The organism is Parabacteroides faecis, assembly GCF_014647375.1.
Taxonomy (GTDB): Bacteria; Bacteroidota; Bacteroidia; order Bacteroidales; family Tannerellaceae; genus Parabacteroides; species Parabacteroides faecis.
Window position 1 is genome coordinate 1 of record NZ_BMPB01000005.1, and the last position, 57,671, is coordinate 57,671.

Sequence of the window (57,671 nt, forward strand, 5' to 3'; positions counted from 1 at the left end):
CATATGTTTCAATAAATATAACCAACGTTCAAAATCTGTTTCACAATCATCAGCTTCTTTCGTGAACCAAGGCAACTCCAGATATACCTGCCGAATCTTGTCGCTAAACATCCGTCCGGTATCACGGTCTGCCAATATAACATCTGTCCGGAATTTGGAGTTCATTCCCATCTTATAGTTTAACAGGAAGATACCGTATACCGGGCACAGGTTAAACTTCCAGTCTTTACCCTTCTCCCCTTGATTACTGATAGCCCGCGATAAGTAATAAATACCCCGGTCGTAAAAGTAGGGTTGGGCTCCGTTCTGCATTTCCACCACAAACCAACCGCCATTGTCATCCTTACAGTGAATATCGAATATCACTCCCCGATCTTCAATCGTTTCCGGTTGGAGTATCGGATTTTGAAAGGTGATATCGCTGATATGGCGTTCGCCTTCCAGCAGCTGATTTAAGAAATCAATTAATAACTCTTTGTGTACCTCCTGACCGAAAATCCGGTGAAAACCGAAATCGGTGAAGGGATTGATAAACTTTCCCATAACTAAAGTATTTTGGTTGCCGCTCAATAACAAGCGGTGTGACAAAGATATAGAATATTTCCTTCGGGTAAAAAAGAAAGAAGACTATTTGTTTCAAACATGATAATAATTGAATCTTTTATAAAGCAAAGCTTACAATACAATACAATGCTTTGTTTTGTTTATAGATATAGGATATACTGATACAATAAAAGTTTTCATAAATAATTCCTTCATTTATTCATTCACTGCATTATATAACTGATTCTCTCGTGTTTATATATGAATGAAAGTAATTGACATGAAGGAAAGTTCTTTGTTTTTTATTCATCTGTATGATCCTATACTATAAAAAGAGGAAATATCCATTGAGAAATTATCTGTTAGTTAATCTTGTTCTAACATGCGACCTATGACTATTTAATTCAGTAGTCCTGTCTTCTTTTCTGTTTTCCAGTTGTCGCACGCTTATTTGACAACTGGAAAACGCTTGTAGCACATCTGTCGAACAAGCATTCGACAGATGACAAACAATAATAATGTTATAACTTTCGGGATTATAGATAATTAGTTCATCTCTTACAGGCTTACTATTTGAGCTTTCCTTTGTTCTGGAAAGAGTAAGTCTGAACTCCTGTCTGTTTTAAAAAAGAAGATGAAGGAATTTTTCGAGAATAAGACTGTTTTCTTCATCCTATAAATAACCTTCATCTATATATTGCATTTAATCAGAGAATTATATTGAATATGAAGGAATGAATGAATTATTTATGAAAACTTTTGTGAGAAGAATACAATGTCCAATAGGTAATAATCTGCCAATGTACCTATTAAGAAAGATTTGAGCTTATTCGAGCATAAGCCATTAGTCATAAACAAGGTATGCTTAGTCACAGGTTTATTTGCCGTCTGCTTCAGCTGACGGATTAGTAATAGTTTATTTATTAGAACTTTAGTTTCCATTTTAACAGTCTCTATCTGTTAAGAGAAATGTGGCTAAAGCCAAAAAAGAGAAACTACTTTTAATCCGTCAGCTGAAGCAGACGGCAAATGAACCTGCAATGGCTAAGTCACCTTGAAGCCTTGATGAATATAGGCTTTGGATAACTTTTTCTTTAGCAAATTTCTTCATGGATAAGAATAATTAGTTAGAAATAAACCGTTTCGTTGCTTGTGCCGCCATCCTGCCAGGGGTTGATACTGCCTGATATCGTGATATCCTGAGCTTGTATAGTGAATGAGTAGGTTTGTTTTTTCCCTCCTTCAAATGCCTTGGTCGATTCGATACGATAATTCTTACCACTCATTTGAACAATGAAAACAGGCTTCTCTATTGGGTAAAGAAGATAGTTTGTCACGATTGTTTCTTCGTTCTGTGTTATTTCTTTACTGATGTTGTCGATCAGTGTATAAGGCGTTGCTGAAGCGGTAGCGTTTAACTTGCCGGTTTGCACATTTAATTGTATGGTTGATGGGTAGTTCTCCATCGAAATACTCTGTATGATCATATCTTCTTTGATATCATCCGCTTTCTTGAATTTGAGCGTGATGGCGGAAAGAATATGGTTGAAAGATAGATTGACGGGGTTGTTTCCTGTTGTTTTGTCTTTGTTTAGTGCGGGGGTCGCCCACATGATGTCATTTTGCTTCGTTAGGTCAAAGGGTATACTTAACGGGGTGGCAGTAGCTGCTTCGGTGTAAGGGTAGTAAGCGTAAAAGTTTAGTAAAGTGTCAGGGTTGATGGGATAGTGGGCATGGGCATCGCAGGTAAATTCATTACTACCAGCAACTTTCGTGTAAAGGGAGTTGTTGAGGTCCTTGCGGAGAGTCATATTTCCTTCCGAATTGTTTTTATTATGTCCCCAACCCCATATACCGACCTGGGCATTATCGGGAAAAGCTGTATTGTCGATGATTGCTTTCGTTATAATGATATTACCTCCAAAGCGTATGATACTCCCTTCGTCATTGGTGGATTTTATAACATCGCCATCATTGTTACAACTGAAAGTCGCTATGAAAAGAGCAGAGAGTAATAGCTTTATATTCTTCATATTGTTATTTTTTTGTTTGTGTGAAATTACCTTGAATAAAAGAACCGGATAACGATTCGGCTTTGTCGTCGGATTTAGTGAATGATTTTAAAGTGTTTAATTTCTTGATCGTGATTGTCAACAAATAGGAAATACCTTCTTTCCATGCAGGTTGGTTAGTTGTATCTATTTGTATGTTGTAAGATTGATCACCGATCCTTAGTTTGAAAGTATAAGCTAGTTCGGGGAATAGAAGTAAATTCTCATTTACGGATATTGTATCCTTGCTAGCCAGTGTGTTTGCATTGATATTAGTTGATAATGCGAATGTTGTTATGGAAGTTTTATCGATTGTTATTGTACCATTAGACAAGTCCAGACTTCCGCTATTGGGTGTATCGGTTGTAATGGATATATATCCGTCAGGCAGAATATTATCTGTCCCGTTTACCAGATTGAATTTTACATTGGTTAGTTTATGCGTAAAATTCAGATTGACAGCTTCCGGTGCTTTTTTATTTCCGGCATTGATTGAAGCTGCGTACATCAAATCTTCTTCGCCGGTCAGTGTGAATTGTAATGAGTTATTATTGATTGTATAGGCTGTACCTTTTGACTGGCGGGGGTAATATCCTGCTAATGTAATTGAATTTCCATCTGCCGGATAAACTAATGATGTATTTGTAAAGATTAGTTCCTGATTGTTTCCTATTTGGCTGGGAGAAATCCCGTTGTAGATAACCTTTGTATTACTTGTTCCGTAAATACCTATTTCATTGATATTCTCCTTTGTAAACTCATCTACTAATGCCTTAGTTGTAGCATCAATCCCTTTTGGCATAATCAGAATAGGAACAGGAACTTCGTTTATTGGATGAGGTTCCTCTTCTATCCCGATTTCATTGCTGCATCCGGTGAGGATGAGAATGAAAGCCAAAAGGTATGAAGTATTAATATTCATATATTTATTTGTAGAATATGATCACCTATCTTTAGTTGGTGATAGGTGATCTTAAACTGTTTTATAAATACGGATTATTGAACGTCGCCAGATCCAGTTCCTGTTAGCCATTCACCGATCGTAGCAGTTGCACCAATTTCGGTTGCTTTAAAAGTTAATGTAACAATATATGATGTACTTACTACAGAAGCAACTGTTAGTGGCACTTCAATGCCTTCTGGGTTCTTTTCTGTAGTAACCTTTACTTTCATATCTGTTTGATTGGGTTGTACCATAATTGGTGAACCGAATGCGATGGGATTATTTACAGGATCTGTAGTATCAAAACCCGTTTTATCTGTTCCTACGGTTATTTCTCCATTACTATCTCCGGTAAATGCTAATGCTTTTGTATTTAAAGTGAGTGTTGCTGCTGTTTGTTGTCCGATGAGTTTAATGCTTGTAATTTTACCCCATGTTGTTACGGCTTGTTGATCTGCAGCCTGAATCTTAAAAGTGTATTGTGCCAGTTGGTGATCAAAAGTGAAATCTAGTTTTTTGGTTATGTTATCCTTCTTATTTCCACTTTTTATATCTGTACACATTATATCTTCTTGTCCTGTAATAGTGTAAGTTACAACATTATTGTTTCTTGTTCCACCACCTTCTGTTTTAGGGTGATATCCAATCAAATGACTTTGTATAGTGGCAATTGGATTATAGTATTGAGGGGCTGAGAATTTAAGACCATCTGCACTAGTTATAGTTGCATCTATTGGTGTTAATGTCTCTGTGCTCCAATCAGTAGGGAGAGTTTCCTTTTCTGTTTTTATGAACTCAATGTTCTCGATATTTGTACCCTCGGTGATTACTCCTGCTGTTTTCGTAATAATTTCTCCAATACCTGCCGATGCTTTTATCTCCACCGGTTGTCCATTATCAATATTATCTATTGGGTCACCTTCGCTTGTACAAGCGGTCATTGCTGCAACTGTTGCAGCAATTGAAATCATACTTAATACTAATGTTTTCATAATTATAAAATTAAATTGTTTGAACTCTTTTGATTGTTTATTATTTGGATTATTCAATGACCATGTCGTCACCGGCAGAAACTTCCCAGTTGTTGATCTTTACAGTGAAGGAAGCATCTTTTTCTACCGTTACGGATACATTTACATTGATATTATTTCCTTCCGTATTGCCTATCGATTCTCCTAAATCGAGCGTTGCGGAAGAGGTACTGCCGTCATTGAGGGTGAAATCCAGCTTTACCTCGTTTGTGGGGGTAGGGGGAGGGGTTTCTCCATGTTTGGGGGCGGTTCCTAATATCATAATGTTTGCTTTAACTCCTTCCTTTGAAGGAGCGGTTTCAAAGTTTACTTTTGTTGTTTTTTCCGGTACGATCTCTTGTTTACTCAGGTTGAAAGCGGCAGGTACTCCTGCTAATTCACCCTTACATTCTTTTATGTACTCCATACCGTCGACTTTTATGTCGATCGTTACTTCGCGGATCAATGAAGCCATGCTGAACTCACGTGTGTTGCTGATCCCTTCGTTAGCTTCCACCTCCAATTCGTCAATAGCTATTCCATATAAAGGAATACGTCCTGATGTCGTATATCCGGTTGCTTTCGTTGCCGGAATGTATGCTTCTGCCGTTTCGAATGTATTCATATTGCGGAATGCGATATTGTCGGCATCACAATTGAAAACCAGTAAGCGGTATTTATCCGGTGGTAAGGTGAATTTCAGTCCGTCGGCATCGCCTTCGATCTGTGTCATCGCACCCTGTTCCAGGGGATAGAAGCAATAACGTACTTTCTTTGGACTCTCGTGGCCGCTCAAGGCCTGTTCCCATTTCAGCGAATATGAGATAAAACCGTAGGAGGACTGTTCCGGCTCTTCCTTTGTACTGCATTTAATGAAACATGTAATGATCATTAATATGCAAGCGGCAATTCCGCATGAGCAACCTATCTCTCCTTTTATCATCACCGAATATTCTTTGAAATTCAATTCCTTTTGTTTCTGTCGCAAATATATCGGGAAAAAACATGCAGAAAATTGCTTTTTCTATCCAATAAGTTGTAAAAAGTGCGAAAGCTGTTGATTTTTGCTGCTTATTCTTCTTTATTCGTCCGTAAGGCACGGGGAGACATGCCGAAATTGGCACGGCAGAAATGGGAAAAGTTGGAAAGTGATTCGAAACCATACTTATAGCTGATTTCGGAGATCGACATATCGGTAGTGGTAAGATCGTTCTGGATATCTTCACATTTCTTTTTCAGCATCCATTGGTAAGCGGGTTCGCCGAATGTCTCTTTGAATAGACGGCGGAAAGTCGGCGTGCTGTAGCCACCCATCTGTGCGAAGGTTTCCACATCTTTTGCCTTCATATAATTCTGCATAATGAAATAACGGAAGCTCTTGCTGTACCGGTAAATCGGAGAGTAGAAAGCAGAGAGTTCTTTTAATGTATAGTAGCAGTTGAGCAGGTACACCAGTTCTGTCCGTTTGGCATTCAGGAAACCGGAGCACAGCAGGTCGTCGTTCAGATACATTCTGATCCCTTCCACGAAATATTGCAAAGGCGGACACATATTCATCACGACCGGTTCGATGCGTGAAGTCTCTGCGATGCTTGCTCCTTTATTAAAACGTTCGTTGCAGACATTCATCGGTCGCTCGAACAGATACAAGATACATTCGGCGGCTTCAAGTATTTTAAATTCGACCTTTGAACCGATCGGTTGCAGGATAAACTGTCCTTCATGGAAGACTGTGTCGGGATGTTCTTCACTGTTGACCTGTACACTCCCTTTCAGCAGAAAATAGAGTGTATTCTGCAGGCAACGTTCCCGGGGAATGATGATTCCCTTGGGATAAGAACGATATTTAAAGATGTGTTTCCTGTATTCAGGACAGGAGCCACAATCCGTGAACTTGCTATATCTCAGGTCGGAAGAGAACATAGACAATCATTATAATTTTACCTTGATACTTTTACCTTCGCTTTCGTTATGGAAACGATCGACAGCGGTCACAATATAGCGATATTTTTTCTTTCCGTTATTATAAGGCATTAAAAATCTTGTGTCTCGGGTGATTTTTGCTATTTTGGCCGGGTTGCTGAGATCGACCGGTTCTTTATCTTCGAAACAGTAAACGACAAAGTAGGAGGCAAGCTCCGGATTTGTAGGACTTTGCTCTGCCTGCCAGTGCAGCATGTAGCCATCCTGGGTCCATTCTTTTTTCAATTTCTTCACCTCCTGCGGAGCCCGGTTGTGCATGTGGGTATAGGCCGGGATCAATGCCGGATAGCGGTGGTAGTTCCTTTTCAGGCTGTCCGCCACGCCTTTGTTATTCCATAACAGTTCATTGGCCGGCCAGAAGCAGTTACCTTTTACTTTCGACAGCGAACGTTCGTAGAGCATTTTACGTGTCAGCTGGTCGGCTTTCATCGTGCGTGCCACGTCCTGACCGATATAAAGGTGAGGACCTGCCGGGGTTGCGTTCTTGTTCCACCATTGGATCAGGGTGATATAGTCGGCTGCCGAATGGCCTATCTCCCAGTATATCTGTGGCATGTTATAGTCGATCCAGCCTTCTTTTACCCAATGCAGGATATCTGCATAAAGGTCGTCGTAGTTCTGCAAGCCGTTGGTGTTGCTGCCGGAATTGTCGGGTGTGCTTTTCTTGTTCCGGTAGATGCCGAACGGGCTGATGCCGAAACGTACCCAGGGTTTGGTCAGGAGTATCGTCCGTTTCAGTTCGCTGATCAGGGTGTTCACGTTCTCCCGGCGCCAGTCGCCGCGCTGTGCTTCCGTATATCCTTTATTCAGACCGTATTTGCGGAAACTGTTATCATCGGGGAAAGGCATTCCGGGGGCGGGATAGGGATAGAAATAGTCGTCCATGTGGATGGCATCCACGTCGTAACGGCTGACGATATCGCGTACCACCTTGCAGATGAACTCACGGTTCTGGGGGAGTCCCGGGTCGAACAGGATCTGTTTATTATAGGTAACGAACCATTCCGGATGCTGATTGTAAATATGAGAGTCGGCAAACCGGGTGTTACCTGCCGTGCTGGCACGGTAAGGGTTCAGCCAGGCATGGAACTCCATGTTCCGTTTGTGGCATTCTTTGATCAGGAATTCCATTACGTCGAAATCACCTGCCGGGGCGACGCCTTGCTGGCCGGTATAAAAGCGGCTCCAGGGTTCGATGTCCGATTTATAGAAAGCATCCGCTTCGGGACGGACCTGGAAGATGATGGCATTGATACCGCAGGATTGCAGGTAATTCAACTTGCGCACAAAATCTTTCCGCATCTGCGCCGGGGTCATGTCTTTATATTCTCCCTGAAAGGCTGTCTGTATCCAGGCTCCCCTGAATTCCCGTTTGTCTTTTCCTTCTGTTTGACGAACAGGCAATTGGCGTGTAGTCGAACAGGAGGTAACTACACAAAGGAACACTGCCAGAAGCAGGCGGATATACTGATTGTTCATGAATCTTGTCTGGTTTGAGATTATTGTAACACTTTCTTCATTTTGGGGCAAAGATAATAAATAATAACAAACCCGAATACCTTGATACTAAGAATCGGGTTCTCGTTTCTTTTTGCTATTTTTGTATCCTTATTAGGAAAAGATTTATGTCTGAAAATAATTCTATATTTATCAAAGGGGCTCGTGTCAATAATCTGAAGGACATTGATGTAGAGATCCCACGCGACAAGCTGGTCGTCATAACCGGATTATCCGGCAGCGGGAAATCATCACTTGCTTTCGATACGTTATATGCCGAGGGGCAACGCCGCTATGTGGAAAGCCTTTCTTCTTATGCCCGCCAGTTCCTGGGGCGTATGAGCAAGCCGGAGTGTGATTATATCAAAGGCATTCCGCCGGCCATCGCTATCGAACAGAAAGTGAATACCCGTAACCCGCGTTCAACAGTGGGGACATCTACGGAAATTTATGAATACCTGCGGTTGCTTTATGCCCGGATCGGCAAGACGATCTCGCCCGTGTCGGGTATGGAGGTGAAGAAGCACCAGGTGAAAGATATCATTACCGAGGTCCTGTCGTATCCGGCGGGAACCCGTTTTGCCGTGTTCGCCCCGGTTGTTTTGCCGGAAGGCCGGAGTATGAAGGAACAGTTGGAGATCCTGCAGAAAGAGGGATATACCCGTTTGTCGATCGACGATACGGCTTACCGTATTCAGGAAGTAATGGCAGACGAGGCCTTACTCGCTTCCCAAAATATCGAACTGCTGATCGACCGTCTGGCTGTTTCGGACGACAAGACCTTGAAGAGCCGCCTTGCCGACTCGGCGGAAACGGCATTCTTCGAAGGGCATGATACCTGCATTATCCGTATTTATGCTACCGAGGGAACGGTGGTGAAAGAATATTCAAAGAAGTTCGAGGCGGATGGTATTACGTTCATCGAACCGACCGATATGATGTTCAGCTTCAACAACCCGTTGGGTGCCTGTCCGGTATGCGAAGGATTCGGTAAGGTGCTGGGTATCGACGAGAATCTGGTTGTGCCGGATAAGAGCTTGTCGGTTTTCCAGGGGGCGGTAGTCTGCTGGAAAGGCGAAGTGATGGGAGAGTGGCTGAAAGAGTTCATTGCCAAGAGTGAGAAATACAACTTCCCGATTCATCGCCCTTATTACGACCTGACGCAGAAGGAAAAAGATCTGCTGTGGCATGGGGCCCGGGGACTGCATGGGATCGATGACTTCTTCAAATTCGTGGAAGAGAATCTGTATAAAATACAATACCGTGTGATGCAGGCACGTTACCGTGGAAAGACGACCTGTCCTTCCTGTAAAGGTGCACGTCTGAAGCCGGAAGCGCTTTACGTGAAAGTCGGGGGAAAGAATATCTCCGAACTGGTATCGCTGCCTATCACGGAAGCAAAAGCCTTTTTCGATAATCTGGTACTGGACGAAACGGATGCGGCTGTGGCCAAACGTCTGTTGACGGAGATCATGAACCGCCTGCAGTTCCTGCTGGATGTAGGATTGGGATATCTGACGCTCGACCGCCTTTCGGCCTCTTTGTCGGGTGGTGAGAGCCAGCGTATCAACCTGGCAACCTCGTTGGGAAGTAGTCTGGTCGGTTCCTTATATATATTGGATGAGCCGAGTATCGGACTGCATTCGAGGGATACTGATTTGCTTATAAAAGTGTTGCGTCAGTTGCAGGCGCTGGGTAATACCGTTGTCGTGGTGGAACATGACGAAGATATCATCCGTTCTGCCGATTATATTATCGATATAGGTCCGAAGGCGGGACGTCTGGGTGGCGAAGTGGTTTATCAGGGGGATGTCAACAACCTGCAGACCAGTAGTAACAGCCATACGGTACGTTATCTGACGGGTGAAGATAAGATAGAAGTTCCTACTTTCCGTCGTTTGTGGAATAATTATATAGAAGTAAAAGGGGCACGCAAAAATAACCTGAAAGGGATCGATGTGAAGTTTCCGCTGAATGTGATGACGGTGGTTACCGGTGTCAGCGGTTCGGGAAAGAGTTCATTGGTACGTGACATCTTCTATGAAGGAGTAAAGCATTATCTGGATGAGGCCGCCCGTCTGATGGTGGACTGTTCGGGTCTGGAAGGTGATATGAAGATGATCGAGGGAATCGAGTTTGTCGATCAGAACTCGATCGGTAAGAGTTCGCGTTCCAATCCGGTGACTTATATCGGTGCTTACGACGAGATCCGTAAGTTATTCGGCGAACAACCGTTGGCGAAACAATTAGGATATACGGCAGCCTATTTCTCTTTTAATAAGGAAGGCGGCCGTTGCGAAGAGTGTAAAGGCGACGGGCGTATTACGGTAGAGATGCAGTTTATGGCAGATATTACATTGGTTTGTGAAAGTTGTCATGGAAAGCGTTTTAAACAGGATGTGCTGGATGTGGAATATTTCGGTGTGAATATTTATGACATGCTGGAAATGACAGTCAATCAGGCTATTGAATTTTTTGAACAACATACCGGGTCGCAGGAAAAGAAGATCATCAAGAAGCTGAAGCCGTTGCAGGATGTCGGTTTGGGTTATATCAAGCTGGGACAGACTTCTTCAACCTTGTCCGGTGGTGAGAACCAGCGTGTGAAGCTGGCCTATTATCTGGGACAGGAAAAGCAGCAGCCGACCTTGTTCGTGTTTGACGAACCGACTACCGGTCTGCATTTTCATGATATAAAGACCTTGTTAAAGGCATTTAACGCGCTGATCGACAAAGGTCATACGGTCGTGATCATCGAACATAATATGGATGTGATCAAATGTGCCGATTATCTGGTCGATCTGGGTCCGGAAGGCGGTAACGCAGGTGGTTATCTGGTTTGTGCCGGAACACCGGAAGAGGTGGCTATGTGTCCGGAATCGTATACAGGTAAATATTTAAAAGAAAAATTATAGAGAAGCAATCCGACAGAGATTATTCCATATAAGAATCCCTTTCCGGTTTAATGTTAATTTACATTACGGGAAGGGCTTTTTTATGTTTGCATATCTGAGATATTTTAAAGAGCTATCAACCGCTACAGCCAGCCGCGATTTAAAAGAGGCGGTTGAAAGTAATCTGTTGCGGAAGGAAGGTGAGAAAAGTTTAACGCGCTATAAATATATAATGTAGAATCTGTCGTCATACTATAAAAAAACGGAGAATGCTTTCAATGAAACATTCTCCGTTTATATTGGATAGAGTTAGTCTTATTTTTTCTTCATATCAAATGATAAGTCCATCGGAGTGAAAGGGAAATCGGCTCCGCCGACTTTTACGCTGGCTGCTTTCAAAGCGAACTTCAAGTTCTTGTCGCTTACTGCATAGGAAGCTGTCTTTTCTGTTTTGATAGTAACTTCAACACCAGCCACATCGATTTTTAATGGTTCCGGTTTTAAAGTCATTACAACTGAATCTTTTGCAGCATTCATTGTTGCTGTATAGTTTATTTTGTAATTCAGTGAATCGCCAATCGCTTCGATGATGGGCTTTGATGCTTCTTCACCCAGAAGTTCTACTACTAATGCTTGATAAGGGAATTTTTCAAACTGAATTGAGTCATTTGCAACTTTAAGTTCCAATTCTGTTGCTGTAGGATCTGCTTCTGTTGCTTTAGCTTCTTTTGTATAAGTCATCTTTCCTGTAAATTCGCCATTAACATCTTCTACAGTTCCTACTGTCGGAGTGTTATCGTCATCATCACTACAAGAAGCAAAAGTTAAACCAACTACTGCTAACATCATCACAAGCGACCATTTCAACGTCTTTTTCATTTTTCTTTTATTTTAGTGTTAATAAATTATGTACGACTAATAAGATGATAGAAGTTGCAAAAAGGCTGCATCTCTATTGAATAATAAATGAGAAAAATAATATATTTAAATGTAAGACATTGATATGTAGCTGCTTTTAAAATGTTTTTATTTGAATTGTTTCAGAACTTTTAGGTTGAAGACCCATTCCGGGGTATAGACTTTTCCATCATTTAGTTTTAATCGCTTTTTACAACATCTGCCGGATTTCCATTTGCGGCCCGAACCACTTGTCCTAAAACTGTCAGTATGACTAACAGGATAGTAACCAGCAGGATACTTATAAACATCCAGAGTTGGATATGAACGCTCTGCGGATATTGATCCAGCCATTTTTTGGCGAACAGATAGCCGACAGGTAAGGCGATGGCATTGGCTGTCAAAGTGATGATTGTGTATTCTTTCAAGAACATATCAATGATCTCACGAGACGTGGCTCCCATCACTTTGCGGATGGCTATTTCCTTCTTTCGCTGCTGCATATTGGACGAAGAAATAGAATAAATACCAAAGATGGAAATTAATGCGCATAAAACGGCCAGTAAGGTGAATAACCGGAGACTGGCGTTTTCGGTGCGGGTCAGTATTTCCAACTGATCGTTGACTGTCATTGTCTCGCTCAACGGAAATCCTTCAGGGGTTATACGACTGATCAATTCCTTTACGGCTTTTAAAGCATCTTTTTCCTTTCCGGGTAAAGTCCGTAAATATAAATAGTAATCATAGAAATTATAATATTCAATGATTGTGGGAGGTATTGGATTTCGAAGGCTTAGGCCGTGGAAATCTTTTACGACTCCTACTATCTCAAAATAAAGCGGAGGTGTATCGTCCGTCCCTCTTAGGATATAGTCTTTTCTGCTAATCATTTTTCCGATCGGATCGGTGGTGCCAAGCAGATGGGCCATTTGTTCGTTGATAAGTATTTTATGGCATCCGATACCGGACGGATCATCCGATTGCATGTCTGTATCTTCCAGATAACGTCCTTTCTGTAATGTTATTTTCATCTTTTGTGCGAAGTCTATGCCTGCCTGGATCATCTGGATCTCATAAGAAGTATTGGCCGGTTTGTTTTCCCATCCTATTTCTTTTTCGGTGTGCCAGTTATCATGACTTAGCCGGAAATTTCCTCCGCGTATGCAATCGGTAATACTTGGTATTTGTTTTATCTCATCAATGAATTGTGAGTAGATTTGTGAGGATATATTAACCTGTATAAGGTTGTCGGTATCAAATCCCATCGCTGTATTTTTCATCCGGTTGATTTGCAGGAATAATATTTGTGCGGTAAACATGAAGCCGACACAAATACCTAACTGTAGTCCGATACTGGTTTTACGGATCCATTCATTGTTGGCCGTATGGAATAATTGGGGACCTGCTTTGAAATCGTTTGATTGCTTATGGATAAAGCGACTGATGATAAGCAGGACGATTGATGACAGAAGAGTCCAGCCGAATATTCCCGTTTGTAATAAGTCTATGAATAATTCCTGTTTTTGAATAGACGTATCCAATAGTTGTTCGATATAAGGAGTTGTCAGCTCTATCAGGGAGACCCCGACTAACAAGGCTAACAGCACCTGGATAGAAATTTCAATGATGATCTGGCAGAACAAATTCTTTTTTACTGCTCCCAGAGAGGTTCGTAGCTTAAATTCGCGGGAACGTTCAAAGATGCGGTTGACCTGTAAGTTGATAAAATTGAACAGGGAACAGAATAGCAATAATAATCCGGAAATAACAAAGGTCCGGATATAGTTTAGATTGAAGGACATCTCCGCCCCCAATTGGTATCTTGTTTTTGTGATAGGGGTTATTTCGATATATAAATTGGGGTTTAACTGATTTTTTATCGAATAGGTGCGTAGCTTCCGACTGAATGCTTTTACATCTGTATTTTCATGGAGGCATACATACATTTCATTAGGTGGATAATTCCAGTAATATTCCGGCGAACGGCTGGTATAATGGCTTTTATCGACTTGGATACTATAGTATCCATCTGCCTGAAAGATGCTGTTTGAGGGAGGATTTTCAATAACGGCTGTTATTGTCTGTGTAAATTTATTCTGGTCGGTGAGTGTTTTACCAATTGCCTCTTCCGGGGTTTTCCAGTATTTCAAGGCAAATCTGCGGGTTACCATCAGATTCGTTTTTGTTCCATCTTCGGTTGTCGGGATGGGATCTGTTATGTTTCCGGCTATAACTTTGGGAGGAAAAAGCCGGGTATAGCTCTGATTCACCCATTTAAATAAGGGAGTACCGATTGTTTTATTATCGGAAGTGTATATGCCCCCGGCATTAGATAAAGTAGCGGCATATTTGACTTCGGGGAAGTTTTCATTTAATTCAGCGCATAAAATGACTGGGGCACCCGGCAGCATTTTTCCTGTTTGTTTGTCGATCGTATATATATTATAGATATGTTCCGATTCCGGGTAAAAGCTGTCGTAAGATGTTTCATATCTATACCAATAGTATCCAACGGTGAAAAAGGTCAATCCGATTGCTAATCCTAATATGCTGATGCAGGATTGCGTTTTGTATTTTAGTAGGTTTCTGAAACCTATTTTGAAGTAGTGTTTGATCATGATGATAATATATTAAATGATAATAACCAAAAAGTGTGCCATGTGTTAATTGTGTGTAGTATAGTGGTTTATCTTAGATGCGTATCTCTCTTGTAAGTGCTTTATCGCACGTTTTACGTTCAAAAACGCACGATTCTGTCTTTTTGTTTTACAGATTGCTACCCGACATAACGAAAATATGCCTACTTTTATCTGTTCAAAAAAATCTGACGAAATGAATTCTACCAACCATGCTGTTTATCCGAAAGAGCGCATACGTTTCGCCGTTCTTTCTTTTTTTCTGGCCCAGGGACTTTGTTTTTCGAGCTGGGCGAGTCGTATTCCTGATATCAAGGAGATCTTTACTGTAAATGATGCCTTATACTGGGGGATTGTATTATTTATGATCCCGGTAGGGAAATTTGTTGCGATTCCGCTGGCGGGTTATCTGGTGTCGAAACTGGGGAGCCGAATCATGGTGCAGATCAGTATTATGGGGTACGCTTTGTCATTGTTTGCGATAGGGACGGCTTTGAATATTTATATGCTTGGTGTGTTCCTGTTCTGTTTCGGGGTGTTCTGGAACTTATGCGATATATCATTGAATACGCAGGGAATAGGTATCGAGCGGCTTTACGGGCGGACAATCATGGCTTCTTTTCACGGAGGATGGAGTCTGGCTGCCTGTATGGGGGCTTTGATCGGTTTTATTATGATCGTTTCAGATGTCACTCCGTTCTGGCATTTTACGTTGATTGCTGTATTGATCCTGTTGCTGACCATGGTAAGCCGTAAATATTTGCAGGAAGATGTTGCCTCTGCGGAGGTGCAGGAAGAGCCGGTTGCCGACAAGTCGGAGAAATGGCAATATATCAGGAAGCCGGAGATGCTGCTGATCAAATTAGGACTCGTCGGCTTGTTTGCATTGGTGGTGGAGAGTGCGATGTTCGACTGGAGCGGCGTTTATTTTGAATCGGTATTGCAGGTACCTAAGTCTTTACAGATCGGGTTCCTGGTGTTTATGGTGATGATGACTGTAGGGCGTTTTCTGGCTAATTATGCATACCGGATATACGGAAAGCAACGGGTGTTGCAATTGTCGGGAGCTTTTATTTTTATAGGTTTCTTTATTTCGGCATTATTGGGTAGTACGTTTGATTCTATGGCAATGAAAGTAATCGTGAACTCTTTCGGATTTATGTTGGTCGGACTGGGAATATCCAGCATGGTTCCTACTATTTATAGTTTGGTCGGTGCCAAGTCGAAAACACCTGTGGGAATAGCTCTTACTATTCTTTCCAGTATCAGTTTTATCGGTTCGCTCATTGCGCCGTTGCTGATCGGAGCTATTTCACAGGCATTCAATATGGAATATGCTTATATGGTTGTCGGCCTGCTGGGGCTTTGCATTCTGTTGATGACGACATTCAGCAAGGCGTTTAAATGATCCGGAGATTTAAATCTCCGGAAATCGTTGTTCTGCCGTTTCCATACAATGGATTACTGCCTCTTTTGTGCCACTGAAAGGGCCGGAAGCCTCTATCTTGAGGGTCGACATTGCAGCAGCAAAACGACCGGCCTCTTCTATGGATGCTCCTTTGGCGCGCTGATACAGGTAACCGGTCATATAGGTATCGCCGCAGCCGGTAGCATCTACTACTTCCCTGGGTTTGTAAGCCGGTATCTTATGGAACGTTTTCCCGTCATATATAACGGAGCCGAGACTCCCCAATGTGATCAATACCTCTTTCACTCCCCAGTCGTACATTATCCGGGCGGCACCTGCCACATCATCATGCCCTGTCAGAACCTCCATCTCATGCTCGTTCGCTTTCAGGAAATGGATATATTTTAAAGCCTCTTCTTTTTCAGTCCAGTCGACGGCATATACTTTCTTATCACGGACTTCGCGCAGATATCCTTGTGAGTCGGCGGACACAAGTCCTTTTTCAGCCATGAATCTTACAACATCTAAAGAGAAGTCGTCAGCCAGCAGACTCCCCAGGTGAATGATCCGTGCCTGTATATCTTTCAGATAATCGACCGTGAACGGATCCGCTTTTGCCAGAACCCGTTGCGTACGGTTATCCTGATTCTCGCCGTAGATATTTTCGAAATAGACAGAATGCTTACTGGGCATAACAGAAACGTCGATCCCCTCGGACCTTAATCTGTCTACTTCTTTCATTTCTGTTTCAGCCAAAGCTGTGACCAACGAATAATCGATATCGTTGAAATGTTTGATTGCATGCGAGAAGTAAAATGCGGTTCCTCCCGCCATGTGTACTGTGTTTTTAGGGGTCACTATTTTATCTAGTGTGATGTGACCTATACAACAAAGATCGTGCATATTATAATATTGTTGATAACTGTACAAAAGTAGTCAAAAATGAGCATAGGTAGGAAAGCTTCTTTATTTTTATTATTTTTGTCTACTGCAATTCTTAAAATTGATGTTATGAGTAAAGACCTGATTTACGAAACGTTAATCAGCGCGATCAGAGAGAAGATACCCCACAAAGCGACCTTAACCAATGCACTTGTTGAATTACTGTGCATAGAACGAGAAGCCGTATATCGCCGTATGAGGGGCGATGTCGCTTTTTCTTTTACGGAGATAGCAGCCATCTCCAATAAGTTCGGGATCTCGTTGGATAGTCTGGTCGGAGGATGGGCGACAAAGAGCCGTCCTTATCAGCTGAGCCTGGTGGAGTACGTAGATCCTATAGAGGATGATTTTAAAATGTGGGGAATGTATAATGAACGTTTGTGGGGTGCACGCAACGATCCATCTTCAAACAGTGTGGAGTGTATGAATGTACTTCCTGCTACCTTTTTGTTGGATTATGAATATATAATCCGTTTCTATTTGTGTAAATGGTATAATCAATATGGACATTCGGATAAGGCAGTTCATTTCAGAGAGATAGAACCTTCGGAGAAATTATTGAAAGTGCAGCGGGAGACTGCCACTGCAGCGAAATATCTCAGGAAAACATCTTACGTAATGGATCCTTTAATTTTCCAGTATATTGTGAATGATATTCTTTATTGCCGCAGCATCCATCTGATAGATGAAGAAAGTGTCCGTCTTTTAAAGCAGGATTTGCTTTGTTTTCTGGATAATATGGAAGTTCTGGCTGCCCGTGGCATGTATCGTGAAACGGGTAATCCGGTACTGTTTTATATTTCAAATATCAATTTTGATGCCAGTTACAGTTATCTGGAGGCGCAAAACTACCGGCTCAGTATTATTCGTGCGTTTATATTGAATACGGTTGTATCATTGGATCTGAAAGCCTACGAAATTGTCCGTCATTGGTTGCAATCTTTGCTGAAATCATCTACTATGATATCTGTCAGCGGAGAGCAACAGCGTATTTTGTTCTTTGAGAAGCAAAGGAAGATCATAGATAGCCTGTAATCATAAATAAATCTGTATATTAGTAGCGTCCTTTAAATGTAAGCCCATGGAAATTCTACTCATTATACTGATCGTGGTTGTGTGGATCAGCCTCTATTCTCATATAAGTAAGATGAATACTCATACGGATTCCTTACGGAAAGATCTGTATAGTTTGCGGAAGCATATCGAAGCTCAGTTGGATGAACTCCGGAAGCAGCAGGCGGTGTCTCTGGCCGGAGAAAGGTCTGTAGAGGATATTCCTAAAGAAAAAATTCAAGAAACTATTGAAAAAACGGTAGAGATATCTGTCGGAAAAGCAAAGGAAGTGATCGTTCAGGAACCTTTGGTCGAAAAGATCATTCCTCCTGTTATGCAGAAGGTAGAGAAGCCTGTTGAAAGTCGGCCGGAAGAACCGGGTTCTTCTGTGAATGTTAAAGAGAAAAAGGTAGTACCTGAGCCTGTTATCAAGCCTTTTGGAATTGTCAAAGAGAAGAAGAAGGTCGATTATGAAAAGTATATCGGAGAGAATCTGTTCGGAAAGATCGGCATTCTGGTGCTGGTTGTCGGCATGGGATTGTTTGTCAAATATGCGATCGACAAGAACTGGATCAACGAGGTGTTCCGTACGGTACTCGGATTTGCAGTCGGCGGTGGATTACTGCTTTTATCCCAGAAGCTTAAAAAGACGTATCGAACGTTCAGTTCCCTCCTGGCAGGAGGTGCCTTTGCGATTTTCTATGTGACGGTAGGAATGGCTTATCATTATTATGGCTTGTTCAGTCAGACGGCAGCTTTTATCATACTGGTGGCATTGACGGCTTTCATGTCGCTTCTCTCTGTTTTGTACGACCGGCGTGAGTTGGCAGTTATTGCATTGGCAGGAGGTTTTATAGCTCCATTCCTGGTCAGTAACGGGATGGGTAATTATCTGGTGCTGTTCACTTATATGACGATATTGAATATGGGGATGTTCGGCTTGGCATTGTATAAGAAATGGGGAGAATTGCCACTTATCTGTTTTGTCGCTACCTATGTGATCATGCTCGGATATTCGCTGGTGGCGGATCTGGATATTGCCCGGAGCGCACAACTGTTTCACCTGTTGCTTTTCTCAACGTTGTACTACCTGATATTCCTGTTGCCTGTCGTATCGGTGCTGCGTACGGATAATAAGAAGGTAAATCAATTACTGGTAATGACGGTCGTGTTGAATAACTTCCTGTATCTCTTTTTTACTCTATGGTTTTTGCATGAATTGCAGTTACCTTATAATATCAAAGGAGCGTTCACTATATTTATAGCGTTTGTCAATGGCGGTATCGCTTTTGCCGTGCGTAAACGGGCGGCAGACAAAGGATTGTTACTTGCTCTTCTGACCGGAATGTTTTTTACTTTTATCTCGATCAGCATTCCGATTCAGCTGGAAGGTACTTTTATAACCTTGCTGTGGGCAACGGAAATGGTGGTGATCCTTTGGCTTTTCAGTCGGTTCCGGCAACCGGTATATGCTTGTTTTACATATATATTGTTCTGTCTGACAATCATCTCGTATCTGATGGATCTGGAGAATGCGTTATCTGATGGTCTCGTTTCTTCGTTGTTCCTGAATGGAACGTTTGCTACCGGGATTTTTACCGGTCTGGCGTTCGGTGTTTTTGCCTGGTTAATGGAACGGAAGAAAGCCTTATTCACGGACTTATCGAAGATACCATATACTCCGTTTAGTGCGATTGCCTGGTTGGTAGGATGCGGTATTATCTATCTTTCGTTTATTGTAGACTTTTATTTGCATATTACATATGCACCTTTAGCCGAGTGTGCTTGCCTGGCATTTACTTGTCTGGCATTGTTGTTGCTGCTGGCTGGATTGAGATTGCGTTTTGCGATCGGTTATTATACGATTGTTTATGCGATAGCAGCCGGACTTTCCGTCTGTTTATTCGTGCTATTGTCGTCGATTGTCAATGAGTATAGCAATACTTTGTTGTTTATATTGCAGTGGGGGGCATTGGTGGTTGTGATTGTACATCTGTTTTTGCTGGCCGGGTATTATTATCGTTTATATAATTTCCGGCAAAAAAGTGCGGATTGGATGACCTCGTTCATTGCGATCGCTTCTACTGTCCTGTTTACTGTTGCCGTTAATAATATGTTGCGTCTGACCGGTTGGGAGGAAGAAGCGAGTGCGGCTTTATCCATTTCCCTGAGTATTGCCGGATTTATCCAGATGTCATTAGGCATGCGTTTGCATCTGCGGATACTGCGTATGATAAGCCTGGCTGTTTTCGGAATAGTTCTGTTGAAGCTGGTCATTGTCGACCTTTGGCTGTTGCCGACGGTAGGGAAGATTATTGTCTTTATTATGTTAGGAGTTATCTTGCTTGTCTTGTCTTTCCTCTATCAGAAGCTAAAGAAGGCATTGTTTATTGATAACGAATAGGAACTGTTTGCTTGCCGATAATTATGGTAAGACCTGGCGATAATTGTCGACAAGTTTACTCACAATTATCGACAAGCTTGTTGACAATTGTCGGCAAGCAGATAGAATGGTTACGATCAAGTTGAAAAAACTGGTTTATAAAAATTCAATAGTTTTTTCCAGTGCCATTCCATGAGAACCTTTGATCAGGATATGATATCCTTTCAACGGGCCTGCTTTTAATGCTTCGATTAATTCTTCTGTTGTCGAGTAAGTGGCAAATTCTTTTCCGGCTTTTACGAAATGTTCTCCGCAGAGAAAAACTTTGTCGAATTTACCGGCTTTGATCTCTGCTACAGCTTCGGCATGCAGTTCGTCACTGGAAGGGCCCAGTTCACGCATATCTCCCAGGATCACGGCTTTGGGTGATACCGGCATGGCGGCGAAGTTCTCCAGTGCAACTTTCATGCTGCTGGGGTTTGCATTGTAAGCATCGATAAGTAACGTGTTATTAGCCGTCTCTTTTAGTTGTGAGCGGTTGTTTGTCGGTTCGTATGCGGCAATGGCGCGACTGATTCGTTCTGCCGGGATCTTAAAATAGCGGCCTACGGCAACAGTTACCAGCACATTGTCCAAATTATATGCACCTATCAGGTGCGTATCTACTGTATGGATTTTGCCTTGTTGTTTCCAGTCGAAAGTAAGGTACGGGTTACAACTGATCACGTGACCCGAAGCAAATGAAGTATCGTCAGCCCCGTAGGTGATCTGTTCGATCCCTTTGGCTATTCCCTGCAGATCTTTATTCTCTTTTTTGATGAATATCTTCCCTTTTGTACGGCGGATATAATCATAAAGCTCTCCTTTTGTTTTTACCACTCCTTCAAAAGATCCGAAACCTTCCAGGTGTGCACGGCCGACATTTGTGATGATACCGTAGTTGGGGAGGGCTATTTCTACCAGTTCCTTGATATCTCCCGGATGGCTTGCACCCATTTCGATGACGGCCATTTCATGATCGTGCGTTAACCGGAGCAAAGTAAGAGGAACTCCGATATGATTGTTCAGGTTCCCTTCCGTATAGAGTAGGTTGAATTTGGTGGACAGGACGGCTGCCAGCAATTCTTTGGTAGTAGTTTTTCCGTTGGTTCCGGTAATCCCGATAATGGGAATGCCCAATATCTTACGATGGCGGTGAGCTAATTGCTGTAAGGCCTTTAATACATCGTCTACCAGGATGGTGCGTTCTCCTGTGACATAATCCGGATTATCGATGACAGCATAAGCGCAACCCGTATCGAGTGCTTTTGCTGCATATTGGTTGCCGTCGAATCTTTCTCCTTTCAAGGCAAAGAAGATCGAACCACGCGGACAATTACGGCTGTCTGTCGTTATTTGCGGATGGTGTATAAATAATTCGTACAGTTCTGAAATACCCATAGCTTTTTTTCGTTTGGTGATTATTTGGTGAGCAAAAGTAGTAATTAAATGAAGAATGAGGAATGAAGAATGAAGATTTAAGTGATAATCGTGTATCTTTGCTGGAAATATAAGTTGGAATGTTAGATAAAACGCTCAATATGAAGGGAACACTGGTGTCTCTGTCCACACCGGTGGTGATGGGAATTTTAAATGTTACCCCAGATTCTTTTTATGCCGATAGCCGGAAACAGACGGAGGCTGCTATTGAAGAACGGATACGGACCATTTTATCGGAAGGGGCACAGATCATCGATATAGGCGGCTATTCATCTCGCCCGGATGCGGCTGAAGTCTCACTGGAAGAGGAGATGGAGCGACTGGCTTTCGCATTGGATATATTGAATGCACATTATCCGGAAGCAATCGTTTCCGTAGATACTTTCCGTGCCGGTGTTGCCCGGGAATGCGTGGAGGAGTACGGGGTGGCTATGATCAACGATATATCCGGCGGTGAATTGGATGCCGGAATGTTTGCTACGGTAGCAAATCTGAAAGTTCCTTATATTATGATGCATATGCGTGGAACTCCCCAAACGATGCAGCAGTATACCGGTTATACGGATATGATGGAAGAGATCATGCTCTATTTTGCCTCGAAAGTCCGTGAACTTCGTTTGTTGGGAGTCAATGATATTATTCTTGATCCCGGTTTCGGATTTAGTAAAAACGTCGATCAGAATTATCAGCTGATGAATCATCTGCAGGAATTCGGTGTATTCGGTCTGCCATTGCTCGTCGGTATATCCCGTAAAAGCATGATATATAAATATCTGGGAGGTTCTCCGGCAGAAAGTCTGAATGGTACGACGGTCCTGAATACGATCGCTTTGATGAACGGGGCGGATATCCTCCGTGTTCATGATGTAAAAGCGGCTGTCGAGGCTGTAAAGCTGGTTACTAAAACTGTCAATTGTCAATTGTCAACTATCAACTCATAATATTATGTGGATGCATTTCGGAGTAAAAGACCTGATCGATGTATTGCTGGTAGCCTTTTTCCTGTATCAGACTTACAAACTGATGAAGAGTTCGGGTACATTGGCTATCTTTAGCGGGGTCGTTTCATTTATTATTGTGTGGATCCTGGTTTCCCAGGTATTGGAAATGCGTTTGATGGGCGCCATACTGGATAAGTTTATCAGTGTCGGTTTTGTCGTGCTGGTGATCCTGTTTCAGGATGAGATCCGGCGTTTCCTGATGGCGTTGGGGTCTCATCGGGGATGGAAATTTCTGGGGAAACTTTTCTCCAAACGTAATGTGAATAACGAGCAGGAAGGAAAATATGTCGCTCCGGTAGTTTTGGCTTGTATGAATATGGCCCGTAAAAAAACCGGTGCCCTGATCGTGATCCAGCAGGAAGTCAACCTGTCGGTGTATGAACATACCGGTGAGATGTTCAATGCAGATGTGAATGCCCGTCTGATAGAAAATATCTTCTTTAAAAATAGTCCTTTGCATGATGGTGCCATGATCATTGCCGACGGACGTATCAAGGCTGCCGGTTGTATTTTACCGGTTGCACAGAATGCCAGTTTGCCGAAAGACCTGGGATTACGTCACCGTTCCGCATTGGGGATGTCTCTTGAGACCGATGCGTTGATTATTATAGTTTCGGAAGAGCGGGGTAAAATATCTGTGGCCCACAATGGCAAACTGGAGATTAATATTTCAGCCGAAGACCTGCAACAAATCTTGTCCGGTGAGCGTGAAGTCGTGAATTACTGTTAAATCTTCTGAAAGTGGCAGCTCCGGTTGCAAATCTTTTGTGCTTTTTGCAAACTCTATGTTGCATTTTGCCTACTTTTGTACCCGCAAACAGTAGCAATTACTAAATTCTATAAAAAATATCTTCCGCTATGGACTTAATGCAAGAGATTATTGCACGCGCTAAAGCTGACAAGCAGCGCATCGTTCTTCCTGAAGGAACAGAAGAAAGAACACTGAAAGCCGCCGACCGTTTATTGGCCGATGGAGTTGCTGACATTATTCTGATCGGAAATCCGGCTGAGATTTCTTCCCTGGCAGCAAACTACGGTCTGAACCACATCGGACAGGCTACTATTGTTGACCCTAAAAATCATGAAAAGAAAGTTGCTTATGCTGACCTGCTTTTCCAGCTGCGTCAGAAAAAAGGTATGACTCCTGAAAAGGCTGCCGTTCTGGTAGAAGATCCTTTATTCCTTGCTTGCCTGATGATCAAGGCAGGTGATGCTGACGGTGAAATTGCCGGAGCCCAGAATACAACAGGTAATGTGCTTCGTCCTGCCTTGCAGATCGTTAAGACTGCTCCGGGCATGAGTTGCGTATCCGGTGCTTTCCTTATGTTCACAAAGAAACCGGAATATGGCAAAGAGGGTTTGCTCGTATTTGCCGACTGCGCTGTGATGCCGAATCCTACAGCTTCGGAATTGGCTAGCATTGCTATTGCTACAGCCGCTACGGCTCGTGATATCGTTGGTGTGGAACCACGTGTTGCTATGTTGAGCTTTTCAACAAAAGGGAGTGCATCTCATGAAATGGTAGACAAAGTCGTTGAGGCTACACGTCTGGCAAAAGAAATGGCACCTGAACTGAAGATCGACGGCGAATTGCAGTCTGATGCCGCTTTGGTAGAATCGGTTGCTTCATTGAAAGCTCCGGGTAGCGAAGTGGCCGGTAAGGCTAACGTATTGGTATTCCCGACACTGGAAGTTGGTAATATCGCTTATAAACTGGTTCAACGTCTGGGTGACGCAGAAGCAGTAGGTCCGATCCTTCAGGGTATGGCTGCTCCTGTCAACGACCTGTCACGCGGTTGTTCAGTAGATGATATCTATAAGATGGTTGCTATCGCCAGCAATCAGTCTATCGGCTTAAAGGCTGCTAAAAAGTAAAAAAAGACACAACAAGAAAGATATGAAGATATTAGTATTAAATTGCGGAAGTTCGTCTGTTAAGTACAAGTTGTTCAATATGGACACACATGAGGTACTGGCACAGGGCGGCGTAGAGAAACTGGGTTTGCCGGGTTCTTTCCTGAAATTCACTCAGCCGGATGGCACAAAAGTGATTCTGGAGAAAGAATTGCCTGAGCATAATGCAGCTATCGAGTTTATCCTGAGCGTACTGACTGACGATCAATACGGCTGTATCAAGTCGTTTAACGAAATTGATGCTGTAGGTCATCGTGTGGTACACGGTGGTGAAGCATTCAGCAGTAGTGTGGAGATTACTTCGGAAGTGATCGGTAAAATGGTTGAGTGTATCGACCTGGCACCGCTTCACAACCCACCAAACCTGAAAGGTATCCGTGCCATGAGCGCATTGATCCCGGGAATCCGCCAGGTGGGTGTATTCGATACTGCTTTCCACCAGACAATGCCTGATTATGCTTATATGTACGGTCTGCCTTATTCTCTGTATAAGAAATACGGTATCCGTCGTTATGGCTTCCACGGAACCAGTCACCGTTACGTTTCAAAACGTGCTTGTGAAATCCTGGGTGTTCCTTATGAAGAACAGAAGATCATCACGGCTCACGTTGGCAACGGCGGTTCAATCGCTGCTGTAAAGAACGGTAAGAGTGTCGATACTTCTATGGGGCTGACTCCGGTAGAAGGTCTGTTGATGGGAACACGTTGCGGTGATGTGGATGCGGGTGCACTTACATTCATCATGGACAAGGAAAAGCTGGATGCTAAAGGTTTGTCTGACCTGATCAACAAACAGAGTGGTGTGCAGGGACTTTCCGGCATTTCTTCCGATATGCGTGAGATCGAAGCTGCTGTTGCCGAAGGCGACAAACGGGCTATCATGGCATTGAACATTTACAACTATCGCATCAAGAAATATATCGGTGCTTATGCTGCTGCTATGGGTGGTTGCGATATCCTGGTATGGACTGGCGGCGTAGGTGAAAACCAATGGGCTACCCGTCGTGTTGTATGCGAAAATATGGAATTCATGGGCATGAAGATCGATGTTCAGAAGAACGACGGTATGCGTGGTGAAGAAATGGTGATCAGTACTCCGGACAGTAAGGTAACAATTATCGTTGTACCGACTGACGAAGAATATATGATCGCTTCCGATACAATGGATATATTAGGTAAATAAATAGATACCGGATATGAATCAGGAGACCGAAGGAATGGTGTATAACTATCCTCCGGTCTTTTTATACCATAAATACTATGTTGAAGATCCTCCCTGTTTTACAATCTCTATTCAGGAATAAAAAGTTCCTGGCCTTGTTGATCCTGGCAGGCTTGCTGATCAAATTATTGATGCTACCCTTTTTTCCTGAGCCGGGTGATTATACATTCTTTTTGAAACCGTGGGTCGAATTTATCCGGTCGCATGGTTATTGGCAGGCATTTCGTTTTGAATTTGCTAATTATTCACCGGCTTATTTATATTTTTTGTTGGGAATAGCCAAACTGGGAGGAGAACCGCTTATTCCGATCAAGCTGGTATCGATTTGTTTTGAATATGTTGCAGCTTGGTTTATAGGGGGAATTGCCTATCAGAAGTATAAGGAAGATTGGGTGAGATGGTGTGCTTTAGCAGTAGTTCCGCTGTTGCCGACGGTTCTGATCAATAGCTCTTACTGGGGGCAATGCGATTCGGTGTATGCCTCATTTCTGGTGGGGAGTATTTATTTTGTATTAAGAAAGCGGTCATTCCTTTCCATTCTGTTTTTGGGAATTTCGTTCTCTTTTAAGCTTCAGGCTATCCTTCTTTTCCCGTTTTATTTTGTATTGTTGTTGAGAAACAGGGTCAAATGGTATTATTTTCTGTTGGTACCGGCTGTTTATTTGATTTCATTGTTACCGGCATACTGTGCAGGGCGACCGCTGACGGAGCTATTGTCTGTTTTCATCTCCCAGTCCGAATATTATGATTCACTTTCGTTACAGTTCCCGAATCTGTATATGTGGATCAGTGACAATCATTATGAGACGGTTAAATGGATCGGCATTCTCCTTACATGCCTGTTTGCTCTCCTGACAGGGGGATTGCTGGCTAAAAAGTACAGGGCGCAGTTAACGAATGATTATCTGGTTCGTCTGGCTCTTCTTTCTGCAGTGATTTTTCCTTTTTTGTTGCCGGGTATGCACGAACGGTATATGTATGTGGGTGATCTGTTGGCAGTTGCTTATATTATGTATTTCCCCCGTAAGTTCTACAATGCTTTAGGAATTCCCCTTATCTCTTTATTTTCATATGCTCTTTGTACTTCATTGAATGAGTCTTTGATCCGTTATTTGGGTGTTCCCGTAACTATCTTTTATATATGCGTTATAGGCCTGCTGATACGGGACTTTTATTTGTCTTCCCTGAAAGAAGGTAAATAAATTACTTCCTTTTTTAGGTAAATCCCGAGAAAACTATGTAAATTGCAGGCGAAAAAATAATTACTAATCCTCACAGCTTACAAAACACAGGATTAGTGTTTAGACTGCTCCGACACCGGTTGGAGCAGTTTTTTTATGGTCTCATGTGAGGATTATTCTGTTTCGAACTGTTCCAGGAAGAGATTTTCCCCGTCCCAAACGATATAGGAGAAAAGAGTCATCCAGTCGCCGGCTATCAGCAGGCGGGAAGTGCGGGAGAGCATCAGGTCGAGCATGATATGGCGATGCCCGAAAATGAAGAAGTTGATATCCGGATGCGTTTTCAGGTAGTCTTTAGCGAATAGAACCAGATATTCAGCTGACTCACCTTTATATTCGAGTGCATTTTCTTTTTCCAGTCCGCTTTTACGGCTGCTCAATGACCAACCGAGGGCAAAGCCGAAGGTCCAGCGGGGATGAATGCCTCCGTAAAGCCACTGGCAGAATTTATTACGGAAAAGGGCACGGATAAAACGGAAGGCTTTGCTGCGATAGTCTACTTCGTCGCCGTGACCCAGAAAGAAACGTTTGCCTAGCAGGTCGGTGGTCAGTACGTCGCGGTGGATAATTGCACCGATCTCATTCGGCAGGTAGTCGAACATCCAGATATCGTGATTACCGATGAATATATGGATTTCTATCCCGCTGTCCGAAAGTTCGGCCAGTTTACCGAGGAAGCGGGTGAATCCTTTGGGTACGACATATTTATATTCGTACCAATAGTCGAACATATCCCCCAGAAAATAGATGGCCATAGCCTCGTCTTTGATGCTGTCGAGCCAACGTACCAGCTTTTTCTCGACTGCCAGCGGGTCTTTATGAAACCGAGCGCCCAGATGGGCGTCCGATGCAAAAAATATTTTCTTTCGGGATGAATTCATAAGAAGCCGAGTTCCAGTTTTGCCTCTTCCGACATCATATCCTTATCCCATTCCGGTTCGAAAACGAGATTGACTTCCACATTATTTACACCGTCTACCGATTCTACTTTCATGCGGACATCTTCCAGGATAAAATCGGCTGCCGGACAATTCGGGGCAGTCAGGGTCATATCTATACGGACGTTTTTTTCGTCGTCTATGTCTACTTTATATATCAGGCCGAGATCGAATACGTTGACCGGAATTTCCGGGTCGTACACTGTTTTCAGCATGGCGACAATTGCTTCTTCTGTTTGGAGGAATTCGTTGTTCATCTTCTTTTAATTTGAATGCAAATATACATTAATATCTTCTATATACTAAACCATAGAAAAGAGAAAATGTTCTACAGGGCCAGTCGACCCTCGTCTGCATAGCTGAAGTAACTTTCCTCGCAGAGGATTATGTGATCCAGTAAATTAATTTCTAACAGTTCGGCTGCTTTATGCAGGCGTTTGGTCAGGGAGTCATCCTGTGAACTTGGACGGGTGTTACCGGACGGGTGGTTATGGCATAGGATAATGCCTGTTGCCAGTGCGGTGATAGCCATTTTCAGAATGATGCGCAGGTCGGCGGAAGTTTCTCCGATGCCACCCTGGCTGATCCTGTTTTTTCCGATTACTTTTCCGGCACGATTGGTCAGTGCGATCCATAACTCTTCGTATGGCAGATCGCAGAGTAACGGATGGAATAAGGCATAGGCATCATGGCTGCTCCGGATCGATTGGCGGAAGATAGGATCTGCAAGATTACGCCGTTTGCCTAATTCGAGAGCTGCACAGATCGTGATAGCTTTAGCTTCGCCGATACCTTTGAAACCTGATATAAGTTCCTGTATGGTCAGTTTTGCCAACGCGTTCAGATTGTTGTCTACTGTGTTGAGGATACGTTGTGAAAGTTGTACGGCTGTTTCGTTACTGTTGCCCGAGCTGATCAGGATGGCTAAAAGCTCTGCTTCACTAAGGGAGGAAACGCCTTTGAGTAACATTTTTTCGCGTGGGCGGTCTTCTTCTGCCCATTCTTTTATTTTCATAGTTATACATTGTTTTGGTGAAGAAAAACAGAGGGACGGCTTTTTGACCGTCCCTGCATTATATCATATTATTCACGGATACGTCCTACGTAAGAACCGTCTGTCGTGTTGATTTCGATAATTTCGCCTTCGTTGATGAACAGCGGAACACGAACTTCAGCACCGGATTCAACTGTAGCCGGTTTTAATGTGTTAGTTGCAGTATCGCCTTTTACACCCGGTTCGGTATAAGTGATCTTCAACTGAACTTTTGTAGGCATATCTGCGAAAAGAACAGTTTCTGTCGATGCATCGGAAACAACTTCAACGATCTGGCCTTCTATCATATAGTCAACGCCATTGATCAGTTCCTTGTCGATGATTACATCTTCGTAAGTTTCCTGGTTCATGAAGTGGAAATGATCGCCTTCGCGATATGTATATTGATAAGGACGACGTTCTACACGTACGTCTTCCAGTTTTTCACCAATATTGAAACGGCGTTCGATCTGGCCTCCTTTTACTACATCTTTTAATGTAGTACGCATAATTGTGTTTCCTTTTCCCGGTTTTACGTGAAGGAAGTCAACACAGAAATACAGTTTGCCATCCAAACGAATACAAGTTCCTTTTTTAATGTCTTGTGAATTAATCATACGAAATATTTTTATTTATAATGTTTTTTTGAATTGTCTTCGGTCATTTTCGGGTACAAAAGTAGTGTTTTCCTCTTAAAGTACCAATAAGCGGCAATCTTTTTCTTTAGAAATGAGTTGCAAATCAGTCTGATATGATTTGCAGGGGGATAAAAGGAGGATTTATTCTAAAACAAGGAAATGATAAAACTGATAACAGGGACCAGAATCGCAGTCATGATTCCCATCAGCCCGATCGCTAATCCGCTCAAAGCGCCTTCAATGGCACCGATCTGAATGGCTACTGAAGTACCCAGTCCGTGTGAAGAGGCTCCGAGGGCCAATCCCTTGGCAATCCGGCTTTCTATTCCGAGTACTTTCATGACAAACGGACCGACAATACTGCCGAATATACCTACTGCTACAACGATCACTGCTGTCAGTGAAGGGATTCCTCCAGCCTTTTCTGCGATCCCCATGGCGATAGGAGTTGTGACCGACTTCGGTTGGAGCGAGGCGATCAATGCCTGGTCGGCCCCCATCAGATCGCCGATTACGATGACACTGACGATACCTACGATTGCTCCGACGAATACGGAAGTGAGAATGGAAATTACATTCCCTTTCAAGTACCGTACCTGGTCATAGAGGACGAAACCCAATGCTACGACCGAAGGCCCCAGCATGAAATGGATCAGATGGCTCCCTTTCTGAAAAGATTCGTATTCTATGCCCATTGTTTTCAGAACAAGTATGATTACGAATATGGAAGTCAACAACGGATTCAGCAGGCTGATACGTGTCTTTTTGTATAAAGCGAGTGCTGCCAGGTAAGTACCGATCACTAAAGTGAGTGCAAATACTTCGGAATGTACCAGATTATTCATTGCTTTCACCCTCCTTTCCGAGTTTTTGCTGAATAAGGGCAACACTGGCAATCACCAGAATGGTGCTGACAACGGAAGCAGTCAAGATTACTGCCCAATATTGTGAGATAATGCCGAGAGAACTCATCAGTCCGACACCGGCAGGCAGGAAGAACAACCCCATATTCTCAGTCAGGATCGTCGATAACTTCTTTACATTTGCCGGCTTTACCAATTTGAATGCCAGTGCCAGGAATAACAATACCATACCGATGACACTTCCCGGGATAAAGCCATCGATGAAAGAACTGATAAATTCTCCGGTAAAATAGAAGAACAGAATGTAAAATGCCTGTTTTAGCATATTTCTTTGCTGTTTTATTAGTCACTGCAAAGATAACAGCTTTACAGGAAATATGTTCTATAACATATTAATTTAACATATCCAATCCTCTACAAGGCTGCTGTAATCTTCCTCATGTTTATAGTTCAATTATTTCTAAATATGAGCGTTAACTCTGTCCTCCCGGGCTTGACCCGGGATCGCATCCTATACTGATAATCAACACTCAGTATGAGATGGCGGGTCAAGGCCGCCAGGACAGAAAGAGAGCCGCCATGATAGGATAAAGGTTCACCTTTTCCTAATTTTGTAGCAGATTAATTCCGCCAACGGGTTCTTATCATTCTTTCTTTATTTCCCCCGAAAAACAGGCTAAATTCCATCTTTTAACAATCCCTTGCGGAAAGTTGAAAAAACAGGTATTGAAACACAGCGTATTATGAAATGCGTACGGGTATATATCTATATATGTAATAATAGTTGAAAATACAGTATGAAAGGTTGAATATTATAGGATAGAATATAAAAATCAAATGACGAAATTAAACGTTCCTTTTTTCTCGCCAGCAAAGTTAGACATAAGTTTTAAACCTACAATTCTTTCCCATAATTTTTTTTCAATTCTATCCTCTTTCTTATCAATTGAATAGCAATTAGAGTACAAAAATCGTACTTCTTATTACCAAGGCAAGATACTACCTAAAAAATGGCGAGAAAAAAGGAACGTTTAATCTAGTCATTTACTCTCAGAGACGTTCCAAATCCAAGGTTAAAAGGCTTTTTAAGTAACACTATTATTAATATTAAATTAAACGATTATGAACAAAAAGTTTTCTACGCTTTTGATGGCGGGTATGCTGGTCGCAGGCTCGTCATTTAATGTTAATGCGGCAGACGTTAAAGTGAATGGGGCACCGCTGAAGGTAGAACCTTTCGGAGGCACCAAAAGCGGTGTCTTTATTGTCAAAGATGCTGACAACGACGGTAAGATTAGTGCTGCGGACTACCTTCTTAAAGCAACTAAGACTAAGGCCGGACAGTTGACTTACTCTGTGGTTGATTTAGGTACGGAAGATCTCAGCACTCTGACAGATAAAGAACTGGATGCACTTCTTTGGAATTTTAAAGAAGATATCATTACTGAAGGTGGTAGTGGTACACCGGGTGCTGCTGCAGGAACTAAACACTACTACTATTCTTTGGAAAGCAAAGCAACCGCAGTTCCTTTGGCTTTTAAAGTTAATGTTAATCCTTTTGTTTGTGTAGATAAGGCAGAGGAGTCAAAATTTGACAATGGCAAGACCCAGATTTGGTTCATGTCAAAAGTTGGTGATGGCAAGACTCAGATTAAAGCAGCTGATAAAAACGCTCAGTTGTTTTTGTATTATACCGGTGCCGCTACTTCCGGTGGCAACCAATTATTGACAGGTAGTTCAACGGCTGGTGCAGATGGGTTCACATTGGGTGGTCCGAGTTCTTCAGATAACTTCCTTCTTGCAACCTTAGGTGAAAGGGAGATTCTAGGAGAGAATGTCGCTGAAGAACTGAATGATATGAAGGGTGGTAGAGGTTTCATGTTCTCGTTTGCTAATAGCACATATAATAGCAAAGAAGTCTATGACAATATCTTCAAGGATCTGGATTTGAGAGCGTTCTATGTGGATGAGGATCTGGATCCGAATGGCGCTGCTGATGAAACTGAAGATTTCATGCCGACGGATTCTCTCGCTTGGCAAGCCAATGGTGCACATTATGCTATCCCTGCCGGTATCTATTTGGCTTCAGACTGGAGCGCATTGGATAGAAAAGATGCCGAAGATAAAGAAACGTTGAACACTTTCCGTATCACAAGTAAAGAACAGTTCAGCAAGATGACTTTCGTGGCTATTCATCCGCAAAGCTATACCAAGCTGACAGACGCTGGCCGCACTAATGGTGGCGGTTTCTTGCTGAAAACCGTAAAAGGTAGCGACATGAACTTCTATGATAAGAAGGGTGTGGATAAACTGGAAGTAACAAACAATACAGACATCCATAATGCAGCTTTGATGTCTAAAAAAGATGAAGTGTTCGTAGGTAACGCTTGTTTCACTGCCACGGTGAAGAATCCGCTGACAGAAAATGAACAATATGAGTTGACTGTCGCTGACGCTCGTTTGGATGTTGCTAAAAACGGTACTCATGCTAATAAATCTGTAACTGTTACAGTACGTACCAGCACTAACAATGTGAATGATCCTGCCGGAGATCCTTATCTGATGTCTGGTGTGGGAACTGATGTCGTAGCATTGAAAGCCGTTCCTTCAACAACATTGGCCGACGCTACAAGCCTGTTACACAACGATGCTACTCCGGCTATCTATGCAATCAAATTTGTCAGCGGTGCAGAAGAAGCCGCCAATGAAGAGGTTTCTGAATATGGACAGTATTTGACATTGGAGTCAGATAATACAAATCCTAGTTCGCCGAACGACTTTACATTTGCTGCTATGCCGAGTGTAAATGACGGAGCTAATGAAAACGACCCATTGTATCAGTTCGTAATCACAGGTGTTAAAGACAATGATAACGATCCGGATCACAAAAGAGAAACTGTCCGGATTACAAACCGTCTGACCGGTGCATCAGTTTGGGCAGTATTGTATGCCGAAAAGAAATTGGGTGACGATATCTATACGGTATATCCGTCTGTTAAAGATGGTATGCCACGTGACCAAAAGTTAAGAATTGCTCATACTGCTGTTAACGGAGATTTTGTTTGGAATAATTCTTTGGAATTCAGAGGTATGCAAGTTCAGCTGATTGAAAAGAAAGATGTAAAGAAATTTGATACTTTCGAAACAGTTGAAAGCGAAGAAGGTTTGTTTACTTTCGAATTTGCCAAGACTGCTGAAGCAAACGACAGATTGTATGCAGCAGCAGCAAGGGATAAGAAGACCGGTAAGATTGAAATCTTTAATAATGGAAGCAGAGATGAGGTTGTAACATCTAAGACTGCTGACCAGTTCGAACTGATCCGTGTAAAAGAAGCTGGTAATGATAAGAAAGATAAAGTTTCTTACATCCTGAACGATTTCGTTTATATCCAGAATAATAACGTTGTTACTTCTCCGATTGAAAAGGATACGGTTGCTTTCTATACTTATAATGTAAGATTCTTTGCTCCGGATGAAGATGATGTATATTACCTGAATGGAGGAAATTTATCACTGACCGAGAAAGAGTACATTATCAAATACAATCTGGATGGTTCTGTATCTCTGGTAGAAAAAAAGACTGGAACTACTTCAAATGTTGACTTCAGAAGCGCTATAAACTATTTGGCAGTAGCTGATGCTGTACAGGATGAAGAGACAGAAGAAACAGAAAGAGTTGATGTAGCAGCATGGGAAAATGCTCTGTATTATGATTATAAGAACGATTACAACGAACTACCGGTTAAGACCTTCTTGGTACCTGAAAAGGTATATGGTTCATTAGAAGCTCTTCCGCAGACAACAGAATTCAAGAATACAGACAACTATGGTGGTTACCTGTTCATGAAGGATGAATTTGCAGCTGTGGTCAATCCGTTTGAAACTATGATATTCTGTTTGGATACAGTAGATACAGACAAGAATATACCTTCATTCTACATTCGCACGGAAGATAAGGCGAAGTTCTTGTATTTCGCTACAGACTCAGCTGACAGTAAACGAGTAGCTGACTGGAGAAAATATACATTTGCAAAAGATAATGAAGACTATGCTACACGCTTAATCTTTAAAGATGCAAGCATCGTCAGCCTGCAGGATGCTGATACATTGCAGACAATGGTTGACGGCAAGCTGACTAAGGTAGCTGTAAAAGAAAACAAAGTGACAGGTGTTAAGGGTGGCTTGAATAACTTCAAGTTCCAGGTAATCGAATCCGGTGACGGAGACGGTACTTATGTAATCCGTAACGCAGCAGAAAGAGCTTATGTAATTTCCGTCAACGGTAATCTGACATTAGGTGCTGAAATAAAAGCCGCTGCTCGTTTCGAAGTAGATCCTACCATAACAGTAGCTAACGAAAGCATCGATGCTTCCAGTATCCAGGTTATTGCCGCTAACGGTGCCGTAATCGTTAAGGGTGCTGCCGGTAAGACTGTTACAATCAGCAACGTATTGGGTCAGAAAGTTGCTAGCACAGTTGTTACTTCAGATGAAGCTACCATCGCTGCTCCTGCCGGTGTAGTTGTAGTAGCAGTAGAAGGCGAAGCTGCTATAAAAGCAATCGTAAAATAAGAAATTATTTATAATCAATAAATTTAAATTGACTGCGTGTCGTAGGGGTGGGTTCACCCACCTCCATGGCAAGTATCCTGCGACAGGCGAACAAGCGGTCAGCATTAATACTAAAGTAATGAAATAAAGTTCTTCTGTTCTAACTCTGTGAAGAGCGAAAAACAGACAAAAAAAGCCCCGGGGGATTTCCTCCGGGGCTTTATTGGTTAGAAAAAGGTGAAATATTTTTTAGATGACAGTTGACAAGTGACAGTTGATAGTAAGGCTTCGCGATCGAATGTAGAAAGATATGAGTCAACGTTAATAGAAAATATTGAACCCAAATGACAGGTATTGTAGGGGGGCGCCCTTATGTCAATGCCGAAGAAATGAACATATAAATCATCATTCCTATAATGTCGTTGGTGATTGTGATAAATGGTCCTGTAGCCAGAGCCGGATCGATTTTCAACCGGTCGAGCGTCATCGGCACAAGCGTCCCGAAGATACTGGCAAACATAACGACAGAAAACAAGCTTAATGAAACCGAGGCCGTGATCCCTTTATCCCCCAGCATAAAGAAATTGTAAATGAATACGACCAGACTGATAATACTGGCATTGATGAGCGCAACGATGCCTTCTTTCAGTATCTGCGGAAGAATATTGTCCTGTTTCAACGAATTATTAGCCAAACCCTGTACCACGATGGCAGAAGACTGTATCCCGACATTACCCCCCGTACCACCGATCAGCGGGATGAACAACGCCATCTTTGGGTTACTTGCCAGGTTCCCTTCGAAACCGCCGAGAATGACCGAATTCGCCAGTCCGCCAATCATGCCGATCAACAACCAGGGGAGACGTGCCGCTGTTTGAGTAAATACGTTGTCCGAAGTTTCCACGTCTTGCGAGATACCGGAAGCCAACTGGTAGTCACGTTCATGTTGTTCACGTACTTCATCCATTACGTCATCGATCGTGATTCGTCCGACCAGGCGTCCGATGCTATCGACAACCGGAAGTGCTACAAGGTCGTACTTCTCAATCGTTTCGGCAACCTCCTCGATGCTGTCGCTGTCGCGGACAGAGATCGGCTCCTTTTTCATCACATGTTTGATCTTTGAAACGGAAGGGTTAGTGATCAGCCGTTGCAGGGGGAGGACGCCTTTCAGACGTTCATCGTCGTCTATTACATATACATAATAGATTTCGTCCATATCTTCCGCCTGCTTACGCATTTCGTCGATACATTGCGGCATGCTCCAGTTCTCGTTGACCACGATCATTTCCGTACCCATCAAACCACCGGCGGTGTCTTCATCATATTTCAACAGGTCGACAATATCGCCCGCTTGTTCGACGTCTTCGATGTGCGAGAGGATCTCTTCCTGTGTATCTTCGTCCAACTCACGCATCAGGTCTACCGCATCGTCGGTCTCCATGTTGTCGACGAAGCGTTTGGCGATCAGTTCGTTGGGTAGCTCTTTCAGTAATTTATGGCGGTCTTCTTCGTCCAGTTCCATCAAGACGTCGGCGGCCTTGTCGCCATCCATCAGCAGATACAGATAGATCGCTTCCTGAAGGTTCAGCTCCTGGTATAACTCGGCGATATCCGCCGGATATAAATCGTGGAGCAACGCTTGTGCTTTAGCATCGTTTTTTTCAGTAATGATGCTTTTCAGGTTGTCGATATAGTCTCTCGTCAGTTCGATCATGCCTGTTTTCTTTTAGATGTTTTTCAGATGGCGGTCTGCAATCAATGTCAGTTCGACAAATTGTTCCACCGAAAGCTGTTCGGGGCGTTTGTCGAAAATCGGGAGCGCATAGTCCGGACAGTCTTTCCCTAATAGCGGCTTCATTGAATTCCGGAGTGTCTTACGGCGCTGATTGAAAGATGTCTTGACCACCGTCTTGAATAATTTCTCGTCACATCCCAGTTCTTTCCGGTCGTTCCGTACCATCCGGATAACCGCACTTTTTACTTTTGGGGGTGGGTCGAAGACAAATTCACTGACCGTAAATAGATATTCCACTGTGTACCAGGCTTGCAGAAGAACACTGAGAATACCGTAGGTCTTACTGCCCGGTCCGGCGGCCAGGCGTTCGGCTACCTCTTTCTGGATCATACCCGAACAACAGGGAACGTGATCCTTATAATCGAGCACTTTGAAAAATATCTGACTGGATATATTATAAGGATAATTTCCGATCACACAGAACTGGCCGGGGAAAAGTTTCGACAGGTCCAACCGGAGGAAATCTTCTGCCAGGATACGCCCTTCGAGTGCCGGAAAGTTCTGCTCCAGATAATCGACCGACTCCATATCCAGTTCTACCACTGTCAGGTCGTGACCCGCTTCCAGCAGATATTGGGTAAGCACACCCATGCCGGGACCGATCTCCAGAACCGGTAAATCTTTGTAGTCCGACAACGTATCGGCAATACGCTGTGCGATCTGTAAATCCTTCAGGAAGTGCTGTCCTAATGCTTTCTTTGGCTTAACTAATCTCATCCGGTTATTTGATGTAAAATGTTTGTATTAAAATATAATGCTTATCTTTGCGGGTGCACAAAAATACAACAAATAATTTAAAGTATCCTACGTAGAATGAATTTTAAGAGTATCCTACAAACGTTTGTCAAGATATTTTTACCCTTAGCTTTTGGCTGTTTGCTGCTTTGGTTTTTGTATAGCAACATGGATGTTACCGAGATATGGCGCGTCATCCGTGAAGGGGTAAGATATGATATCATCCTGGTTTCTTTACTGTTCGGTTTGTTTGCCAATGTGGTTCGCGGATTGCGTTGGGGACTGTTGATCTCATCGCTGGGTGATCGTTTCAAGATGAGCAATATCATTTATGCCGTATTGGGAAACTATGCCGTAAATATGGTGTTGCCGCGTGTCGGGGAAGTCTGGCGCTGCGGAATTATCACTAAATATGACAAGATACCTTTTACCAAGCTGTTCGGAACCTTGCTGATCGACCGTGTGAGTGATACGATCGTTGTCGGATCGATCACTTTGCTGATCTTTATTTTCAATTTCGACTTCTTTATCAGCTTCTTTGCCAGGAACCCGGCCTTGCTGGAAGGCTTTCAGAAAATGTTCGATTCGATATGGATTTACGTGGGTGCAGTAATTTTAGTCGCCGGAATTTGGTTTGTTTTCAAATATATGAGTAACTTTACGCTGGTACAAAAAGCAAAAGCGTTGTTACTGAATGTATGGGACGGAATGAAGAGTATCTGGCTGTTGAAGCAGAAAGGTCGTTTCCTGATTCAGACATTGATGATCTGGGGAGGTTATTTCTGTTATTTCTATATCACTTTCTACGCTTTTGACTTTACCCGTGATCTGGGGATAACGGTCGGGCTGATCGCTTTTACGATGAGTAGTATCGGTGTTGCAGTCCCGGTACAGGCCGGTATCGGAGCCTGGCATTTTATGGTGATCGCTACCTTGGTCTGTTTTGGTGTCAATGAAAATGATGCTGCAGCTTTTGCCCTGGTGGTACATACGGTGCAGACTGCCTGGACGGTGATATGCGGTCTGTTCGGTATCGTGGCTTTGCCGCTCACCAACAGAGATAACAGCAAAGAAGAGCTGGCAGTCGAAAAGCAATAGTAGGCTGTTAACTGTTAAAATTTTCCGTTTGTTATCCTTTTGTAGAATAAGTTTGTTACTAATATATTATTAATCATGTTGACAACAGGCAGTTGCAGTTTTATCTGTCAGCAGTCATTGCCAACTTTCAACTTAGAAATTATGTCAGCAGAAATCAAGAATCTTTCCCCACAGCATGTATGGGGTTATTTCTATGACCTTACACAGATCCCACGTCCTACCGGACACATGGAAGCAGTAACCCGTTTTGTGGAAGCTTTCGGAAAAGGATTGGGATTGGAAACCCTACGGGATGGAGTTGGAAACGTTTTGATCCGTAAACCGGCTACTCCCGGAATGGAAGGCCGCAAAACAGTTATCCTACAGTCCCATCTGGATATGGTACCCCAAAAAAACGCCTCTGTAAAACACGATTTTCTGACTGATCCTATTGATGCTTATATAGACGGTGATTGGGTAACTGCCCGTGAAACGACATTGGGAGCCGATAATGGTATCGGTGCGTCACTGGCAATGGCGGTGCTTTCCGATACGACTATCAAGCACGGACCGATAGAAGCCCTTTTCACTATCGATGAAGAAGAAGGGATGGATGGCGCTTTCGGTTTGAAACCCGGTTTCCTGAAAGGTGAAACATTGATCAACTGTGACTCGGAAGAGGAAGGTGAGCTGTTTGTCGGTTGTGCCGGCGGTGCGGACCTGAATATTTCGATCCAGTTTAAAGAAGATACTTATATTCCGGAAGGCGATGTGGCTGTAAAGTTGAGCTTGACGGGGTTGAAAGGCGGCCATTCCGGTGTGGATATTCATTTGGGACGCGCCAATGCGAATAAACTGATCTTCCGTTTTCTGAAAGAAGCTGTTTGTGATTATGGTGCCCGGCTGTCGTCTATTGAAGGCGGTTCGTTGCGTAACGCGATTCCGCGGGAGGCTTTTGCCGTGATCACGATTCCGGGGGATAATGTGGAAGCTTTGTGGGAACTGGTAGCTGACTACCGGGATATGTTCCGTGAAGAATATGCCGGTATCGAAAATAATATCGACTTTGTTGCTGATATGACCGACCTGCCTGCTACATTGATTCCGGAAGAAATTCAGGATGATATTATCAATGCGATCGAAGGTTGCCAGAATGGTGTGATCAGTATGTTGAGAGATTTCCCCGGAACGGTGGAATCTTCTTCCAACCTGGCAATTGTCAAATCGTCGAATGAGTTGATTGAAATAAAGATATTGGTGCGTAGTTCTTCCGAAAGTCGTAAGGCTTCCGTATGTTCCAGTCTTGAAAGTGTTTTCTCTTTGGCTGGCGCTAAGGTGGAATATGGTGGTGCTTATGGCGGATGGCAACCGAATATCAATTCTCCGATTCTGAATGTGATGCAGAAAATATATGAAGAGATGTTCGGTAAGAAGCCGTCGGTAAAGGTAATGCATGCCGGTTTGGAATGTGGTATCATTCAGGAATCTTATCCTGCGATGGATATGATCTCTATCGGACCGGATCTGGAACATCCGCATTCGCCGGATGAAAGGGTGAGTATCCCGTCTGTGCAGAAGGTGTGGGATTTCATTGTTGCTACGCTGGAAAGGATTTAAAGATAGTTTATATATCTTCTCTGGAAAATAAGAGGAGAGATGTCAAGACAGGACTTCCGGATAGGAAAGGTAGAACTTTCATATTTGGGAGTCCTGTCTTTTTTATAGGAAAGAACTTCTCCTTGTTTGCCTATGTTTTGGTGCAAAATACGTTTTGTTTTGCCTATATTTTAGAACAAAAACGGGTGTGTTTTGCCTATGTTTTAAAACAAATAGCCTTGTTTAATATTTATACATTGATAGGAGGGATGCCGGAAGTTGTAAGTAATTATGCCTTTGATGGTGATATTGTTTCTTTAAATAGAGTTTATGAAACCATGTTGGAAGGATACCGTGATGATGTGGAGAAATATGCAAAAGGAGGAGTGCTGTCTGACGTGATTCGTTATATATTGACAGAAGGATGGGCTTTTGCCGGACAAAGTATCACGTTAGGAAGTTTTGCCGGATCTCCTTATAAAGCGCGTGAGGTAGGGGAGGCTTTTCGGACATTGGCAAAAACGCTTTTGTTAGAGTTGGTTTATCCTACTACTTCAGCCTCGGTCCCGCTTGTCTCCGATTTGAAACGGTCGCCGAAGCTGCTCTGGCTGGATACGGGACTGGTGAATTATGCAGCAGGTTTGCAGAAAGAGATTTTTGGGGCCTCTGATATTACGGATGCGTGGAGAGGGATGATTGCCGAGCAGGTGGTAGGGCAGGAATTGCTGGCCCTGTCGAACAAGGTTTCCCAACGGCGGCATTTTTGGATGAGAGGGAAAGTCGGTTCTTCTGCCGAAGTTGACTTTGTTTATTTGTATGATTCGAAAATTATTCCTGTGGAAGTAAAATCCGGTCATAATGCGAAATTAAGATCTATCCATTCTTTTATGGATGAAGCACCGCATGAGTGGGCGGTTCGCGTTTGGAGTGGTAATTATTCTGTAGATGAAGTAAAGACATCGAAAGGAAAGTCTTTTCATTTAATTAATATTCCTTTTTATTATGTGGGTTCACTGGAGATCATATTATCTAAACATATAAAATCTTCAGCAAACTAGTATACAAAGAAAAAAGTTGTACTTTTGTGTGCTACATTAATTATGAATAAGAATAATGGCTAATGATGAATTGAAACAAGCCTGGAAAATACCTGAGCCAACGCTTCGGAGACTACCTTGGTATCTTGCTTTTCTGAAACTGATGAAAGGCAAGGGAGAGACGTTTGTATCATCTACCCAGATTGCTAAAGAAATTAATGTAGATCCCAGCCAGGTGGCGAAGGATCTTTCGTTTGTCAATATTTCGGGAAAAACCAGGGTCGGCTATGATATCTGCGCCCTTGTAGATGTGTTGGAAGATTTTTTGGGTTTTACTGCGCAGCATAAAGCTTTTTTATTCGGTGTCGGTAGCCTGGGCGCTGCCTTGTTGCAGGATACCGGGTTAAATCAGTATGGACTGGAGATTGTTGCCGGGTTTGATGTCCGCAAAGAACTGGCCGGGACGGTCGTGAATGGTATACCTGTTTTTCATCTGGATGATTTTCCTGCCAAGCAGAAAGAGTTCGGAGCAACGATCGGTGTTATCACGGTACCCGTAGATAAGGCACAGGAGGTAACCGAGCAGATCATTGCCGGAGGTATCAAGGCTTTGTGGAACTTTACCCCGTTCCGTATCCGTGTTCCTGAACATATTGTGGTACAGAACACTTCCATGTATGCCCATCTGGCTGTCATGTTTAATCGTTTGAACTCAATTAATCACTGAAATGAAGATTATAGCAGTAGGAATGAATTATGCAGAACACAATAAAGAGCTGCATCATTCGTTAGAGTTATCGGAGCCTACTATCTTTATGAAATCCGATTCCTCCCTGTTGAAAGATGGGAAACCGTTTTTTATTCCCGATTTTTCTTCGGAGATACATTACGAAACGGAGATCGTTGTAAAGATAGATCGGCTGGGTAAGAACATCGCCGAACGTTTTGCACATCGTTACTATAATGAAGTAACTGTCGGTATTGATTTTACGGCCCGTGATCTGCAAAGAGAACTGCGTGCGAAAGGATTACCCTGGGAGATCAGTAAAGCTTTTGATAATTCGGCTGTTATCGGGACGTTTGTGTCTTTGGACAGAGTAGGGGATATCAACCGTATTCCGTTCTATCTGGATATAAACGGTCGGAAGGTGCAGGAGGGAAATACCTCGGATATGCTTTTCCCGGTTGACAAGATTATCGCTTATGTGAGCCGTTTTTTTACTCTGAAGATAGGAGATTTGATTTTTACAGGAACACCGGTCGGTGTAGGGCCTGTTAAGATCGATGATCATCTGCAGGGATATATCGGTGAGCAGAAGTTACTTGATTTCCACGTTAAATAGTTGACAGTTGACAAGTGACAGTTGATAGTTATTTGTCCTTGATTTTATCTGTCAACTGTCACTTATCAACTATCAACTGAAAAAAGATATGTTACGATTATTATATACATTCATAATAAGTATCTCCTTTTTCTCTTTCGCCTGGGCGGATGGTAGTAAGTATGCAACCAGCTCTGCATTGGCATCCGGGAAATGGGTAAAGATACAGATTGAAGACAGAGGAATTTATAAACTGACATATGCCGACCTGCGGGGGATGGGATTTTCTGACCCGGCGAAGGTTTCCGTACATGGTTACGGTGGTTGTATGCTGGATGAAGATTTCTCAAATCCTTATATAGACGATATACCTGCCGTTCCGGTCTGGCGCGGTGACGATTACCTTTTATTTTATGGCTGCGGAGTTATCAACTGGACGTATGACAAGAGTACGGAAAGTTTTGTCCATACCAATAATCCTTACTCCAATTACGGTTATTATTTCCTGACGGATGCTACTGGTACGAAAGAGATGGAATCGGTGGCTTCTGCTGCCGGTGCTTCTTTGAAAGTGACGACCTTTGATGATTATCGTTTGCATGAGAAGGATCTTGTATCCGTGAATAATTCGGGACGGGAGCTTTTTGGCGAAGCGATGGATATGACCCTTTCAAGAGATTTCTCATTTACCGGAATAACCGGCATTACCAATGATGACGGTAAAATAGCGTTACGCTTTATCGCCAAACCGACTACCGGTAACGGAAGCGTGAGTATGAGTGTGGATGGCGAGAAGTTATTGGAAAAAACGATTGCTCAAAGTGGTTCGAGTGGTAGTGAAACGTATACTATGGCGCGTTTGGTTTATGAGGTTGTGGACTGGAAAGGGGATAAAGGTACGAATGTAAAAGTAAATGTAAGATACGGACAGCTGGGACATAAGAATGTCCATTTGGATTATATCCGTTTGCAGATGAAGCGGGAGCTACAACCGTATGGCGTCTGTACGTTTTTCCGTAGTCTGGCCTCTGTTGGAAATGCTTCCCGGTTTGTCATCCAGAATGCCAATACAAACACAATGGTTTTTGATGTAACGGATAAGTTAAATCCGAAACAGATGGAAACGGAATTGAGTGGAGATGAATTGTCTTTCTCTATCCCGGCAGGGACGTTGAGAGAGTTTGCATTGGTGCAAAGAAATCAGGCGTTCCCTACTCCGGAAGTCGTAGGTGATGTAACGAACCAGGATTTACATGCTTTGCCGCAGACCGATATGATCATTATAGCCCAACCCGGGCTGACTGCACAGGCAGAACGACTGGCCGAGGCGCATCGTACCCGTGACGGCCTGACGGTTCAGGTGGTCACTCCGGATGCTATTTATAACGAGTTTTCGAGCGGTACTCCGGATGCTACGGCTTACCGTCGTTTTATGAAGATGTTTTACGATCGTCAGACTTCGGAAGAGGATGCTCCCAAGTATCTGCTTCTTTTCGGTGACGGGGCGTTTGATAACCGTTTCATCACGTCCGGCTGGCAGAATGTGACGACAAGTAATATGCTGTTGACCTACCAGACGGAAGAATCGTTGAATGAACGATCGTTTGTTATAGACGATTATTTCGGTTTTCTGGATGATAGCAATAATGGAAAAGAACTGATGTCTGCCAGAGTCGATATCGGGATAGGCCGTTTCCCGGTCAGAACACTGGCTGAGGCAACCAATATGGTGAATAAGGTCATCGGTTATATGGATAATAAAGATACCGGATCGTGGAAAAACAATGTCTGTTTTGTGGCGGATGACGGGAGCAGTGCGGACGGCTATATGATAAATCATGCAGACCAGGCTGACCGGTTGGGTGAATATATCAATACAAGCCATCCCGAATTTCTGGTGAATAAGATTTATTTTGATGCTTATAAGAAAGATGTTTCAGGAGGTCTGGCTACTTATCCTGATGTAAAAACGAATATTCAGAAGCAACTCAAAAACGGATTGTTACTGATAAATTATACCGGACATGGGAGCACTACAGCCTGGAGTGATGAAAGGGTGTTGACTGAAAGTGATATAACTCAATCGACTTATACACGTTTGCCTATCTGGATTACGGCAACTTGTGATTTTTGCCGTTTTGATGCTTCGGTCACTTCCGCCGGCGAGCAGGTTTTCCTTAATAAGGTGAGTGGCGGTATCGGTTTGTTCACGACGACCCGCGTGGCCTATTCCACTCCGAACTTCGAAATCAATGACAATCTGATCCGTAATCTGTTCGAGAAAAAGAACGGACGTCGTCTGACATTGGGGGAAGTTATGAAAGCAACGAAGAGGGCATTAGGTTCGAGCCGGTATAAACTGGGATTTGCTCTGATCGGTGACCCGGCATTGAAGTTGGCTTATCCGGAATATCGTATGCAGGTAACGGCCGTAAACGGGAACCCGGTGACGGATGATCCGGTAGATTTCAAAGCGTTGCAAAAAATAACAGTAGAAGGGGAAGTGTTGAATGCAGATGGGAATGTAGCAACGGACTTTTCCGGTTTGTTGAACCCGACTGTCTTGGATAGCCGTGTCTCTTATGAAACGCTGGATAATAACAAGACCGGCAATACATTTAAGTATACTGATTATTCGAATATACTTTTTATTGGTAACGATTCGGTCCGTGCCGGAAAATTTAGTTTTACCTTTACCGTACCGAAGGATATATCCTATTCAAACGAATTCGGAAAGATGAATCTATACGCTTCGGATGAAACGAATAATCTGGAAGCACAGGGTGCTTACCTGAATTATCGTGTCGGAGGAACGGATGATAATGCGGAAGACGATCATGACGGTCCGGAGATTCGTGTCCTGTATATGAACGATTCTACATTTGTCAATGGTGGTCAGGTCAATACGACGCCGTTCTTTGTGGCACGTCTTTGGGATAAAAGTGGTGTGAATATCACCGGTAGCAGTATCGGGCATGATATGATGCTGATCATTGATGGCGATCCGTCACTCAGTTTCAACCTGAACAGTTATTATGAATTGATCCCGGGAAAAGATGGGGAAGGTATTGTGAAGTATTTACTTCCGGCGTTGACTCCGGGAATCCATACCGCTGAGTTTAAAGTTTGGGATATACAGAATAATTCGACTACGTATGAATTTGAGTTTGAAGTGGTGGAAGGGTTGAAGCCTTATCTGCTGGAACTGACCGCAACACCTAGTCCGGCACGCGAGCAGGTAGAATTCCACTTGTTCCACAACCGTCCGGAAAGCCAGTTGACGGTTGGTATTATGGTATATGATATGATGGGGCGCCTGCAATGGAAACATCAGGAAACCGGAGCATCCGAGCTATTCAAATCGTATACGGTAACCTGGGATCTGACGAATAACAGAGGCGGACGTCTCCGTCCCGGCATATATATATATCGTGCGGCAATCAGTTCCGGAGGCTCTAAGGAGGCTACGGATGCAAAGAAATTAATAATCCTCGCACAATAAAGTAAAGTAAAATCAGTTTATATGTTCGTAAGGTAAATTTTTATTTACCACGTTTTTAACAGATATAGTATGATAAAAGAATTAAGAATCAGTACACTTATAGTTGCAATCAGCCTTTTGGCTACTTTCACGGTGTTGCACGCCGAGGGTGATAAGGCTAAATTTGCTCCGGTTAATACGGCGGTACCTTCACTGTCTATTGCTCCTGATGCCCGTGGCGGTGCAATGGGTGACAACGGAGCTTCAACTACTCCCGATATAAACTCTCAATATTGGAATCCGGCAAAGTATGCGTTTATGTATAGTAAAGCGGGTGTTTCTTTGTCATATACTCCCTGGTTGCGTAAATTGGTAAATGATGTGGCTTTGGCGAATTTGGCTGGTTATTACAAGATCGGCGATAGTGATTTACAGGCGGTCGGTGCTTCTTTACGTTATTTTTCGTTAGGAGATGTGCCTTATAATCCTATTAACGGGGAATCGACCGGTGGTTACTCGGTGAGCCCCTATGAAATGGCTTTCGATGTAAGTTACAGCCGTAAATTGTCTGAGTCTTATTCGATGGCTGTTGCTATGCGTTATATCCGTTCGGATATGGGAACGGATCCTTCCGATGAAAGCCGTGTACCCGGTAATGCATTTGCTGCGGATATTGCGGGTTATCTGGAAAAATATGTGATCCTGGGTAACAGTGAATGTTTGTGGAGTTTTGGTTTCAATGTATCCAATATCGGTACGAAGATTTCTTATGACGGCGGGGAACATAATGAGTTCATTCCGACGACTCTTCGTCTGGGAACCGGTTTGCTTTATCCGATCGACGACTATAACCGGATCGGTCTGTATCTTGACTTGAGTAAATATCTGGTGCCGAGTTTGCCTTATCTGCGTGAAGGTTATACTCAAGAAGAGAAAGATGAATACGATAAGAAAAAAGAAGAATATAATGATGTATCTGGTATTTCCGGTATTTTCAAGTCTTTTGGCGATTCACCCGACGGTTTCAAAGGCGAATTGCAGGAAGTGATGGTTTCTATTGGTGCAGAATATAGTTATAACGACCAGTTTTTCCTTCGCGGAGGTTATTTCTATGAAAATGCAAATAAAGGTAACCGTCAGTATTTCTCTGTCGGAGCAGGTTTCCGTATGAGTGTATTCCAGTTGGATGCAGCTTATCTGGTAAGTACGGTTCAGAGTAACCCGTTGGACCAGACGCTTCGTTTTTCTCTGTCGTTCGATATGGACGGTATCAAGAACCTGTTCAGATAATCAGTTGAAGGTATGAAGATACGTGTAGGTTTTGGTTATGATGTGCATGCCCTGGTCCCTGACCGGGAGTTATGGATGGGCGGTATCCGGATAGAGCATACATTAGGACTGCTGGGACACAGTGATGCCGATGTGTTGATCCATGCCATTTGCGATGCTTTGCTCGGAGCGGCGAATATGCGCGATATCGGCTATCATTTTCCCGATACGGCAGGTGAATACAAGAATATAGACAGCAAGATATTATTACGCGACACAATGAAATTGCTGCGTGAGGCCGGTTATGAGTTGGGCAATATCGATGCAACCGTTGCTGCTGAACGTCCGAAGCTGAATCCGCATATTCCTGCGATGAAGCAGACTCTGGCAGAAGTGATGCAGGTAGACGAAGATGATATTTCCATCAAGGCGACAACAACTGAAAAGCTGGGTTTTACCGGACGCCAGGAAGGTATTGCAGCTTATGCTACTGTGCTGATCCAGAAATAACTATATTTTCGTGATGAACTTCGCAGGGGATTGTGAACCAGAATGTACTTCCTTTCCCCTCTTTTGATTCTACGCCGATCTCTCCGTTCAGACGCTTTACGATGGTCTGGCAAATAGATAATCCCAATCCTGTTCCCTGTATAAAGTTGTCGAATTTGGCAAACCGTTCGAAAACATGCGGTACGTTTTCTCTGGTAATGCCTTTGCCGGTATCGGAAACATAGAAGCGCAATCCGTTCCCTGTTTCTTCATATCCCATTTTTATACAGCCTTCGAAAGTGAACTTGCAGGCATTTGTCAGGAAGTTGGTTATGACTTGTGTCAGGCGCGTCTTCTCCGAATAGATATAACAAGGTCGTTCCGGAATTGAATATTCCAGTGTCACTCCCTCTTTGGGCCGGCTTTTGAAAGTTTGTGCTAATGTGATGAACAAAGTGGACACATCGATATTGGAGAACGTGAATTCCAGTTGATCGGCTTCTATCTTTGACAGGTCCAGGATATCGTTGACCAATTGTAACAAGAGTTCATTATTGGTTTCTATGATATTGCAGAATTCGATCGTGTCTTCCGGGCTTTCCGAATGGGCTATCAGGTTGGAAAAGCCTACGATTGCGTTTAATGGTGTCCGTATTTCGTGGCTCATATTTGCCAGGAAGGCACTTTTTAAGCGGTTAGCTTCTTCTGCTTTTTCTTTTTCACGCCGTTCTTCCTCTTGTTTGAGCTTTTGGAAATAAAGACGGAAACGTAGCACTGCTATTGTTGCCAGCAGGCAGATGATCGCAAATGCACTAAATATGTGTATCTTATATTTCTGGAAAAAGGTTGGAGGCTGCTGATAATAAATGGCATTCAACGGAAAACGGGATGGTTCGATGCCGTGGTTGAAAAGATGTTGGTAGTTAAGGTGCGTATGTGGTTCTCCTCCGATATGAGTTGAGATATCCCGTGCCTCTGTTCCTCCCAGTATCAATCGGATAGTGGAGATTACGGATTTGCTGAAATCGTTTTCTGAGATGTAATGTCCTCCTGCAAAGTTGCCGGTTTCGATGTTCAGGTCTGCCAAAAGATATACCGGGGGTTGCGAAAAGCTGTTGGTCATTTTTTGCACATTATCTATCAGATAATGATTTTCTTGAGTTTGTTTGAATACAAACCAGGAATAATAGATAATTCCGGTTTCTTTGCCGTAAAGGCTTAAACTATCCAGCAGATTTTCGGTAGAAAGGTCCGGAGTCGACAAGACCTTCAGTTTTAATTCGGGAAAGTCTGCCTGCATTGTTTTCGACAGTTCTTGCTCGGTATATAAGCTGATATACCGGTTATCGCGGATAAAGACTATCTTATTCAGTTCGGGTTGTAATTTCTTTATTGTTTCGATGGTTTCTTTTACAAAAAGAGGCTGGATTAATCTGGTTACATTGTATCCTTTTACCTGATCTTCTGTGAGAGCCATGTGTTGAATGGTTTGCAAGTCCCTGCCCAGCAGATACTCTATTTTGGTAGGGATCAACTCCTGGGAATGGCAGATGATAGTAGGAACACCTTTCCATTCCTTTTCGAAAAGAGATCGGCAGACCAGCCAGGAGGGGTCTCCTATACAAACAATCACTTTTGGAGGAACTGTATATTTTTTTCGTAATATCCCGACTTTCTCATTTACGTCTGTCGTATCTTTCATGGCAGGTATTGAGAGTTCTTCTCCGACTACAGACATATTTTCTTTGGCGAAAGTGTTGTTGATCGCTTCGTAAATACCTTGTGTCCATACTTCGCTGAAGTTTATGGAATGCACAACTAATATGTAATCGTCTTTATCGTGTGGGAGGGCTAAAGAACGACAGGTTAGTAGTATAAAGGATAATATGAAAAAAAGTCTTTTCATACGCACAATTATGAATTTTACGACGCTATGAAATTCAGTCTATTTCGAGCAAAGATATGTATTATTCTTTGTAATTTTGCTTATCCCGTCGTTAATTTGTAGTTTTGAACCGAATAAAATTGAATGAGTTATGAAGAGTAATGACTGGAAAGACCGTTTGGGAGTAATGTACTCCACTAATCCGGATTTTCAATATAATACAGGGGGAGAGGAAGAAGAGGATACACTTCCTAAAGAAAAGCAGCTATTGCGTATTTCACTGGACAAACGTAACCGGGGAGGTAAAGCCGTTACATTGATTACCGGATTCCGTGGAACGACGGACGATCTGGAGGCATTAGGCAAGTTCCTGAAGGTAAAATGCGGTGTGGGTGGTTCTGCCAAAGACGGCGAGATCATCGTGCAGGGAGATTTGCGCCAGAAGGTGCTCGAGATATTGCAAAAGGAAGGCTATACAAAAAGTCGGGTCATATAAGGTCTAATTAATTGAGATAATATGCTAACTGTTTACAGAGCTTCGGCCGGAGCGGGTAAGACTCATAAGCTGACCGGTGAATACCTGACCTTATTGTTTGCCGGGTCGGGGGCTTATCGCCGTATCCTGGCGGTAACGTTTACCAACAAGGCTACCGATGAGATGAAAGGTCGTATTGTAGAGGAACTTTACAATCTCTCATCCGGTCGTAAATCCGATTATGTGGAGTCGTTGTGCTCGACTTACTCTCTGACTGAAGAACAAGTCCGTAAACAGGCTACTAAGATATTGATCGATATCCTTCACGATTATTCGGCATTCAATATAAGCACAATCGACCGCTTTTTCCAGCAAACCATGAGGGCCTTTACCCGTGAGATCGGTTTACAGGGTGGTTATGGCATTGAAATGGATCAGGAACTGGTGCTGACTACAGCTGTCGATAATCTATTGGCTGATCTGGAAAAACCGGAAAGTAAGGAATTATTAGGCTGGTTGCTCCGTTTTGCAGAAGATAAAATCGAGAATGGAGGAGAATGGAATCTCCGTAAAGATATCATGTCCCTGAGCCGTGAAGTTTTTAAGGAAAGCTATAAGGCTTCCAGTGAAGAAGTCGCTAAGGATATCCGGAACAAGGAAGCACTTGAAAACTATAAGAATGAATTATTCGGCATTATCCGTTCGGTAGAGGCGGAAGCGAAACGGTTAGGAGAGAGTGGACTGGCATTGCTTAATAAATATGCTATCCGTACGACTGATTTTAAAGGAGGAAGCCGTTCGCCGCTCACTTTGCTGGATCGTCTGGCTAAAGGCGAAATGAAAGAGCCGACCGCTACTTTTATCGGTTTGGCTGATAACCTGGAGGGTTGCTTTACGAAAACAACTTCTCTCGGGACGCGTCAGATTATCGGTTGCATATTTGAGGAAGGACTGAATGACTGCATCAAGAAGATCATAGCCCTGTTCTCAAATCTGACTGCTTATAATACGGCCCGTGAGATTGTCCGTTATTACTATACTTTGGGGATTCTGACAGATGTTTCCCGGCAGATTGCTTCTTACCGCGAAGATAAGAATGTCATGCTGATCGCCGATACAACGGAGCTGCTGAATAAGGTGATCGGCGGAAGCGATGCTCCGTTCATCTACGAGAAAACAGGAACGCATGTGGATCATTATATGATCGACGAGTTTCAGGATACCAGTGGTATGCAATGGAATAATTTCCGTCCGCTGATAGAAGAAAGCCTGGCTCACGATCGTGCCAACCTGATCGTAGGAGATGTGAAACAAAGTATCTATCGTTTCCGCAACTCCGACTGGAAATTACTGGACGAACAGGTACAGGCTGATTTTTCGTCCGGGGAGGTAAAAGAAGAAACATTAAAAGAGAATTGGCGTAGTTGCCGGAATATCGTAGAATTCAATAACACCTTTTTTACTGCTCTTCCGGGTGTTTTGCAAACCGTCTATAACGAAACTTTGCTGACTTCTTCGTTAAGTGAAGAGCAGCGTGCTGCTTATCTGACAAAGATCATGTCGGCTTATACTAAAAGTTATCAGCTGGTACCTCCGCCTTTTCAACAGAAAGACGGTCATGTGAAGATCGAATTCCTGACCGGTGATGAAGAGAAAGACTGGAAAGAGGAGGCGCTGGATCGTTTGCCCGGTGTGGTCGAACAGTTACAGGATAACGGTTATGACTTGAAAGATATTGCTGTTCTGGTCCGGACCAATATGGAAGGGGCGATGGTGGCAGATAAGTTGCTTTCCTATAAAGAATCAAACCCGTCCGATCGTTATCATTACGATATAATCTCTGATGATGCTCTGTTCGTTAGCGGGTCGCCGGCAGTCCGTTTTATGATCGCCCTGTTGCGTTATCTGAGAAATCCGGAAGATAAGATCAACGAACAGACCGCATTGTATTCCTACCGGATCCTGCAGGGAGCGATAGAAGATGAAGAACATTCGAATCTCTATTCAGTGGTTACTTCCGCTAATGTCTTTCCGCCGGAGATAGCCGCAGAGTTACAAGCCCTCTCCCGTCAGTCGTTGTATGAAATATCGGAAGGGATCTTCCGTCTCTTCTCCGGAGATTTTCAGGAGAATGAACAAGTCTTTGTCCAGGCATTCCTGGATATGGTATCGGAATATACTCAGAAAGAAAGTGCTGACCTGAGTCGTTTCCTTAAATGGTGGGATGAAACGGGATATCGTAAAACGATCGCAACTCCGGATGCACAGAATGCGATCCGTATCCTGACCGTTCATAAGTCAAAGGGGTTAGGTTTCAAAGTTGTTGTTATTCCTTTTGGAGACTGGGAAATAGATCATAAACCCAGTAAGCCGGTTATCCTGTGGTGTAAGCCTGAAACGAAGCCTTTCAACCGGTTGCATCTGGTGCCTGTGCGTTACAGCCAGTCCTTGGGCAATACCATTTTTGCGGAAGATTATTTCCGTGAACGGCTACATGCCTTTATCGATAACCTGAATACGCTGTATGTCGCTTTCACCCGTTCCAAAGACGAATTGATCGTGTTTGCTCCTCGTCCGAAGAAGATTAAGGAGGAAACGGGAGAAGTTGAAAAAATATCTTCCATAGCCGATGCTTTGTGGGCAGCCTTATATGTGGAGGTACACGATACCCGTGAAGGAGATACGCTGGTCTCTTTGCCATCTTCTTTTGATACGAAAGCCGGTATTTTTGAGTTGGGCAATTGGTGGTATCCTTCGGCTGCAAAGTCGGATGAACACAGTCCGGAGGAGATAACGATGGCCCGTATCAGTTCGATCTCTCCCGACGATCGTTTGCAACTACGTTTGCATGGAAAAGGCTTTTTCTTTGATAATGCCCGCCGTAAGCACGGAGCTTTGATGCATGAGGTACTGAGCCAGGTACGGACCCGCAAAGATATTCCTTCTGCTGTTGAAAGCTATCGTCTGTCGGGTGTCATAAACAAGGAAGAAGCAGAGTTGCTGATCGTTCGTTTGGAAGAGTTGTTGGATACACCGGAGGTTCTTCCCTGGTACGACGGTACGGCACGTGTGCTGAATGAGGTCGATATCCTTTTTGGAAAAGGATTATCCAAACGTCCTGACCGGGTAATGATTTCGGATGAAAAAGTGACCGTGATAGACTATAAATTCGGTGAAATACAGGACAAACGGCATCATAACCAGGTAAAGAATTATATGAAACTGATCAACCAGATGGGATACGAGAGGGTAGAAGGTTATCTCTGGTACGTGGAGTTGGGGAATATAGTATCAGTTGATAGTTGACAGTTAAGTACTCAAACAAACAACTGTCATCTGTCAATTGTCAACTGAATTGTTTTGTTATTCCGTAAAAATGAATACTTTTGCAAATTGAAATAAAAACGCAGCTTTAAAGGAAGAATGAAAGTACATAAAGAAGGGACTGGCCTGTTACTTACGTTATTTACGGTTTTATTTGTCGTAAATGTCGCATTATACCATACCGTGGGTAAGGGGATACTGTTCTATACCGTTGCTACTATTTCAACGATTCTTTTTTTGCTGATACTGAATTTCTTTCGTAGTCCGTTCCGCCGTTTCCCCTACGATTCGGAAGGATTGGTGATCGCACCTGCCGACGGTACGATTGTGGCGATCGAAGAAGTGATGGAGAACGAGATCCTTCATAGGCAATGTTTGCAGATATCTATCTTTATGTCCGTATTCAATGTGCATGCCAACTGGTTCCCGGTAAACGGAACAGTGAAACATGTTTCCCATAATAACGGACGATTCATGGCGGCATATTTACCGAAAAGCAGCACCGAAAACGAACGTTCGGCTGTTGTCATTACTACCAAGAACGGAGTGGATGTGCTGGCACGTCAGATAGCCGGCGCACTTGCCCGGCGTATTGTCACCTATGCCAAGGTTGGAGAAAAATGTCATGTTGACGAACAGATGGGTTTTATCAAGTTCGGGTCGCGTGTAGATGTTTATTTGCCGGTAGGGACAGAAGTGCTGATCGAAATGGATCAGAAGGTAACCGGTAACCAGACGCCGATCGCGCGGTTAAGTAAATGCCCGTGTGAATAGAATCCGGAAAATATACAAAAGATGAATATTAGAAAGCATATACCCAATACAATCACTTGCATGAGTCTTGTATCAGGTTGCATCGCTACTGTAGTCGCTTTGCAGGGTAATTTGTTGTGGGCAGCCATATGGATCATTATTGCTGCTGTTTTTGATTTCATGGATGGGTTTGCTGCCCGTTTGCTGAAAGCCTATTCCCCGATGGGGAAGGAATTGGATTCATTGTCGGATATGGTTAGTTTCGGAGTAGCACCCGGTATGATTGTATTCTGGATGCTCAGCCAGGCAAGTCTTTCGTTGGGAGAGATCGGCCGTTATATTCCTTATCTGGCTTTCGTGATCCCAGCTTTTTCCGGTTTGCGTCTTGCCAAGTTCAATATCGATGAACGGCAGACAACATCGTTTATCGGTATGCCGGTTCCGGCAAATGCCCTGTTCTGGGCTTCTGCCGGATACTCTCTGGCTCCGTTGGCACAGGCAAATCCTGTGTTGTTCATTGTGGTTACGCTGGCGGTGGCCTTGGCTACCTCTTTATTACTTGTATCAGAAATTCCGATGTTCTCGTTGAAGATCAAATCGGTTGCATGGAAAGGTAATGAAAGACGCTATATATTAGTAGGTTGTGCAGTCTTGTTCGTTGCCCTGTTCGGTATGCTGGGTATAGCCGGGACCATTCTTCTCTATCTCCTCTTGTCTATTTTTAACAAAAGACAATAAACAAGAGGTCTGTTCTATATGTTTCTCTTATAAACCAACTAAGTAACGAAGTATTATGTTTAAGTTTTTGTTTGTAATGTTTTTCTTCTTCATCCTGTTAGTGTTCCTGATGGGATTCTCTATCCTGCGTACATTTAAGAATATGTTATTCGGTAGTGGAAGCAGCAATACAAAGAAGGGAGAACAGCGTCGTCAGACAAGCAGTTACTCTAGCGGGCAACATCAGTCGCATACTACCGAGGACGATTATGCCTCGGCTAACCGTAAGAAGATCTTTGCTAAAGATGAAGGCGAATATGTTGACTTCGAGGAAGTGAAGTAATTACAGTAACGATCATCCCGTGCTTGACGCGGGATTTCTCATTCTCTTATCTTCTCTGCCGGAAGAATTTCTGCATCTCTTCCGCGCATTCTTTCTCCATCACACCTTTTTTTACGATAGCTTTCGGATGAAATGCTTTCGGCGCATATTCCTGATACCCTCTTTTCTCATCGCTCGCACCGTACACGATCGTACTTAATTGTGCCCAGCCGATGGCACCTGCACACATAATGCAGGGTTCTACCGTTACATAAAGGCTGCATCCGGTTAGATATTTAGCCCCTAATACGCTGACAGCTGCCGTAATTGCCAGCATTTCCGCATGGGCGGTCGGATCGTTCAGGCGTTCTGTCTGATTGTGGGCACGGGCAATGATCTGGTTATTACATACAACCACGGCACCTACGGGTACTTCTCCCTCGGCAGCAGCAGCACGCGCTTCCACCAGTGCCTGTTTCATAAAATATTCGTCGTTAAATGGATTCATCGTCTCATTTCCGTTTCTTTGAAGAGGGTAGGATAATCCTCTTCCAGCGTTTTGAGTATATGTGAAAGGATTGTTTCCCGATACCAACGGGATTTATTTTCGATATTATATCTGGCAAGATAGCGGTCGACGGCCTTTTGCTCTTCTTCGTTGAGCATAAAAGTAACCTTATGCACCCTCGGGCGATTCGGCTGTGCTTGCGAGTATTTCCGATTTGTTGCCATATTGTGCAAATGTACAAGTGAAAGGCCAAATAAAAAAGAAAAACAGTATATTTGTGCAAATTAATGAGATGGCTGAACAAAACGATTTAGGCAGGGATGGTGAAGCGAAAGCACGTGACTATTTGATCCGGCAGGGCTACACGATTTTGCATACCAACTGGAGGTGGCATCATTATGAACTGGATATTGTTGCGACGAAAGATGAGGAACTGATTGTCGTTGAGGTGAAAACCCGTTCGGAAGATTATCTCTTGTCGCCGGAGGAAGCTGTCGATAATAAAAAGATCAGGCGTATCGTGGCTGCGGCGGATGCCTATGTCCGTTATTTCAATCTGGAACTGCCGGTCCGTTTCGATATCATCACCCTGATTAAAGGAAAAGAAGGATTTCAGATCGAACATATCGATGATGCTTTTTACGCCCCTTGCCGATAAATAAAAACAAAGAAAACGTATGAATATAGAAGAAGCCCGTGAATATTGTCTGTCGTTGAAGAATGTAACAGAATGCTTTCCGTTCGACGATGTCTCCCTGGTCTTTAAGGTGGAAAATAAGATGTTTGCCCTTTTACCGCTGGATGTTGAAGAACCTACGATCTCGGTGAAATGTAATCCGGATTATACGGAAGAATTGCGCGACCGTTATAAGGCTGTCGAGCCGGCTTACCATTTCAATAAAAAATACTGGAACGGTATTTTTCTGGAACGTGATATGCCTGATGATGAGATCCGTTATTGGATTCAGCATTCTTACCGTGAAGTGATAGCCAAGCTACCGAAAAAAATAAGGGAGATATACAATGAGTGACGGAAATGAAATACCACGGATCATCCGTTTAGAGGAGACGACCTCCACCAATAGTTATCTACGGGGATTGGTCGGGAAAGAGCCGTTGCCGGAGGGTAGTGTCGTCGTTACCGAATACCAGACGGCAGGGCGTGGACAGGTTGGTAATACCTGGGAATCGGAAATAGGGAAGAATCTGATGTTTAGTGTGATCCTTTATCCCGACTTTCTTCCTGCCAATCGTCAGTTCCTGATTTCCCAGATAGCTGCATTGAGCGTAAAAGAAACGCTCGACGAATATGTAGACGATGTAAAGGTGAAATGGCCGAACGATATCTACTGGCGTGACCGGAAGATATGCGGCATGTTGATCGAGAATGACCTGTCGGGGCGTGAACTGTATTGTTCCGTACTTGGTATCGGTATCAATATAAACCAACAGGAATTCCTGAGTGATGCACCGAATCCGGTTTCACTGGCTCAGATAACGGGACAGGAATACGACCGGGCAGAAGTTTTGAATAAATTCCAGAAACATCTTTACGAACGTTACATCGACCTGATCAGAGAGAAGGAGGACGATATCCGGAATGATTATATGGCAGCATTGTACCGGGGGAATGGCTTTTATCCGTACCGGGATGAAAAAGGACTGTTTGAGGCCTGTATTAAAGGGATAGAGCTGACGGGACATCTTATCCTCGAATTGCCTGACGGGGAGTTGAGACGTTATGCATTCAAGGAAGTATCTAT

General features: G+C 43.3%; 48 protein-coding genes (1 of these 48 running past the window's edge). 26 read left to right on the forward strand and 22 right to left on the reverse strand.

The genetic code is table 11. The annotated features are described in order from the left end of the window. From IEY67_RS07675 to IEY67_RS07705, 7 genes are all read right to left on the reverse strand, one after another. The coding region (locus tag IEY67_RS07675) for an Rpn family recombination-promoting nuclease/putative transposase (RefSeq protein WP_189086821.1) at window positions 1-543 on the reverse strand (543 nt) is incomplete at its 3' end. A 1,127-nt stretch (window positions 544-1,670) separates the two neighbouring features. Next, window positions 1,671-2,576 (reverse strand): fimbrillin family protein, encoded by a 906-nt coding sequence (locus tag IEY67_RS07680; RefSeq protein ID WP_183671316.1) that lies wholly within the window; start codon window positions 2,574-2,576, stop codon window positions 1,671-1,673. A 4-nt stretch (window positions 2,577-2,580) separates the two neighbouring features. Then, window positions 2,581-3,516: a fimbrillin family protein gene (locus IEY67_RS07685; protein WP_183671315.1), complete on the reverse strand. Its 936-nt coding sequence runs from the start codon at window positions 3,514-3,516 to the stop codon at window positions 2,581-2,583. 74 nt (window positions 3,517-3,590) lie between these two features. Further along, window positions 3,591-4,529 carry a fimbrillin family protein gene (locus tag IEY67_RS07690; protein WP_183671314.1) on the reverse strand — a complete coding sequence of 313 codons (939 nt, stop codon included), beginning with the start codon at window positions 4,527-4,529 and terminating at the stop codon, window positions 3,591-3,593. 49 nt (window positions 4,530-4,578) lie between these two features. Then, window positions 4,579-5,514 (reverse strand): DUF5119 domain-containing protein, encoded by a 936-nt coding sequence (locus tag IEY67_RS07695; protein WP_229800997.1) that lies wholly within the window; start codon window positions 5,512-5,514, stop codon window positions 4,579-4,581. 104 nt (window positions 5,515-5,618) lie between these two features. Next, window positions 5,619-6,470, reverse strand: a complete 852-nt coding sequence (locus IEY67_RS07700; protein ID WP_122375135.1) for an AraC family transcriptional regulator — start codon at window positions 6,468-6,470, stop codon at window positions 5,619-5,621. Window positions 6,471-6,479: 9 nt separating this feature from the next. Beyond that, window positions 6,480-8,009, reverse strand: coding sequence for a glycoside hydrolase family 10-like protein (locus IEY67_RS07705; protein WP_122375134.1), 1,530 nt, complete (start codon window positions 8,007-8,009; stop codon window positions 6,480-6,482). 146 nt (window positions 8,010-8,155) lie between these two features. Here IEY67_RS07705 and uvrA point away from each other — a divergent pair, with 146 nt between their 5' ends. After that, window positions 8,156-10,942: an excinuclease ABC subunit UvrA gene (uvrA, locus tag IEY67_RS07710; protein WP_122375133.1), complete on the forward strand. Its 2,787-nt coding sequence runs from the start codon at window positions 8,156-8,158 to the stop codon at window positions 10,940-10,942. A 294-nt stretch (window positions 10,943-11,236) separates the two neighbouring features. Here the strand turns inward: uvrA and IEY67_RS07715 are convergent, their stop codons facing one another. Together IEY67_RS07715 and IEY67_RS07720 are read right to left on the reverse strand one after the other, a co-directional pair. Next, window positions 11,237-11,800 carry a DUF4840 domain-containing protein gene (locus IEY67_RS07715; RefSeq protein WP_183671313.1) on the reverse strand — a complete coding sequence of 188 codons (564 nt, stop codon included), beginning with the start codon at window positions 11,798-11,800 and terminating at the stop codon, window positions 11,237-11,239. A gap of 218 nt (window positions 11,801-12,018) precedes the next feature. Next, window positions 12,019-14,436, reverse strand: coding sequence for an ABC transporter permease (locus IEY67_RS07720; protein WP_183671312.1), 2,418 nt, complete (start codon window positions 14,434-14,436; stop codon window positions 12,019-12,021). A 214-nt stretch (window positions 14,437-14,650) separates the two neighbouring features. Here IEY67_RS07720 and IEY67_RS07725 point away from each other — a divergent pair, with 214 nt between their 5' ends. Beyond that, on the forward strand, window positions 14,651-15,862 hold the full coding sequence (locus tag IEY67_RS07725; protein WP_122351930.1) for an MFS transporter: 1,212 nt from the start codon (window positions 14,651-14,653) through the stop codon (window positions 15,860-15,862). Window positions 15,863-15,871: 9 nt separating this feature from the next. Here the strand turns inward: IEY67_RS07725 and IEY67_RS07730 are convergent, their stop codons facing one another. Then, window positions 15,872-16,765: a carbohydrate kinase family protein gene (locus tag IEY67_RS07730; protein ID WP_122375235.1), complete on the reverse strand. Its 894-nt coding sequence runs from the start codon at window positions 16,763-16,765 to the stop codon at window positions 15,872-15,874. Between the two features lie 108 nt (window positions 16,766-16,873). On the opposite strand from IEY67_RS07730, the gene IEY67_RS07735 reads away from it, so the two are divergent. After that, window positions 16,874-17,839, forward strand: a complete 966-nt coding sequence (locus tag IEY67_RS07735) for a hypothetical protein (RefSeq protein ID WP_183671311.1) — start codon at window positions 16,874-16,876, stop codon at window positions 17,837-17,839. A gap of 46 nt (window positions 17,840-17,885) precedes the next feature. Further along, window positions 17,886-20,261, forward strand: a complete 2,376-nt coding sequence (locus tag IEY67_RS07740; protein ID WP_229800998.1) for a DUF2339 domain-containing protein — start codon at window positions 17,886-17,888, stop codon at window positions 20,259-20,261. Window positions 20,262-20,396: 135 nt separating this feature from the next. On the opposite strand, the gene IEY67_RS07745 is transcribed toward IEY67_RS07740, so the two are convergent. Further along, window positions 20,397-21,680, reverse strand: a complete 1,284-nt coding sequence (locus IEY67_RS07745; RefSeq protein WP_183671310.1) for a UDP-N-acetylmuramoyl-tripeptide--D-alanyl-D-alanine ligase — start codon at window positions 21,678-21,680, stop codon at window positions 20,397-20,399. Between the two features lie 119 nt (window positions 21,681-21,799). Between IEY67_RS07745 and folP the strand changes: the two genes are divergently transcribed. The 5 genes from folP to IEY67_RS07770 all read left to right on the forward strand — a co-directional run bounded on the left by folP (window position 21,800) and on the right by IEY67_RS07770 (window position 27,058). Continuing rightward, entirely contained in the window at window positions 21,800-22,660 is an 861-nt protein-coding gene (folP, locus tag IEY67_RS07750; RefSeq protein ID WP_183671309.1) for a dihydropteroate synthase, read from the forward strand. Window positions 22,661-22,664: 4 nt separating this feature from the next. Then, complete coding sequence (cdaA, locus tag IEY67_RS07755; protein WP_183671308.1) at window positions 22,665-23,450, forward strand: diadenylate cyclase CdaA; 786 nt, start codon at window positions 22,665-22,667, stop codon at window positions 23,448-23,450. 128 nt (window positions 23,451-23,578) lie between these two features. Then, window positions 23,579-24,595, forward strand: coding sequence for a phosphate acetyltransferase (gene pta, locus IEY67_RS07760; RefSeq protein WP_183671307.1), 1,017 nt, complete (start codon window positions 23,579-23,581; stop codon window positions 24,593-24,595). A 22-nt stretch (window positions 24,596-24,617) separates the two neighbouring features. Next, complete coding sequence (locus tag IEY67_RS07765) at window positions 24,618-25,817, forward strand: acetate/propionate family kinase (RefSeq protein ID WP_122351922.1); 1,200 nt, start codon at window positions 24,618-24,620, stop codon at window positions 25,815-25,817. Between the two features lie 77 nt (window positions 25,818-25,894). Further along, window positions 25,895-27,058, forward strand: coding sequence for a putative hexosyltransferase (locus tag IEY67_RS07770; protein WP_183671306.1), 1,164 nt, complete (start codon window positions 25,895-25,897; stop codon window positions 27,056-27,058). Window positions 27,059-27,210: 152 nt separating this feature from the next. Here IEY67_RS07770 and IEY67_RS07775 read toward each other — a convergent pair whose 3' ends face one another. The 6 genes from IEY67_RS07775 to IEY67_RS07800 form a co-directional block, all read right to left on the reverse strand. Then, window positions 27,211-27,978, reverse strand: a complete 768-nt coding sequence (locus tag IEY67_RS07775) for a UDP-2,3-diacylglucosamine diphosphatase (protein ID WP_122351920.1) — start codon at window positions 27,976-27,978, stop codon at window positions 27,211-27,213. After that, window positions 27,975-28,292 carry an SUF system Fe-S cluster assembly protein gene (locus IEY67_RS07780; protein ID WP_009859980.1) on the reverse strand — a complete coding sequence of 106 codons (318 nt, stop codon included), beginning with the start codon at window positions 28,290-28,292 and terminating at the stop codon, window positions 27,975-27,977. The genes IEY67_RS07775 and IEY67_RS07780 overlap by 4 nt, the downstream gene beginning before the upstream one ends. Window positions 28,293-28,363: 71 nt before the next feature. After that, entirely contained in the window at window positions 28,364-29,050 is a 687-nt protein-coding gene (gene radC / locus IEY67_RS07785) for a RadC family protein (protein WP_183671305.1), read from the reverse strand. Between the two features lie 68 nt (window positions 29,051-29,118). Next, on the reverse strand, window positions 29,119-29,685 hold the full coding sequence (gene efp, locus IEY67_RS07790; RefSeq protein ID WP_122351918.1) for an elongation factor P: 567 nt from the start codon (window positions 29,683-29,685) through the stop codon (window positions 29,119-29,121). 167 nt (window positions 29,686-29,852) lie between these two features. Next, window positions 29,853-30,551 carry an LrgB family protein gene (locus tag IEY67_RS07795; protein ID WP_122351917.1) on the reverse strand — a complete coding sequence of 233 codons (699 nt, stop codon included), beginning with the start codon at window positions 30,549-30,551 and terminating at the stop codon, window positions 29,853-29,855. Then, window positions 30,544-30,894 carry a CidA/LrgA family protein gene (locus IEY67_RS07800; protein ID WP_122351916.1) on the reverse strand — a complete coding sequence of 117 codons (351 nt, stop codon included), beginning with the start codon at window positions 30,892-30,894 and terminating at the stop codon, window positions 30,544-30,546. The genes IEY67_RS07795 and IEY67_RS07800 overlap by 8 nt, the downstream gene beginning before the upstream one ends. Window positions 30,895-31,691: 797 nt before the next feature. Between IEY67_RS07800 and IEY67_RS25370 the strand changes: the two genes are divergently transcribed. Then, the gene (locus tag IEY67_RS25370; protein WP_183671304.1) at window positions 31,692-35,141 is read left to right on the forward strand and encodes a DUF6383 domain-containing protein; all 3,450 of its coding nucleotides are present in this window, start codon (window positions 31,692-31,694) and stop codon (window positions 35,139-35,141) included. Between the two features lie 349 nt (window positions 35,142-35,490). Here IEY67_RS25370 and mgtE read toward each other — a convergent pair whose 3' ends face one another. Both mgtE and rsmA read right to left on the reverse strand, forming a co-directional pair. Further along, window positions 35,491-36,837, reverse strand: a complete 1,347-nt coding sequence (gene mgtE / locus IEY67_RS07810) for a magnesium transporter (protein ID WP_122351914.1) — start codon at window positions 36,835-36,837, stop codon at window positions 35,491-35,493. Window positions 36,838-36,849: 12 nt separating this feature from the next. Beyond that, window positions 36,850-37,635: a 16S rRNA (adenine(1518)-N(6)/adenine(1519)-N(6))-dimethyltransferase RsmA gene (rsmA, locus tag IEY67_RS07815; protein WP_122375122.1), complete on the reverse strand. Its 786-nt coding sequence runs from the start codon at window positions 37,633-37,635 to the stop codon at window positions 36,850-36,852. Between the two features lie 96 nt (window positions 37,636-37,731). Between rsmA and IEY67_RS07820 the strand changes: the two genes are divergently transcribed. The 8 genes from IEY67_RS07820 (at window position 37,732) to ispF (ending at window position 47,945) form a co-directional block, all read left to right on the forward strand. Then, a complete protein-coding gene (locus IEY67_RS07820) occupies window positions 37,732-38,751 on the forward strand; it encodes a lysylphosphatidylglycerol synthase transmembrane domain-containing protein (protein ID WP_122375121.1) in 1,020 nt (339 codons plus the stop codon). 141 nt (window positions 38,752-38,892) lie between these two features. Further along, window positions 38,893-40,347, forward strand: a complete 1,455-nt coding sequence (locus IEY67_RS07825; protein WP_122375233.1) for an aminoacyl-histidine dipeptidase — start codon at window positions 38,893-38,895, stop codon at window positions 40,345-40,347. A gap of 218 nt (window positions 40,348-40,565) precedes the next feature. Then, complete coding sequence (locus tag IEY67_RS07830; protein WP_229800999.1) at window positions 40,566-41,384, forward strand: DUF4143 domain-containing protein; 819 nt, start codon at window positions 40,566-40,568, stop codon at window positions 41,382-41,384. 55 nt (window positions 41,385-41,439) lie between these two features. Then, window positions 41,440-42,090 (forward strand): redox-sensing transcriptional repressor Rex, encoded by a 651-nt coding sequence (locus IEY67_RS07835; protein WP_122361251.1) that lies wholly within the window; start codon window positions 41,440-41,442, stop codon window positions 42,088-42,090. A gap of 1 nt (window position 42,091) precedes the next feature. Continuing rightward, a complete protein-coding gene (locus tag IEY67_RS07840) occupies window positions 42,092-42,706 on the forward strand; it encodes a fumarylacetoacetate hydrolase family protein (protein ID WP_183671303.1) in 615 nt (204 codons plus the stop codon). Between the two features lie 88 nt (window positions 42,707-42,794). After that, window positions 42,795-46,187, forward strand: coding sequence for a type IX secretion system sortase PorU (gene porU / locus IEY67_RS07845; RefSeq protein WP_183671302.1), 3,393 nt, complete (start codon window positions 42,795-42,797; stop codon window positions 46,185-46,187). A gap of 69 nt (window positions 46,188-46,256) precedes the next feature. Then, on the forward strand, window positions 46,257-47,456 hold the full coding sequence (gene porV / locus IEY67_RS07850) for a type IX secretion system outer membrane channel protein PorV (RefSeq protein ID WP_183671301.1): 1,200 nt from the start codon (window positions 46,257-46,259) through the stop codon (window positions 47,454-47,456). 12 nt (window positions 47,457-47,468) lie between these two features. Beyond that, a complete protein-coding gene (ispF, locus tag IEY67_RS07855; RefSeq protein WP_122351906.1) occupies window positions 47,469-47,945 on the forward strand; it encodes a 2-C-methyl-D-erythritol 2,4-cyclodiphosphate synthase in 477 nt (158 codons plus the stop codon). Here ispF and IEY67_RS07860 read toward each other — a convergent pair. Continuing rightward, the gene (locus tag IEY67_RS07860) at window positions 47,923-49,830 is read right to left on the reverse strand and encodes a sensor histidine kinase (RefSeq protein ID WP_183671300.1); all 1,908 of its coding nucleotides are present in this window, start codon (window positions 49,828-49,830) and stop codon (window positions 47,923-47,925) included. The two genes, ispF and IEY67_RS07860, sit on opposite strands and share 23 nt — an antisense overlap. Before the next feature lie 130 nt (window positions 49,831-49,960). Here IEY67_RS07860 and IEY67_RS07865 point away from each other — a divergent pair, with 130 nt between their 5' ends. The 5 genes from IEY67_RS07865 to IEY67_RS07885 all read left to right on the forward strand — a co-directional run bounded on the left by IEY67_RS07865 (window position 49,961) and on the right by IEY67_RS07885 (window position 55,421). Continuing rightward, window positions 49,961-50,305, forward strand: coding sequence for a translation initiation factor (locus IEY67_RS07865; protein WP_122351904.1), 345 nt, complete (start codon window positions 49,961-49,963; stop codon window positions 50,303-50,305). A gap of 21 nt (window positions 50,306-50,326) precedes the next feature. Beyond that, a complete protein-coding gene (locus tag IEY67_RS07870; RefSeq protein ID WP_183671299.1) occupies window positions 50,327-53,590 on the forward strand; it encodes a UvrD-helicase domain-containing protein in 3,264 nt (1,087 codons plus the stop codon). A gap of 117 nt (window positions 53,591-53,707) precedes the next feature. Then, window positions 53,708-54,382 carry a phosphatidylserine decarboxylase family protein gene (locus IEY67_RS07875; protein ID WP_122361244.1) on the forward strand — a complete coding sequence of 225 codons (675 nt, stop codon included), beginning with the start codon at window positions 53,708-53,710 and terminating at the stop codon, window positions 54,380-54,382. A gap of 21 nt (window positions 54,383-54,403) precedes the next feature. Continuing rightward, window positions 54,404-55,099 (forward strand): CDP-diacylglycerol--serine O-phosphatidyltransferase, encoded by a 696-nt coding sequence (gene pssA, locus IEY67_RS07880; protein ID WP_122351901.1) that lies wholly within the window; start codon window positions 54,404-54,406, stop codon window positions 55,097-55,099. A gap of 55 nt (window positions 55,100-55,154) precedes the next feature. Further along, complete coding sequence (locus tag IEY67_RS07885; RefSeq protein WP_122351900.1) at window positions 55,155-55,421, forward strand: DUF4834 family protein; 267 nt, start codon at window positions 55,155-55,157, stop codon at window positions 55,419-55,421. Window positions 55,422-55,467: 46 nt separating this feature from the next. Here the strand turns inward: IEY67_RS07885 and IEY67_RS07890 are convergent, their stop codons facing one another. After that, window positions 55,468-55,908, reverse strand: a complete 441-nt coding sequence (locus tag IEY67_RS07890; RefSeq protein WP_122351899.1) for a nucleoside deaminase — start codon at window positions 55,906-55,908, stop codon at window positions 55,468-55,470. Beyond that, a complete protein-coding gene (locus IEY67_RS07895; RefSeq protein WP_122351898.1) occupies window positions 55,905-56,132 on the reverse strand; it encodes a hypothetical protein in 228 nt (75 codons plus the stop codon). Before IEY67_RS07895 ends, IEY67_RS07890 begins: the two co-directional genes overlap by 4 nt. Window positions 56,133-56,200: 68 nt before the next feature. Here IEY67_RS07895 and IEY67_RS07900 point away from each other — a divergent pair, with 68 nt between their 5' ends. The 3 genes in view from IEY67_RS07900 to IEY67_RS07910 are tightly spaced (at most 19 nt apart) and all read left to right on the forward strand, a layout consistent with a single transcriptional unit that may run on beyond the window. After that, the gene (locus IEY67_RS07900) at window positions 56,201-56,566 is read left to right on the forward strand and encodes a YraN family protein (RefSeq protein ID WP_183671344.1); all 366 of its coding nucleotides are present in this window, start codon (window positions 56,201-56,203) and stop codon (window positions 56,564-56,566) included. Window positions 56,567-56,585: 19 nt separating this feature from the next. Further along, window positions 56,586-56,939 (forward strand): MmcQ/YjbR family DNA-binding protein, encoded by a 354-nt coding sequence (locus tag IEY67_RS07905; protein WP_122374795.1) that lies wholly within the window; start codon window positions 56,586-56,588, stop codon window positions 56,937-56,939. Further along, on the forward strand, window positions 56,932-57,671 hold the 5' portion of the coding sequence (locus tag IEY67_RS07910; RefSeq protein ID WP_183671298.1) for a biotin--[acetyl-CoA-carboxylase] ligase. The gene runs 22 nt beyond the window's last position; 740 of the gene's 762 nt are visible here — the first part of the coding sequence; it begins with the start codon at window positions 56,932-56,934; its stop codon lies beyond the right edge, outside the window. The genes IEY67_RS07905 and IEY67_RS07910 overlap by 8 nt, the downstream gene beginning before the upstream one ends.

Coding starts and splice junctions, on each gene's coding strand:
- IEY67_RS07800 (WP_122351916.1), bottom strand. CDS start 30,894: ATGCTAAAACAGGCATTTTACATTCTGTTCTTCTATTTTACCGGAGAA.
- uvrA (WP_122375133.1), top strand. CDS start 8,156: ATGTCTGAAAATAATTCTATATTTATCAAAGGGGCTCGTGTCAATAAT.
- IEY67_RS07900 (WP_183671344.1), top strand. CDS start 56,201: ATGGCTGAACAAAACGATTTAGGCAGGGATGGTGAAGCGAAAGCACGT.
- IEY67_RS07735 (WP_183671311.1), top strand. CDS start 16,874: ATGAGTAAAGACCTGATTTACGAAACGTTAATCAGCGCGATCAGAGAG.
- IEY67_RS07705 (WP_122375134.1), bottom strand. CDS start 8,009: ATGAACAATCAGTATATCCGCCTGCTTCTGGCAGTGTTCCTTTGTGTA.
- IEY67_RS07865 (WP_122351904.1), top strand. CDS start 49,961: ATGAAGAGTAATGACTGGAAAGACCGTTTGGGAGTAATGTACTCCACT.
- IEY67_RS07835 (WP_122361251.1), top strand. CDS start 41,440: ATGGCTAATGATGAATTGAAACAAGCCTGGAAAATACCTGAGCCAACG.
- IEY67_RS07895 (WP_122351898.1), bottom strand. CDS start 56,132: ATGGCAACAAATCGGAAATACTCGCAAGCACAGCCGAATCGCCCGAGG.
- IEY67_RS07745 (WP_183671310.1), bottom strand. CDS start 21,680: ATGGGTATTTCAGAACTGTACGAATTATTTATACACCATCCGCAAATA.
- IEY67_RS07905 (WP_122374795.1), top strand. CDS start 56,586: ATGAATATAGAAGAAGCCCGTGAATATTGTCTGTCGTTGAAGAATGTA.
- efp (WP_122351918.1), bottom strand. CDS start 29,685: ATGATTAATTCACAAGACATTAAAAAAGGAACTTGTATTCGTTTGGAT.
- IEY67_RS07780 (WP_009859980.1), bottom strand. CDS start 28,292: ATGAACAACGAATTCCTCCAAACAGAAGAAGCAATTGTCGCCATGCTG.
- cdaA (WP_183671308.1), top strand. CDS start 22,665: ATGTGGATGCATTTCGGAGTAAAAGACCTGATCGATGTATTGCTGGTA.
- mgtE (WP_122351914.1), bottom strand. CDS start 36,837: ATGATCGAACTGACGAGAGACTATATCGACAACCTGAAAAGCATCATT.
- pta (WP_183671307.1), top strand. CDS start 23,579: ATGGACTTAATGCAAGAGATTATTGCACGCGCTAAAGCTGACAAGCAG.
- IEY67_RS07885 (WP_122351900.1), top strand. CDS start 55,155: ATGTTTAAGTTTTTGTTTGTAATGTTTTTCTTCTTCATCCTGTTAGTG.
- IEY67_RS07690 (WP_183671314.1), bottom strand. CDS start 4,529: ATGAAAACATTAGTATTAAGTATGATTTCAATTGCTGCAACAGTTGCA.
- porV (WP_183671301.1), top strand. CDS start 46,257: ATGATAAAAGAATTAAGAATCAGTACACTTATAGTTGCAATCAGCCTT.
- IEY67_RS07770 (WP_183671306.1), top strand. CDS start 25,895: ATGTTGAAGATCCTCCCTGTTTTACAATCTCTATTCAGGAATAAAAAG.
- ispF (WP_122351906.1), top strand. CDS start 47,469: ATGAAGATACGTGTAGGTTTTGGTTATGATGTGCATGCCCTGGTCCCT.
- IEY67_RS07775 (WP_122351920.1), bottom strand. CDS start 27,978: ATGAATTCATCCCGAAAGAAAATATTTTTTGCATCGGACGCCCATCTG.
- porU (WP_183671302.1), top strand. CDS start 42,795: ATGTTACGATTATTATATACATTCATAATAAGTATCTCCTTTTTCTCT.
- IEY67_RS07870 (WP_183671299.1), top strand. CDS start 50,327: ATGCTAACTGTTTACAGAGCTTCGGCCGGAGCGGGTAAGACTCATAAG.
- IEY67_RS07795 (WP_122351917.1), bottom strand. CDS start 30,551: ATGAATAATCTGGTACATTCCGAAGTATTTGCACTCACTTTAGTGATC.
- IEY67_RS07860 (WP_183671300.1), bottom strand. CDS start 49,830: ATGAAAAGACTTTTTTTCATATTATCCTTTATACTACTAACCTGTCGT.
- IEY67_RS07840 (WP_183671303.1), top strand. CDS start 42,092: ATGAAGATTATAGCAGTAGGAATGAATTATGCAGAACACAATAAAGAG.
- IEY67_RS25370 (WP_183671304.1), top strand. CDS start 31,692: ATGAACAAAAAGTTTTCTACGCTTTTGATGGCGGGTATGCTGGTCGCA.
- IEY67_RS07700 (WP_122375135.1), bottom strand. CDS start 6,470: ATGTTCTCTTCCGACCTGAGATATAGCAAGTTCACGGATTGTGGCTCC.
- IEY67_RS07825 (WP_122375233.1), top strand. CDS start 38,893: ATGTCAGCAGAAATCAAGAATCTTTCCCCACAGCATGTATGGGGTTAT.
- IEY67_RS07740 (WP_229800998.1), top strand. CDS start 17,886: ATGGAAATTCTACTCATTATACTGATCGTGGTTGTGTGGATCAGCCTC.
- IEY67_RS07765 (WP_122351922.1), top strand. CDS start 24,618: ATGAAGATATTAGTATTAAATTGCGGAAGTTCGTCTGTTAAGTACAAG.
- IEY67_RS07730 (WP_122375235.1), bottom strand. CDS start 16,765: ATGCACGATCTTTGTTGTATAGGTCACATCACACTAGATAAAATAGTG.
- IEY67_RS07820 (WP_122375121.1), top strand. CDS start 37,732: ATGAATTTTAAGAGTATCCTACAAACGTTTGTCAAGATATTTTTACCC.
- radC (WP_183671305.1), bottom strand. CDS start 29,050: ATGAAAATAAAAGAATGGGCAGAAGAAGACCGCCCACGCGAAAAAATG.
- IEY67_RS07680 (WP_183671316.1), bottom strand. CDS start 2,576: ATGAAGAATATAAAGCTATTACTCTCTGCTCTTTTCATAGCGACTTTC.
- pssA (WP_122351901.1), top strand. CDS start 54,404: ATGAATATTAGAAAGCATATACCCAATACAATCACTTGCATGAGTCTT.
- folP (WP_183671309.1), top strand. CDS start 21,800: ATGTTAGATAAAACGCTCAATATGAAGGGAACACTGGTGTCTCTGTCC.
- rsmA (WP_122375122.1), bottom strand. CDS start 37,635: ATGAGATTAGTTAAGCCAAAGAAAGCATTAGGACAGCACTTCCTGAAG.
- IEY67_RS07715 (WP_183671313.1), bottom strand. CDS start 11,800: ATGAAAAAGACGTTGAAATGGTCGCTTGTGATGATGTTAGCAGTAGTT.
- IEY67_RS07890 (WP_122351899.1), bottom strand. CDS start 55,908: ATGAATCCATTTAACGACGAATATTTTATGAAACAGGCACTGGTGGAA.
- IEY67_RS07875 (WP_122361244.1), top strand. CDS start 53,708: ATGAAAGTACATAAAGAAGGGACTGGCCTGTTACTTACGTTATTTACG.
- IEY67_RS07725 (WP_122351930.1), top strand. CDS start 14,651: ATGAATTCTACCAACCATGCTGTTTATCCGAAAGAGCGCATACGTTTC.
- IEY67_RS07720 (WP_183671312.1), bottom strand. CDS start 14,436: ATGATCAAACACTACTTCAAAATAGGTTTCAGAAACCTACTAAAATAC.
- IEY67_RS07685 (WP_183671315.1), bottom strand. CDS start 3,516: ATGAATATTAATACTTCATACCTTTTGGCTTTCATTCTCATCCTCACC.